We start from the raw sequence: 56,113 nt of genomic DNA, 5'->3' as shown, positions 1-56,113 counted from the left end.
CTGGGGCATCAGGTCGAGCCAGAACCAGATCTCTCCGACGGCGCGAGCCTTGCTCAGCTCAGTCTGGCGCAGGGTCTCGGCTTGACGGCTGAAGCGGGTCAGCGCGTGCTTGCCACGGCCGAACGCCTTGAGCACCCGGATGCCGTGCACGCTCTCCTCGACGCTGGTCGCGAGGTCGCCGGCCTGGTCCTGGCTACGGCGCGCGAGCACGCCGTACCGCTTCTCGAAAAGGTACCCCTGGATCCACATCGGGATGCCGGTGACCAGGAAGATCGTGCCCAGCAGCCAGTGCCAGCGGAACAGCAGCACGGCGCCGATGCCGATCGTGAGGATGTTGACCACCAGCAGGATGAGACCGAACGCGATCCAGCGCCGGATCAGGCCGATGTCCTGCATCATGCGGCTCAGCAGCTGCCCGGACTGCCAGCGGTCGTGGAACGCGACGGGCAGGTTCTGCAACCGCGAGTACAACTCGGAGCGCATCTGGAACTCGACCTCGGTGGCCGGGGTCAGCACGAACCAGCGGCGCAGCCACACCATAGCCGCTTCACCGAGCGCGAGTGCGAGCACTCCGAAAGCGCCGACGGCGATCAGACCGGTGACGCCCGAGGTGATCGGGCCCTTCACGATCTGCTCGAGGACGATTGGGATCATCAGGGCGATGACGGCGGCGGCGAGCGCACTGATCGCACCGCCGATGAGCCGGCCGATGATCGGGCGGACGAAGGGCTTCAGGCGCAGGAGCGCGGCGACGGTGGACAGAGACGACGAAGAAGCGGTGACAGACATGACTCTCAGTTGCGTTGCGAGCGGAAGACGAAGACGATGGCGGATGCCCGTGGCATCCGGTGTGAGGCAGTGCGACGCGCCGTGTCAGTGGCGCGGACCGCGATCAATCACGCAGGCGGGCTGCGCGCGAGCCGAGGGCGATGAACGTGACAATCGTCGTGGCCATGGTGTCCTCCTCAGGCTCGGCTTCGTCGGCCGGTCGGCGCGACAGCCTTTGAGCATATTCCCGTAAACGCATCTACCGCAAGAGAAATTTCCGACCCGGCACCGCGCTCGGCGGTGACCTCGTGATGCGCGTTGCGCCCGAAGACGCTCTACGCTCCGTCGCCGACAGTTTGTATCCAGTCCAAGTTCTGCGCATTTCGGCGAACAAGTTGACGCGCTGGAGCGCTTTACCCTAGCTTGGGACTCCAGCGGTCTTACCAGTGGCCGTGCATCATTCTTACGTTTCAGAGCGGAGCCGTAATGGGCATTCTCCCTACCCTTTTCCCCTCGGGCCTGCCCCTCGCGGACGAATGGACAACGGATGGCGTCAGCAACGAATCTATCGTCTTCCCGTATGACGGCACGGTTGTCGCCGAGGCGCCGGTAGGAGAAGTGGCCCACGCCGAGCGGGCGCTCGAAGCGGCGCTCGCGGTGCAGCCCGAGGTGGCCGCCCTGAGCGCGGGAGTGCGCCGTTCGATCCTGCTCGATGTGGCGGCCGAGCTCGAACAGCACCGCGCCGAACTCGAAGACCTTCTCGTGCTCGAGACGGGCAAGCCGCTCCGTGATTGCCGCACCGAGGTGGATCGCACGCTGTTTACCTGGCATGCGGCCGCAGAGGCCGTGGCTCAGCTGCGGGGCGAGACGGTGCCGCTGGACATCCAGTCCGGCGGCGAAGGACTGATCGGGTACTGGACCCGCAAGCCGATCGGCGTCGTCATCGGCATCGCCGGATTCAACTACCCCCTGCTGCTGTCGAGCCACAAGATCGCACCCAGCATCGCCGCGGGGTGCGCCGTGATCTGCAAGCCGGCACCGCAGACGCCACTGGCCACGCTGTGGCTCGTCCACCTCGTGCGCGAAGTGCTCCGACGACACGGCGCTCCCCTCGCTGCGGTGCAGCTCGTGACCGGCGGCCCCGACGTCGGACGCACGCTGACGACAGACCCCCGCATCGGGGCGGTCAGCTTCACCGGCTCCGCCGCAGTGGGCCATCAGATCGCTCGCGACTGCGCTCCACGCAAGGCACTTCTGGAGCTTGGATCCAATGCGGCACTGGTCGTGGCTCACGACGCCGACCTCGCGGCGGCGGCGAACGCTGCGGTGCAGGGCGGCTTCTACGCCAACGGGCAGGCATGCATCTCGGTGCAGCGCGTCATCGTCGAGGCCGCGGTGGTCGATGAGTTCTCGGATCTCGTCGCACAGCGGATGGCGGATGTCTCCGTCGGAGACCCCCGCGACGAGGATACGCAGGTCGCCGCGCTGATCGATGAGCGCTCCACCGAGCGCGTCCTGGAGTGGATCGCCGAGGCCGTCGACGGCGGAGCGCGGGTGGTCTCCGGCGGCGGCCGTCGAGGCACAGCCCTGGAGCCGACCGTTCTCACCGACGTTCCGCAGGGAGCACGGGTCTGGGACGAGGAGATCTTCGGTCCGGTGATCTGCATCCAATCGGTCCCGGACTTCGACGCTGCCGTCGCTGCCGTGAACCACTCCCGGTACGGGCTGCAGGCGGCCGTGTTCACCACCTCGCTCAAGACGGCGTTCCGCGCCGTCGAGGAGTTCGAGGTCGGTGGCGTCATCGTCAACCACGTGCCCGGCTACCGCAACGACGTCATGCCCTACGGCGGTGTCAAGGACTCGGGCATCGGTCGCGAAGGTCCCCGATTCGCCGCCGAAGAGCTGACCGTCACCCGCATGGCCGTCATCCGGCCGTAGAACGAAGAAGGATCCCATGGACTACACCAATCTGTTCCGTCTCGACGGCCGCAAGGCGGTCGCCGTCGGCAGCGCCAGCGGCATCGGCCGCGAGAGCGCGCTGGCCCTGGCCGCTCACGGCGCGCACGTCGTCTGCGCCGACCGCAACCTCGACGGTGCCGAGGAGACGAGCCGGCTCATCCGCGAGCAGGGTGGCACCGCCGAGGCTCTTCAGCTCGACGTGCTCGACTCGGCGCAGGTCTTCGACGCGGCGGCTGAGCACAACGATGCCGACACGCTGCTGTTCACCGCCGCGACGAACGTGCGCAAGCCGCTGCTCGACTACTCGTCAGACGAGTACGACCGCGTCGTGGCGCTCAACCAGCGTTCGAGCTTCGACCTCATCCGCGCGTTCGGCGCGAACATGGTCGGGCGCCAGGGCGGCAGCATCATCGGGTTCTCCTCGATCCGCCACGTCGTCGTCGAGCCTGGCCAGGGCGTGTACGCGGCCAGCAAGGCGGCCACTGTCCAGTTGCTCCGCACCGCTGCGGCCGAGTTCGGACACGCCGGCGTGCGCGCGAACGCGATCGCTCCCGGGTGCGTCGACACGCCTCTCACCGACGCCATCAAGGCAACTCCCGAGTGGTACGACGCGTATGCCTCGAAGAGCGCGCTGGGACGTTGGTCGAAGCCGAGCGAGCTCGCCGGCGCCGTCGTGTACCTCGCGTCGGACGCATCGACGTTCGTCACCGGCAGCGTGCTGTACGTGGACGGCGGGTGGACGGCTGTCGACGGACGGTTCACGCCCCCGATGAGCTAGACCCCGCCGCCGACCCCGAACCCGAGCAGGAGACGATCCCGATGAATGCCCCTTCGCCACCACCCGCGTACCGCGTCATCGCCGAGCGCATCGAGCAGGCCGTGCTGTCCGGTGAGCTCCGGCCGGGTGACCACCTGCCCAGTGAGCGCGAACTCGTCGAGCAGTACGGCGTGAGCCGGCCGACCGTGCGAGAGGCACTGCGGGTGCTGCAGAGCAACCACGTCGTGGAATCGCGTCTCGGCGATCGGCGTGGCCCCGTGGTTCTGCCGCTGAGCTCTGCCCCGCTGGAGCGGGCGTTGAAGCAGGCGACAGCGCTCAGCGGCGCCGATCTCTCGTCGCTGTTGCAGTTCCGAATGGTGATCAGCAGCGCCGCCGCCGTCTTGGCCGCGCACCACCGCGATGACGAAGAGCTCGCGGCACTCGAACGCGCCAACGCACGCATGCGCGCCAGCGTCGGAACGAACCCGGTCGCCTTCGGAGAAGCCGACCTGGAGTTCCACAAGGTGCTCGCCAAGGCCAGTCGGAACACACTGCTCGAGCTGGTCAACGAGGCCGTGCGCGGCGCCGTCCTATCGCTCATGGAGCAGAAGATCTCCTCGGCATCCGACAGCCGTGTGCTGATGCAGTCGCTGATCCATCACCACGAGGAGATGCTCGACGCGATCCGGCGACGCGACGGCAAGCGCGCCGCCTGGCTCACCCGCGACGACACCTACTGGCACTATGTCGACTTCGTCGAGCCCGAGCAGCAGGAGGCCCTGCGCGCTCTGGCCGACGAGGTCAAACCGCAGTGACGACCCACCCCTGACGTCACTGCCCGCTTCACCTTTACCCGTTCACTGCAATGTCGCATACAGATGGAGAACACCACATGTCCCGTGCTCGTACCCTGACCCTCACGGTGTCGACGCTCGCCGTCGCCACACTCGCACTGACGTCGTGCACGGCCGGCAGCTCCGGCGGTGCCACCGCCGATCCGGCCGGCACTGACTCGATCACCGTCGCACTCACCGGCCCGCCCGCGAACCTCGACTTCACCACCACCGCGGGCGCCGCCATCCCCCAGGCGCTCCTCGGCAACGTGTACGAGGGGCTCGTCCAGGTGAACCAGGACGGCGAGCTCGAGCCGCTGCTGGCGGAATCCTGGTCGCTGAGCGATGACCGCACGGTGGTGACCTTCACACTGCGCTCGGGCGTGACGTTCTCGAACGGCGCGGACTTCACCGCCGAAGACGTCAAGTTCAGCATCGATCGCGTGAAGTCGGATGCCTGGACGTCCGGGCTCAAGACGAAGATGGACATCGTCGAGTCGGTGAACGTGCTCAGCGACACCGAGGTCGAGGTGGTGCTCTCGCGCCCCAGCAATGTCTGGCTGTACGACATGGCCACACGTGTGGGTGCGATGTTCGATGAGAGCGGCGTCGCAGATCTTGCCAATCAGGCAATCGGCACGGGGCCGTTCACGGTCGAGTCGTGGAAGCCGAACGAGGCGATCGACATGGCCGCCCGTTCCGACTACTGGGGCGATGCACCGAAGGTGAGCACCGCGACGCTGAAGTACTTCGCCGAGGCGACGGCGACGACGAACGCACTGCAGTCGGGCGATGTCGACGTCATCTACAACATGCAGGCACCCGCACTGCTGTCGGCGTTCGAGGGCAAGCCCGAGTTCCAGGTGCTCAACGGCGAGTCGACCGGCGAGATCGTGCTGTCGATGAACAACCGCGTCGCTCCCTTCGACGACGTCCGGGTCCGCCAGGCGGTGATGCACGCGATCGACCGCCAGGCGGTGATGGATGCGGCGTGGAACGGCAACGGCACCCTGGTCGGCGCGCCGGTGCCGCCGAGCGACCCGTACTACGAGGACCTCAACGGCGTGTATCCGTTCGACCCGGCGAAGGCCAAGGAACTGCTCAAGGAAGCCGGCGCGGAGGGCGTCTCGATCACCTTCACCGTCCCGACCCGTCCGTATGCGACCGCGATCTCGGAGATCGTCGTCGCGCAGCTCAAGGACGTCGGCATCGACGCCAAGATCGCTTCGGCGGAGTTCCCCGCGGTCTGGCTCGACGAGGTCTTCACCAAGCACGACTACCAGATGTCGATCATCCTCGCCGTCGAGCAGCGCGACGTGCTGACCATGTTCAACAACCCCGACTACTACATCGGCTACGACAACTCGAAGATCGCCGACGCCGCGGCGGCCGCGGACCAGGCAGACGAGGCCGGCTACATCTCGGGCATGAAGGAGGTCGTGCGCACCATCGTCGACGACGCCGCGTCCAACACGCTCTTCCTCTTCCCGAACACGGTCGTCGCCAAGGCCGAGGTCACCGGCATCCCCGCCAACGCGGTCTCCGAGGGCCTGTTCCTCGGAGACATCGGCTGGAACTAGTCGCCCCCACGGCTGCGAGTGCCGGCCCCGCAACGGGGCCGGCACTCCCCCGGCACGCACGAACCATACGAAGGAGGCCACGGCATGGTCATGCGCATTCTGACCAACCTCGCCCGGTTCATCATCAGCATCATCGCCGCGAGCGTCATGGTGTTCGTGGTGCTCCGGCTCATCCCCGGCGATCCCGCACAGGTCGTACTCGGCATCGACGCGAGCCCGGAGCTGCTCGAAGCCAAGCGCGCTGAGCTCGGCACGGATCGACCGCTCATCGTGCAGTACTGGGACTGGGCATCCGGCCTGCCGTTCGGTGACTTCGGCACGTCGCATCTCACCCAGCAGGACATCAGCCCGATGGTGCTCGACAAGCTCCAGGTGTCGCTGATCCTGGTGCTGCTGGCGATGCTGCTGGCCGTGATCATCGCGATCCCGTTCGGCACGTTCGCCGCCATGCGTCACAACCGGGTCTCCGGCGCGATGATCAGCGCGATCAGCCAGCTCGGCATCGCCATCCCCGGCTTCCTCGCGGGTCTGCTGCTGGTGGTCGTGTTCTCGTTGCAGCTCGGCTGGTTCCCGGCCAGCGGCTGGACGCCGCCGGGCATGGACTTCGCCGACTTCCTCTCGCGAGTGACGCTTCCCGTTGTCGCGCTGGCGTCGGTGCAGGCGGCCATCCTGACGCGTTACGTGCGCTCGGCGGTTCTCGAGGTGATGAGCGAGGACTACCTGCGCACGGCCCGGGCGAAGGGCCTCTCGCCCCTGGGCGCATTGCTCAAGCACGGGTTGCGCAACGCCGCGATCCCGGTGATCACGGTCACCTCCATCCAGCTCGCGGCGCTGATTATCGGCGCCGTCGTCATCGAGCGTGTCTTCGTCATCCCGGGCCTCGGGTCGATGCTGCTGGATGCGGTCGGCAACCGCGACATGCTGACCGTGCAGTCCGTGGTGATGGTGCTCGTCGGCATCACCCTGTTCGTCAATCTGATGGTCGATGTGCTCTACACGGTCGTCGATCCGCGCATCCGCAACTCCGCACGAGGGAGCAGAGCATGACCACCACGTCGATCGCGGGCGTGTCCGTGAAGCCTTCCCGACGCCGCAACACGAGCATGCTCGTCGGCTCGATCCTGGTGGCACTCGTCGTGGCCGCCGCGGTGATCTCCTTCTTCTGGACACCGTTCGACCCGTACCAGCAGTTCCTCGACAACGCCCACCAGGGGTCGAGCCTGACCCACCCGATGGGCACCGATCGCCTGGGCCGCGACGTGTTCTCGAACATTCTCTACGGCGCTCGCATCACCCTGCTCGTCGGCCTGGTGGCTGTGGGAATCGCCCTGCTCATCGGCACGCCGCTCGGCATCCTCGCCGGCATGCGCCGTGGCGCGACCGAAGAGGTCACGATGCGCTTCGCCGACATCCTGCTGGCGTTCCCCGCGCTGCTGCTGGCGATCATGTTCGCCGCGGTCTACGGCCCCGGCACGGGGTCGGCGATGGTCGCGATCGGCATCGCCTCGATCCCGGGCTTCGCCCGCGTCGCCCGCTCGGGCACTCTGCAGGTCATGAGCACGGAGTACGTGCTCGCCGCCCGGGCGTCCTCGCAGCCGGGCATCCGCGTCGCGATCCGGCACGTCCTGCCGAACATCGCCGGCATGGTCGTCGTGCAGTGCTCGGTGACCTTCGCCCTGGCCGTTCTCGCCGAAGCAGCCCTGTCGTTCCTGGGCCTGGGCACGCAGCCGCCGACGGCGTCGTGGGGGCGGATGCTGCAGGAGTCACAGCAGTACCTCTGGATCAACCCGATGCTGGCTGTCTGGCCCGGCATCGCCATCGCCATCGCCGTGATGGGGTTCAACATGCTTGGAGACGGCCTGCGGGACCGCTTCGACCCGAAGCTGAACGGAGAGCGTTCATGACCGCCAACGAAAACCTCCTCTCGGTCGAAGGGCTGTCGGTGTTCACCGGCGATGCGCCGCTGGTGACCGACGTGAACTTCTCGCTCGCGCGCGGCGAGCGGATCGGTCTGATCGGCGAATCCGGGTCGGGCAAGTCCCTGACGACGGCGAGCCTGATGGGTCTGCTTCCGGATGGCCTGCACGCCACCGGGAACGTGCGCATGGCAGGGCACGACGCCAATTTCGTCACCGCATCGGATGCTGTCATGCGCCGCATCCGCGGACGCGACATCGGCATGGTGTTCCAGGAGCCGCTCACGGCGCTGAACCCCCTGATGCGCGCCGGTGCGCAGGTCGCCGAGGTCATGCTCCAGCACAAGACCGTCCCGTCGCGGCGGGCGGCGAACGCGAAGGCGATCGAGATGCTGGCGTCGGTCAAGCTGCCCGATCCCGCCGAAGCCGCGCGCGCTTACCCTCATCAGCTGTCGGGTGGCCAACGTCAGCGCGTGATGCTGGCGATGGCACTGGCCAATGATCCGGGGCTGCTGCTGGCCGACGAGCCCACCACCGCGCTGGACGTCACCGTCCAGCGTCAGGTGCTCGACCTCGTCCTCGAGTCGGTCGTGGAACGTGGCACCGGGCTGCTGTTCATCACCCACGATCTGGCCGTGGTCGCCAACATGTGCACCCGCGTGCTCGTCATGAACAACGGTCGCGTCGTCGAGCAGGGGCGCACCGAAGACATCTTCACCCGCCCCCAGCATCCCTACACCCGGGGACTGCTGGCCGCGAGCGATCTGGAGGCCACCGACAGCGACGGGCGCCTGTTCACGGTCGCATCCGCCGCGTCGTACGTCCCGCCCACGCTTGATGACGCACCCGAGGCTCCGACCGCCAGCGCGCCCGCCCCGGCGGATGAGCCCGACCCTCGGGCCACCGAGTCGGAGGCGGAGACCGACGATGCCCCCGTCATCGAGGTGAAGGACCTCACACGTCACTACACGCGCGGACGCTCGTCCCTTCGCGGCAAGCCGGTGACGGTCAAGGCGCTCCAAGACGCCAACTTCCGGGTGATGCCGGGCGAGCGCCTCGGCGTGGTCGGTGAATCCGGATCCGGCAAGTCCACCCTGCTGCGGATCCTCGCTGGGCTCGACCAGCCGACGTCAGGCTCGGTCGTCGTCAGCGGCAACGAGGTCGCCGGCGCACGGGAATCCGACCTGGTGCAGCTGCGACAGCAGTTGCAGATCGTCTTCCAGGATCCGATGGGATCGTTGAATCCGCGGATGCGGGTCGTCGACATCATCACGGAGCCACTGCTGGTTCCCGGACGCGACGAGACGCCGGCACGGCGTCGGGAGATGGCCGCCGAGATGCTGCAGGCGGTCGGTCTGAGCGCCGACGCGCTGGATCGCTATCCGCATCAGTTCTCGGGAGGGCAGCGACAGCGCATCTCGATCGCACGGGCATTGATCTGCAGGCCCCGCGTCCTCGTCGCCGACGAACCGGTATCGGCCCTCGACGTGTCGGTGCGCGCACAGGTGCTGAACCTGCTCGCCGATCTGGTCGACGCCTACCAGCTCACGCTGGTGTTCGTCTCGCACGATCTGGCCGTCGTACGCCATCTGTGCGACAAGGTCGTGGTGATGCAGTCGGGCGTGATCGTCGAAGCGGGCGAGACCGAGAGCGTCTACACCGATCCGCAGCACCCGTACACCGCGAAGCTCATCGCGAGCTCGATGAACCTGCGCTCCGAGATCCGCACCAAGCACCTGGCCGCCGAGGTCACGGCATGATGTCGCGCAACGCAGAAGGAGGAGTCACCATGTCGCGCAACCTGCACGAGATGTCCGCCCATGAACTGGCGGCCGGCTACGCCGACGGGCTGGATCCCCGGGAGGTGGCCGAGGCGATGCTGGCCAGAATCGCCGACCGGGAGCCGGTGCTCAACGCCTTCTATCTGCACGACCCGAGCCAGGTGCGCGCCGATGCCGAGGCGTCCGCCCAGCGCTGGGCAACGGGCACGCAGCTCTCCGCATTCGATGGCGTGCCCGCCACGGTGAAGGAGAACATCCCCCGCGCCGGAAAGCCGTTGCCGTCCGGTACGGCCATTCCGAATCCTCCGGCAGCACCCCAGAACGCCCCCATCACCGACCGGCTGCTTGAGTCCGGGCTCGTGATCCTGGGGTCGACGACTATGCCTGACTGGGGCATGCTCTCGTCGGGCGTCTCGTCTTTGCACGGCATCTCCCGCAACGCCTGGAACCCGGCGCTGACCACCGGTGGGTCGAGTGCGGGCAGCAGCGCCGCAGCCGCGGCCGGCTATGGGCCGTTGCACGTCGGCACCGACATCGGCGGGTCGATTCGACTTCCCGGTACATGGTCTGGACTGGCCACTCTCAAGCCCAGCGACGGCCTCGTGCCGTTGCACGCACCGTACCTCGGGCGGGCCGCCGGCCCGCTCACGCGCACTATCGCGGACGCGCAGGCGCTCATGAGCGTGATCGCCCAGCCGGACGAACGCGATTACACCGCTCGACCGTACCCGCAGATGGACTGGTCCAAGACCCTTCCCGACGTCGCCGGACTGCGCATCGCCCTCCAGTTGGATGCCGGGTCGGGCGCCGACGTCGACGCGGAGGTGCTGTCGGCGGTGCAGGCGGCCGCGGATCTGTTCGCGGCGGCCGGCGCCACGGTCGTTCCCTTGGCGCCGTTCATGACGCCCGAGCAGCTGGCGGGTGTCGACGCCTTCTGGCGCACGCGCTCGTGGGTGGACTACAGCGCGCTCGATGATGAAGGCAGATCGCTCGTGCTGCCCTACATCGCTCGCTGGTGCGGGGCGGGTGCCGCGTACGACGGCGCGCAGACTCTGGTGAACTACGGCAGATTCGGCCAGATCCAGCAGGCCACCCGCGCGGCGACCGCGCCCTTCGACCTCGTGCTCTCCCCCGTCGCTCCCATGGCGGCGTTCCCGGCCGAAGACCCCATGCCGGTGAACGATCCCGACCGTCCGATGGCGCACATCTCGTTCACGATGCCGTACAACATGTCGGGCCAGCCTGCGGCCAGCATCAACTGCGGGTTCACCGCCGACGGCCGCACCATCGGGCTCCAGGTCGCCGGGCGCATCGGATCGGACGATCTCGTGCTGGCTGCCTGCGCTTGGTACGAGAGCGTTCGCGCAGACGCAACCCCGGATTGGTCGCTGATCGACTGATGCCGCCTCGGGGGCGGTCCGGGCTCGACGCACTATCATCAAGCGGATGGCCGTGACGGGGCCGTTCTCACACACGTGACCACGACGACGGCGAAAGGACGCAGCATGGGCGAGGTGCCGACGACGGTGGCGCGAGCCGTTCCGCTGGTCGACGAGATCGCGGCGGTGATCCGCGAGCGCATCTACTCGCATCACTATCCGACCGGGGCCTGGCTCCGCCAGGAACATCTGGCAGCCGAGTTGAACGTCAGCCGCACCCCGCTGCGCGAAGCGCTACGGCGTCTCGAACAGGAGGGGCTCGTCACGCACGAATCGGGTCGGGGCATGCGCATCGTCAGCGGCGATGCGGCCACCCTCATCGACGCCTACGAACTGCGCGGTGCGGTGGATGCCCTCGCCGCACGTCTGACCGCGACCGAGGCCACCGCCTCGGATGTGCGGAGTCTGCGCCGACTCATCGATGCCCAGCGCGCCACGGTCACGCCGTGGGACGCACGTGCGTACACGAAGCTGAACGTCGACTTCCACGAGATGATCATGGTGATGACCGGCAACCAGTTCGTCATCGCCCAGAGTCCGATCCTGCGCATGACCGGGCAGGTCTTCGCCCCGATCGCGCACACCGGCCCGCGCAACGCGGTGCAGGCCATCCAGGAGCACGTCGAGATCGTCGACGCCATCGAGGCGGGTGACGCCGAGCGGGCCGAGCAGATGGCGCGCACGCACATCGATCGAACCATCACCGAGCTGCGCGCAGAAGCCGACCGGCGCACCACCGACTGACCGGCACGCCGAACACCCCCTCACGAGGGGGGGGCTGTTCGGCGTGCCCGCGCCTGTGAGCGGTGCCGCCGCGGCGCGACTCCAAGGGGTTCTTTTACTTTGACTTCCTACTATATAGTTGGGGGCACTAGGCAAATGGCGCGCAAATGGCGCTAGGCAATCGATGCGATGCCGCATCACGGAAGGACGCTTCACAATGACCCGTGAACTCACCCACTTCATCGGCGGCGAGCACGTCGCCGGCACCTCCGGTCGTTTCAGCGACGTGTACGACCCGTCCACCGGCGAGGTGCAGGCGCGCGTGCCGCTCGCCACCGCGGCCGAGGTGCAGGCAGCCATCGCGAACGCCGAAGAAGCGCAGATCGCGTGGGGTGCGACGAACCCGCAGAAGCGGGCACGGGTGCTGCTGAAGTTCCTCGAGCTGATCGCAGAGGCGGCCCCGGAGCTGGCCAAGACGCTGTCCCGCGAGCACGGCAAGACCTACGAGGACTCGCTGGGCGACATCCAGCGCGGGGTCGAGGTCATCGAGTTCGCCGCAGGCGCACCCCACCTGCTCAAGGGCGAATACTCCACGGGCGCGGGCACCGGCATCGATGTCTACTCGATGCGTCAGCCGCTCGGCGTCGTGGCGGGCATCACCCCGTTCAACTTCCCCGCCATGATCCCGCTGTGGAAGATCGGCCCGGCGATCGCCGCGGGCAACGCATTCATCCTCAAGCCCAGCGAGCGCGACCCCTCGGTCCCGCTGCGCATCGCGGAGCTGTTCCTCGAGGCGGGCCTGCCCGCCGGTGTGCTGAACGTCGTCAACGGCGACAAGGAATCCGTCGACGCGATCCTGCACGACGATCGCGTGCACGCGGTGGGGTTCGTCGGCTCGACCCCCATCGCGCAGTACATCTACGAGACGGCCGCACAGAACGGCAAGCGGGCGCAGTGCTTCGGCGGTGCGAAGAACCACATGATCATCATGCCGGATGCCGATCTCGACCAGGCCGCCGACGCCCTGATCGGCGCCGGCTACGGCTCGGCCGGTGAGCGCTGCATGGCGATCTCGGTCGCCGTCCCGGTGGGCCGTCAGACCGCGGATGCCCTTGCCGTCAAGCTCGCCGAGCGCGTCGCAGCGCTACGCGTCGGCCCCGCACTCGCCGAAGGAGTGGACTACGGCCCGCTGGTCTCGGCCGACGCGCTCGCTCGCGTCGAGGGATACATCCAGAAGGGCATCGACGAAGGGGCTCAGCTGCTCGCCGACGGCCGCGGCTACACCGTCGAGGGCTACGAATCGGGCTTCTATCTCGGCCCGACCCTGTTCGACCACGTCACCCCCGACATGACGGTGTACAAGGAAGAGGTGTTCGGCCCGGTGCTGTTCATCGCCCGCGCCGACGACTTCGAGCAGGCACTCGCAATGGCCACCGATCATGAGTACGGCAACGGCGTGTCGATCTTCACCCGCGACGGCGACGCGGCTCGCGACTTCGCTGCGCGCGTGAACGTCGGCATGGTGGGCGTGAACGTGCCGATCCCGGTACCGATCGCCTACCACACGTTCGGCGGCTGGAAGAAGTCCGGCTTCGGGGATCTGAACCAGCACGGCCCCGATGCCTTCCGCTTCTACACGAAGACCAAGACAGTGACCAGCCGCTGGCTCTCGCACGATCTCAAGGAAGGCGCGAGCTTCGTCATCCCGACGATGCACTGATCATGTACGCGACACTGACGACAGAAGAGCGCACCGCGCTCGTCGACGCCGTGCGCGACTTCGCGACCGCGCGGCTCGCACCGCACGCCGCGAACTGGGATGCCGACAAGCACTTCCCGGTCGACGCCCTGCAGGATGCCGGAGAGCTCGGCCTCGGCGGCATCTACGTGCGTGAGGACGTCGGCGGCTCCGGCCTATCGCGTCTCGACGCGGTGGCGATCTTCGAGGAGCTCGCAAAGGGCGACACGACGATCGCCGCCTACATCTCGATCCACAACATGGTGGCGTGGATGATCGATGAGTTCGGTGATCAGCAGCAGCGCGAGCAGTGGCTTCCCGGACTGGTCGCGATGACCGACCTCGGCAGCTACTGCCTCACCGAGCCCGGCGCCGGATCGGATGCCGCGGCGATCACCACGACGGCGACCCGTGACGGCGACGAGTACGTGCTCAACGGCACCAAGCAGTTCATCTCCGGCGCGGGCACCTCGGCGGTATATCTCGTGATGGCGCGCACCGGGGCATCCGATTCCGGCGCGCGCGGCATCAGCGCGATCCTCGTGCCCGCGGATGCGGCGGGCCTCTCGTTCGGCCCGAACGAGCGGAAGATGGGGTGGAACGCCCAGCCCACGCGACAGGTGGTCTTCGACGGCGTCCGCGTCCCGGTGACCAATCGCCTGAGTGAAGAGGGCGAGGGCTTCGCCATCGCCATGAAGGGCCTCAACGGCGGGCGGGTGAACATGGGCGCCTGCTCACTGGGTGGGGCGCAGTGGACGCTCGACCGGGCCATCGCCTATGTGAAGGACCGCGAGGCGTTCGGCGCCCCGCTCGCGGCGAACCAGTCGATCATGTTCGCGTTGGCCGACATGGAGACCGATCTGCAGGCGGCCCGTGCGCTGCTCTCACGCGCGGCGGCCCAGATGGACGAGAAGTCGTCGGATGCCGCTTCCGCCTGCGCACTGGCCAAGAGGTTCGCCACCGACGCAGGGTTCCGGGTCGCCAATGAGGCGCTGCAGCTGCACGGCGGTTACGGCTACCTGCACGAGTACGGCATCGAACGCGTGGTCCGCGATCTGCGCGTGCACCAGATCCTCGAGGGCACGAACGAGATCATGCGGCTGATCGTGGGCCGCGGGCTGCTGGCGGGCGCACGATGACGGCGGATGCCACACCGGACGTGCTGATCGAACGGCGCGGGCGGGTCGGGGTGATCACCCTGAACCGCCCGCGCGCGATCAACGCCCTCACCCACCCGATGGTGCTTGCGATGCGCGCGGCCCTGGATGACTGGGCGCAGGACGACTCGGTTCGGACGGTCGCGATCACGGGTGCGGGCGAGCGCGGCCTCTGCGCGGGCGGCGATATCGTCAGCCTGTATCACGACGCCCTCTCGGGTGACGGCGCCGCCTCGGCCGCGTTCTGGTATGACGAGTACCGACTCAACGCGCAGATCGCCCGGTACGGCAAGCCGATCGTGGCGGTCCAGGACGGCATCGTGCTGGGCGGCGGGATCGGCATCTCGGCGCACGCCTCGCACCGCGTGGTCACCGAGCGCAGCTCACTCGGGCTGCCCGAGGTGAGCATCGGTTTCGTCCCCGATGTCGGTGCGACCTGGCTGCTCGCGAATGCGCCAGGACACCTGGGCACGTTCGCGGCGCTCACCGCCGCAACGCTGAATGCCGCGGATGCGATGTTCCTGGGCCTGAGCGATGCGTACGTGCCCTCCGAGCGGATTCCGCGACTGCTCACCGCCCTGGAGAGCATGGAAGCGGGTGAGGCCGTGCTGCTGCTCAGCACGGACGCAGGTGCTCCCCCGTTGGCTTCGGCGCGCGAGTGGATCGACGCCGCGTTCGCCGCCGACTCGATCAGCGGCATCGCTCACCGGCTGCGGATGACCGGCGGGGCGGATGCCGACCGCGCAGCCGCTGCGATGGCTCGGCAGTCGCCGATGGCGCTGGCCGTGACCCTGGAGTCGCTGCGTCGCGCCGCGACGCTCGACACTCTGGAGCAGGCGCTCGGGCAGGAGTACCGCGTCTCCCGTCACGCGCACGCGGCACCCGACTTCGTCGAGGGTGTGCGCGCACAGGTCATCGACAAGGACCGCCGGCCGCGCTGGCAGCCCTGCAACGAACAGGACCGCGCGCTGGTCGACGCGTACTTCGCGCCGCACGGCGATCACGACCTGCTACTCACCACCGCACTCACCTCCTGAAGGGGACCCCTCATGTCTGACATCGCTTTTCTCGGTCTGGGCCACATGGGCGGCCCGATGGCCGCCAATCTCGTGGCGGCCGGGCACCGTGTTCTCGGTTTCGATCCCGTCTCGGCCGCGCGCGATGCCGCACGCGCGAACGGGATCGGGGTCGCCGCCGATCCGAATGCCGCCGTGGCCGGCGCCGAGATCGTCATCACCATGCTCCCGACGGGCGCTCATGTGATCGCGGCCTACCAGGGCGACGAGCACACTCCGGGCCTGCTCGCCTCGGCATCCCCGGGCACGCTCTTCCTGGACTGCTCGACGATCGCCGTCGATGAAGCACGCCGCGCGCACGACCTCGCGCTGGCGGCCGGGCACCGTGCGGCGGATGCCCCAGTGTCGGGTGGTGTGATCGGCGCGCAGCGCGGAACACTGGCGTTCATGGTCGGCGGCAGTGACGAGGACTTCGCCGCCGCGCTCGCGGTGCTGCAGATCATGGGTGAACGGATCGTGCACTGCGGCGGATCCGGCCTGGGACAGGCGGCGAAGGTGTGCAACAACATGATCCTCGGCATCACTCAGATCGCGGTCGCTGAGGCCTTCGTCCTCGGGGAGCGGCTCGGGCTGGGCCATCAAGCGCTGTTCGATGTGGCGTCCAACGCCTCGGGCCAGTGCTGGGCGCTGACCACGAACTGTCCCGTGCCCGGCCCGGTCACCACGAGTCCGGCGAACGACGACTACCGGCCGGGGTTCGCCGGCGCCTTGATGTCGAAGGATCTGGGCCTGGCCGAGGCCGCGATCGCACTCACCGGTGTCGACGCCCAGCTTGGCATCCACGCGCGCGACATGTTCCGTGCGTATGCCGAAGGCGATGGTGCGCACCGGGACTTCTCCGGCATCATCGAGATGATCCGCGAGCAGAGCTCATCGGTCGACGGCTGACGGCCGCCCGTTCGATCACAGCGGATCCGGCGGTGCGACGGGGTCGCTGAAGTCCCCCTCGCTCTTGCGGAACCGTGCCAGGATCCGCACGAGCTCGAGCGTGTCGTCGTCGGGCATTCCCGGCTCGGTGAAGACGGCGTTGAGGGCGACGGTGGCTTCTTCGATCAGTTCGCGCCCCGAGGGCGTGAGCACGACCATCGCGGCCCGGCCGTCCTCGGGGTGCGGAGCGCGCTCGACCAGGCCGTCGCTCACCAGCCGGTTCACCGCGTTCGTGACGCTCGTCGGATGCACCTGCAGGCGGGCGATGACGCTCGCCATCGGCATACGCCCCTCCCGGGTGAACGCGAGCAGGCGCAGCATCTCGAATCGCGCGAACGACAGGTCGAACGGCTTGAGGGTGCGCTCCACTCTGGTGAGCATGAGCTGCTGTGCGCGGATGATGGAGGTCACGGCCGACATCCCCGAGGCGGCATCGGCCCACCCGTGAAGCACCCACTGCCGCTTCGCTTCGGCGATCGGGTCGACGGGTAACGGTTGGCGCTTGTTCATCGGGACTCCTTCACGTTCACGCTATCGCGTGTCGTGGATGCTCACGCGGAGCCCCTCGCGCACGTCACGCGGCGGTCGTCAACGCCTCGATCTGTGCCTGCAGCGCGATCACGCGTCGGGCGTGCACGACGTGGAGGTGCTCGATCATCTGACCGTCGACCACCGTGACGCCCTCGCCCGCGGCCTCGGCCTGCGAGAAGGCATCGATGACCTCATGCGCCCGCTGCACATCAGCCGCGGAAGGGCCGAAGGCCGCGTTGGCCGGCCCGATCTGCGCGGGGTGCACCAGTGTCTTGCCGTCGAAACCCAGCGCACGCCCCTGGGCGGCCTCGGCGACGAAGCCCTCGGTGTCGCGCACGGCGTTGTAGACCCCGTCCAGAACCGCCTTGCCCGACGCCCTGGCCGCAAGGATCGTGTGCGACAGCGACGAGAGCACGGGCATCCGCCCCGGCACATGCAGCGCACCCAGATCGTTCACGAGGTCGTTCGTGCCGATCACGAGTCCCTCGATCCGGTCGCTCGATGCGGCGATCTCGGCGGCGGCCAGCACCGCGCGCGGGGTCTCGATCATGACCCACAGCCTCAGCGACTGCGGCGCATCGAGCTCGTCAAGGGCATCCGCGAGTCGCGCGGCCTCGTACGGTGAGTCCACCTTCGGAACCAGAACCCCGTGCGCAGGCGTCGCTGCGACGGCGCGCAGGTCGTCCCAATGCCAGGACGTACCGCGAGCGTTCACGCGCACCAGAACTTCGCGAGGGCCGAAGGCCCGGGATTCGATCGCGGCGCAGACGCGCGTGCGCGACGCTTCTTTCTCTGCCGGCGCCACGGCGTCCTCCAGATCGAGAATGATCATGTCAGCGGCTAGACCAGTGGACTTCTCCAGGGCACGGGAGTTCGCACCGGGCACGTACAGAGCAGAGCGGCGAGGACGAACAATCTCAGACATGGCATGCTCACTTTCGTTGTGATTCGCTGATTTTTCAGGCTTCTGCGCCGGATATCCACCCGAGGTCCGAGACTTGACCACCACGCACCCTCGCCCTATCTTCGATTGTATCCAGATTGCATCGGCGATGCCATCGCCGCAGAACGAGAGACAAGGTCGTCTGATGACTGAAGCACCCGCCCCCGAAGCGCCGGCGCCGCTGCGCTCACTGCTCTTCTGCCCGGCCGACAACGAACGCCGGGTGCAGAAGATGAACGAGATCCGCCCCGACGCCGCGGCCCTCGACCTCGAGGATGCCGTCGCCGACGCCAACAAGACCGCGGCACGAGCACTGGCCAGAGCGGGCATCACGAGCATCCCCGACGTGCGCAGCTACGTCCGGGTCAACCACCCGTCGACCGGGCGCACGCAGGCCGACATCGAGGCCGTCATCCAGCCGGACCTGAACGGCATCGTGCTACCGAAGGTCGAGGACGTCGAGACGGTGCGCGCCGCAGACGAGTGGATCGGCGAGGCGGAGCGCTTGCACGGTGTGACCCCGGGGGCGACGCGGATGCTGATCCTCATCGAGTCGGCGCTGGGCATCGCCGACGCACGACAGATCCTCGCGGCGAGCCCCCGAATCGAGACGGCGATCTTCGGCGCGCACGACTTCATGCGCGACCTCGACATCGATGGACTCGACCACTCCGACAGCGCGGAGGAACTGCTCTACGCGCGCTCCGCACTGGTGTTGGCGGCGCGCGCGGCGGGCGTCTCCAAACCCCTCGACGGCCCCTTCATCGCGTTCCAGGAGGACGAGCGTATTCTCGCGATGTGCCGCCAGGCACGGCAGTTCGGGTTCCGCGGCAAGATGCTCATCCACCCGAACCAGGTCCCCCTGAGCAACCGTGGGTTCGAGGCGTCTGACGCCGAGAAGGCGAACGCCCGTATGATCCTCGAACTGTTCGCCGCCGCAGAGGCAGCCGGCTCGGGGGCCATCGTGCACGATGGCCGACTGGTCGACTACGCGATCGTGGAGCGCGCCGAGAAGATCCTCGGGGTCTGATCGAGCGAGTGCTCACCACCACCACGAAGCCCCTTTCGCCTGCGTTCAGGCGAAAGGGGCTTTCGGCGTCTACGGGCAGCTACCGGTCAGACGGCGCCGGCGGCGCGCAGCTCGCCGATTCGGGCCTCGTCCAGTCCGAGCCACGACGCGTAGATCTCGGAGCTGTCGGCGCCGAGCTCGCGCCCGAGATGCTCGACTCGTCCCGGCGTGACCGACAACCGGGGCACGGGCGCCTGCACACGCATACTGCCGAGGTCGGCATCCGGCATCCGCACAAAGGTCCCACGCGCCTGGTGGTGCGGGTCGGCGAGAAGCTGCTCGGCGTCGTAGACCGGGGCGACGGCGACCTGCTCGTCGGCGAAGATGCGCATGACGTCATCGAACGGGTGCGCGCCGATCCAGTCGGCGACCATGGCATCGATCTCGTCGGCGCGCTGCAACCGCTGCTGCGGATCGGCGTAGGCGGGGTCGTCGACCAGCTCCGGTCGACCGATGGCCTTGTAGACGCGCAACGCGATCGACGGGGCACTGCCCGACATCACGATCCACCGCCCGTCCTGGGTCTTGTACGTGTTGCGCGGCACGGTGATCGCCCAGCGGTTGCCCGTGCGCGCCGGGTTCTCGCCGAGCTGGTCGAAGGTCAGCACCGACTGCTCGAGCAGCCGCGCCAACGGCTCGACCAGATTCACATCGATCTTCTGCCCGCCACCTCCGCGCACGTCGCGGTGGTAGAGCGCGATCAGCACGGCGTACACCGCGTTCAATGATGCGACACCATCCGCCAGCATGAAGGACGGCAGCGTGGGCGGGCCGTCGGCCTCACCCGTGGTGTGGGCGAACCCGCTCATCGCCTCGCCCAGCGTTCCGAACCCCGGACGGTCGGTGTCGGGGCCACCCTCGCCGAATGCGGTGATGTGCAGGTAGATCAGGTGCGGATGCGTCTCGCGAAGCGACTCGTAGTCGAGCCCCCACTTCTCGAGCGTGCTCGGCCGAGTGTTGAAGATGATGACGTCGGCCTCACCGGCGAGCTGCTTGAGCAGCTCCTGCCCCGCGGAGGTGCGCAGATTCGCGGTGACGGGCTTCTTGTTGCGCGCGACGCTCTTCCACATCAGGCCGACGCCGTCCTTGCGCACGCCCCAGGCGCGCAACGCGTCGCCGGCGTTCGGGTCTTCGACCTTGATCACCTCGGCACCGAACTCGGCCAGATAGGTGGCCACCAGGGGTGCGGCGGCGAGCGAGGCCGCGTCGATCACGCGCAGGCCTGCGAGTGCGCTCGTGGGCGTCGTGCCTGTCATGGGTATCTCCTCACGTGGGAAGGCTGGAAATCCTCATGCTAGAACTTGTGGATACAATTTGCCAGCATTCCGTGCCAACCCCGCCGGATGACCCGATTTCGCGAGGAATCTCCGGACTTTGATTGAAACTCAGCGCCGCGTCGGTCATGATGGGGATCACCCAGAGGTAAGACCACTGGCATCCACTGACCCGAGAGGACATACGCATGGCAAAGGTCGCTGTCGTCGGATGCGGAGCCATGGGCTCTGTCTATGCCGGCTTGATGCAAGAAGCCGGTCACGAGGTGCACGGAGTCACGCTGTGGACCGACCACGTCGCCGCGGTGAACGAACGCGGGCTGCGCGTGTACGGCGACAGCGGCGACCGCACGGTACGCCTCGCGTCGATGTCAACGACGACCGAGGGCATCGGCACCTGCGATCTGGTGATCATCGCGACCAAGGCGTACGACATCGCCGCCGCAGCGCAGTCGGTGGCACCACTGCTCGCCGAGCACACGATCGTTCAGACCGTGCAGAACGGGCTCGGTTCCCCGCAGATCGCTGCGGAGCACATCGATCCCGACCGCATCGCCGTCGGTGTCGTCGGCGGATTCGGGGCATCGGTGCCGACGCCCGGAGAGGCTCACCACAACGGTCGCGAGATCACGCGGTTCGGCTCGTACCGCGGACTCTCCCGTGAAGCGCTCGAGCGAGGCGGAGAGGTGTGGACCAGCGCAGGCTTCGGCGTGGCACTGTTCGACGACCTCGACCAGATGGTGTGGGAGAAGCTGATCATGAACGCGGCGTTCTCGGGAACCTCGTTCCTGACGGGCCTGCCCATCGGTCGCATCATCGATACGCCCGCCGCGTGGGAGATCGGCGGCGGGTGCGCACAGGAGGCGATCGACGTCGCGTCAGCGCTGGGGGTCACCCTCGATGTCGGCGACCCGATCGAGCACATCCGGCACCTCGGCACCAGAATCGGCGACGCCTACCCGTCGGTGCGGCTGGACGGCGTGCTGCGACGGCGCAGCGAGATCGATGCGATCAACGGCGCGGTCGCCCGCGAAGGGCGCCGCGCCGGAGTGCCGACGCCGATCAACGACATGGTCGTCACGCTCGTGCACGCCACCGAGAGCGCCTACGTCCACCTGGCGGATGTGACCCGCGTCGGCTGACCGCCCGGCAGATCAGCCGACGCCCACCGCTTCGCGCGCGAGCAGGCGCTGCTTGACCTCCAGCCCCCAGGCGAAGCGGACGAAGGGCTTCAGGCGCAGCAGCGCGGCGACGGTGGACAGAGACGACGAAGAAGCGGTGACAGACATGACTCTCAGTTGCGTTGCGAGCGGAAGACGAAGACGATGGCGGATGCCCGTGGCATCCGGTGTGAGGCAGTGCGACGCGCCGTGTCAGTGGCGCGGACCGCGATCAATCACGCAGGCGGGCTGCGCGCGAGCCGAGGGCGATGAACGTGACAATCGTCGTGGCCATGGTGTCCTCCTCAGGCTCGGCTTCGTCGGCCGGTCGGCGCGACAGCCTTTGAGCATATTCCCGCAAACGCATCTACCGCAAGAGAAATTTCCGGGTCGAAGGATCGGCGGATGAGCTCCCGCCTGCGCATCACCGGAATCGACACCGGACCCGCCGATCTGCCCGCCCAGCTTCCCGCCGAAGCGCGACTGCTGCGGCAGGCGCCGGGACCGGATCGACCGGACTACTTCTTCGCCGTGCTCGATGAGGCTATCGCCTACCGCACGACACTGACGGCCCTGAAGGAACTGGGGGTCGACCCGCAGGCCGCGGATCCGCAGCTGATCCGGATCGCCGATGACGACACGGTCGACCTGCGCGTGTTCGGGATCGTCTTCGCGGCCCGCAGCGCCGGCGAGATGCCGCACGCCGGGATGAAGGAGCTCCCGGTGTCGCTGGCCTACGTCGTCGACAACACCGCCATCCGCGACGAGGTCATCGACTTCTCCAAGCTCGTCTACGCCGCTGTCGCGTTCATCACTGACATCGACGCCGAGGCTGCCGCGGTCTGAGTACACCAAGCTGCTCGCTTCGGCTTCACCGTCCACGATCCGGTGAGATGCACATGGCACGAAAGCCCGAGTCGTTTCCATTCTGACGCTTGCACCGGATCGCCGCCTGATAGTACCTTCGCATGCACCGATGGATCCACGCAGATCATCGGCCCCGCGCGGGAGCTGGGAGGGAAGCGACATGCCCAGGAGACTATCGTTGCCGACATGGACGGGCGCCTGCCCTGGTGGATCCTGCGCCTTCACGTTCGTCTACGTCTCAGGCCCGTCACTCAAGGTGGCTGGCGGTGACAGCGGCGGCCCGTGGTTCTCTGGCGGTACAGCGTACGGACTGCTTAAGGGCGGGCCTGCGAGTGGAACATCCGGCTACGGCGTTTTTTCCAAGAGTGCTTATCTTTCAAACATGGGCTTGTCTCTTCTATGAACGCTCCGTGCACCTCGCGTATGGCACGGAGACAGCTGGGGGCCGGTGTCGCCTGCCTAGTTCTAGCCATGGTCCTTACTTCGTGCGCACCGCAGGGCGATGTCTCGGAGTTGGCGATACAGCCCCCGAGCGGAGGAGAGGGTGCAGATTCCGCTCTGCTGGACGGCGTACTTCGCCGGGACAGCGGATGCACCTATATCGAGCGCGACACGGGTGAGCGCGTGGTGCTGGTGTTCCAAGAGGGCGACGCGTCATGGCTCGATGACAACCTGGTGTTCACCGGCGCGGCGATCGATGTCGTATCCGCGACGGAGGGAGAGCACATCATGTTCGCCGGCAGCGCGCTCCCCGGTGGTCCTACCGACGAGATGACTGTCCCCGACGGCTGCCGCGACTTCACCGAGTTCTGGAACGTGCCGAGCGAGTGACATCAGCCGACGCCCACCGCTTCGCGCGCGAGCAGGCGCTGCTTGACCTCCAGCCCCCAGGCGAAGCCGCCGAGCGTGCCGTCGGCGCGCAGCACGCGATGGCACGGTACGAACAGGGCGGGTGCGTTGCGGGCACAGATGGATGCCGCCGCGCGCACCGCCTGGGGGCTGCCGAGCTCGACCGCGAACTCGCTGTAGGTCAGCGGGCTGCCCGGCGTGATCCGGCGCAGCGCCTCCCAGCCGGCCCGCTGCAGTTCGGTGCCGTGCTGGCGCACGACGACGCCGTCGATCGCCGACAGGTCGCCCGTGTAGTACGCGCGGGCCGCGCCGGCAGCATCCGTCGCCCCCTCCGCGATTCCGTCAGGGCGCAACGACGGATGCACCCGCGCGACGATCTCGGCGTGATCGGCGCTCCAGCCAGAGGCGAGCACGCGCTGCTGGGCGTCGGCAAGGATCGTCAGGGCGCCGTCAGGGGTGTCGATGGTCTGGATGAGAGCGGTCATGAGGACTCCTTCAGGGTTGTCTTCGTCTGGCGCGGCACCCGCACGGGCGCCGCGCGCCAGAGGTGCGCGGTGAGGTAACTGCGCCAGGGCGCCACGCGCGTGGCCCACTCGGCGAGGGGCTTCGCCTCGCCCGGTAGACCGCAGGCGGCAGCTCCGGCGCGCATGGCGACATCGCCGGGCAGGAACACATCGGGGTCGCCGATCACCCGCATCCGCACATAGTCCGCCGTCCACGGTCCGATACCCGGCATCGCGAGCAGCCGCTCCCGCTGCTCGGCCGCGTCGTCGCCGACCGTGAGCGTCAGCGACCCGTCGGCGAGCGCCGCCGCTGCCCCGGTGATCGCGCGGATGCGCGCGGCGGGGCCGCGCAGCACGTCGGTACCGTGCTCGGCGATCGCAGCCATGGTCGGGAACAACATTCCACCGTCAGCGGTGCGCTCCCCCAGGTGCTCGACCAGCGCCGTCAGCGCCGTGCGCGCGGCCGCGACGGTGATCTGCTGGCCGACCATGGCACGGATGAGCATCTCGTGCGGGTCGGCGGCGCCGGGCACGCGGATGCCCGCGAGCGCCGCGACGCGGGGCGCGAGCTGCGGATGCGCACTGAGCGCCTCGTCAACGGCCTGCGGATCGGCGTCGAGATCGAACAGCCGCCGCGCGGTCGAGACGAGCGGGGCGAGGTCTCCCAGACGGGTGACACGAGCACGCAGACGCAACTGCCCTTCTGGGGTCTGCCGCACCTCGAGATATGCGGGTCCGCCGGGCATCCGCAGGTTCCGCGCGAAGGACGTCGCCGTGGCGACCTCCATCCCGGGCAGCGCACGGTCGGCCATCCAGGCGAACACGCCACCGGCATCCATCGGCGCGCGATGCGGCAGCAGCAGGTCGATGACTCCGCTCTCGGCGCCGATGGCGCCGCGACGCCGGGCCCGCAGCTCGCCCGGAGTCATCGCAAAGACCTCGCGGATCGTGTCGTTGCACTGGCGGATGCTGGAGAAGCCGGCCGAGAAGGCGACCTCGGCGACCGGCAGATCGGTGCCGACCAGCAGCATGCGAGCGGTATGCGCTCGGTGCGCACGAGCCAGGGCGAGAGGGCCGGCGCCGAGTTCGGCGTTCAGTAGGCGGGTGAGATGCCGGGGCGAGTATCCCAGACGCTGCGCGAGCCCCGGCACGCCCTCGTGCTCCACCGTTCCGGCGGCGATCAGCCGCATCGCCCGCGCGGCCACGTCTCCGCGCAGGTTCCATGCCGGCGAGCCCGGAGCAGCCTCGGGCAGGCAGCGCTTGCAGGCCCGGTACCCCGCTTCGTGCGCGGCGGCACTGGTCGGGTAGAACGTCACGTTCTCGGGCTTCGGGGTGCGCGCGGGGCAACTCGGCCGGCAGTAGATGCCGGTCGAGCGCACCGCTGTGACGAACTGCCCGTCGAACCGCGTGTCGCGCGCACTGATCGCCCGGTACCGCTCGGCGTGCTCGGTTGTGAGGCTCATACGTCCATCGTGACACGCTCACCACCGCCGGGCTGGCGGAAATCGGACACGGCAGTGCGGTCTGTTCGGGCTGCTCTCGGACGAGTGTTCAGCGCGCGTCGAGGTGGATGCCCGCGAGCATGCAGCGTACGGAACCGCCGGCGAGCTCGATGGGCGCGACATCGACGGGTACGATCCGGCACGACGCCGACAGTGTCTGCACCTGCTCTTCGGTCAGGCTGCGATAGCCGGTCTCGGAGATCACCAGCATCCGCTCGCCGCCGTGCCCACGCAGTTCCAGCGCGTTGCCCGCGAACGCGGCGACCTGCTGAGCCGTCAGCGGGATCAGCGTGCGCCCGGTCTCGCGGATGCGCCGCGCGATCTCGTCGCGGCGCGCGTCGCCGACGATCGCGTCCAGCCCGATGAGGGCGATGTCGGTGCCGATGCACATCATGACGTTGGTGTGATAGATCGGCACCCCGTCGGGGTCGACCGCATCGAAGACGACCGGTTCATACCCGAACACCGTGCAGAAGCGCTCCACGAGCACCGGGTCGCAGCGGTTCGAACGCACCGCATAGGCGATCCGTGAAACGTGGTCGAGCACCATCGCTCCGGTGCCCTCAAGGAACAGGTCGTCGGGTTCGAGCCCCGAGTAGTCGATGACCTCCTGCACCCGGTACTGCGCCTTGAGCATCTCGATGATGTCGGCACGACGCTCACCTCGCCGGTTCGGCGCGTACATGGGGTACACCGCGACCCGGCCGCCGGCGTGTGTCGAGAACCAGTTGTTCGGGAAGACACTGTCGGGGTGGGCGTCGCCCTCGTCCTCGAACACGTGCACGCGCACACCCGCCTCGGTGAGACGCTCGGCGACCTGCGTGCACACGTCGTACGCCTCGCGCGAGACGTCGTGGTCGGCGGGGCGCTGGAAAGTGTTGTCGGCGGCCGTCTGCGGGTTCGGACGGAATCGGTGGGGACGGATCATCACCACCGCGCCCGGCGCCTGCGCCGAAGCTGCTCTCACGCCAGTGCGGGCGCGGCGGCGCCCTCGGCGACGAGCGCGAAGAGGTTCTTGGGGTCCTCGGGCTCGGCGATGATGTCGACCTCGGTGTAGAAGTCGGTACCCTCGATTGCGGCGGCGAGGTAGCGCAGGGCCGAGAAGTCCTCGACGGCGAAGCCGACCGAGTCGAACACCGTGATCTGGTCGGCGGATGCCCGGCCCGTGGCCTCGCCGCGCAGCACGCGCCACAGCTCGGTGACGGGGTGCTCGGGGTCGAGCTGCTGGATCTCGCCCTCGATACGGGTCTGCGGCGGGTACTCGACGAAGATCTCGGCGCGGTGCAGAATGCGGGCGTCGAGCTCGGTCTTGCCCGGGCAGTCCCCACCGATCGCGTTGATGTGCACGCCGGGGCCCACCATGTCGTCGGTGAGAACGGTGGCGTTGGCCTTGTCGGCCGTGCAGGTCGTGATGATCTGCGCGCCCGCGACCGCCTCGGCGGCACTCGACGCACGCACGATCTCGAAGCCCAGCGGGCGCATGTTGCGCTCGAACACGTCGAGCGCGTTCGGGTCGGTGTCCCACACACGCAGGTGCGTGATGCCCAGCAGAGCGCGGAAGGCCAGAGCCTGGAACTCGGCCTGGCTGCCGGTGCCGATCATGGCCATCGTCGTGGCATCCGCCGGAGCGAGCACGCGGGCGACCATCGCAGACGTCGCGGCGGTGCGCAGTGCCGTGAGGATGGTCATCTCGGTCCACAGCGTGGGGTAGCCGCTGTCGACGTCGGCCAGCACACCGAAGGCGGTGACGGTCTGCAAGCCCCGCCCGGGGTTGCTCGGGTGGCCGTTGACGTACTTGAAGCCGTACTGCTCGCCATCGCTGGTCGGCATCAGCTCGATCACGCCGATGTCGGAGTGGCTGGCGACGCGTGCGGTGCGGTCGAACTGCTCCCAGCGACGGAAGTCCTCCACGAGCGTGTCGGCGATCCCCTCGATGGCACGCTCGATACCGGTGCTGATCAGCCAGCGGCGCATGTTCGGAACATCGACGAAACGGACCATCGCCCATCCTCTCTCTCGTGGAGATCCCAATCTACGAGGCCCGCGATGGCACTTTCAATCAGCAACATGGATCATTTGCATCGCAGATCATGCATTCTGATTACTCAGGATGTAAGTTCTGAAGAATGAGTTCCCTCGATGACCTCGATCGCCGCCTGCTGTCTCTGTTGCGCGCGAACAGTCGCGAGTCGGTCGTCAACCTCGCCCGCCGCCTGGGCGTCACCCGTGCCACCGTCGACAGCCGCTTGAAGCGGCTCGTCGAGAGCGGAGTGATCGTCGGGTTCTCGGTGCGCGTACACGACCCCGCCGAGACCTCGATCGTGCGGGCCATCATGCTGATCGCCGTCGAGGGTCGCAACACCCGAGAGGTGATCCGCAGCCTGCGGGGCGTGCCGCAGATCGCGTCGCTGCACACCACGAACGGGCGGTGGGACCTGGTGGCCGACATCAGCTGCGACAGCCTGGCCTCATTCGACGAGACGCTGAGCGTCATCCGCGGCATCGACGGCATCCGCGACAGCGAGACGAGCATCCTGCTGAGCTCCGCGACGATCTGACCTCGCCGCCTCACCGCGCCTGCTTCCACCCCGGCCTGCCCCTATCGCCGACACCCCCAGTACACGCCGAGACCCCCTGCTGCAGGCGACTGCAGCAGGGGGTCTCGGCGATAGACAGGGGTGTCGGCGGGCTGACCCGGGGAGCGTCGGGCCCCGAGCCCCGCGTGAGTCAGTGGAAGAAGTGACGCTCTCCGGTGAAGAACATCGTCACGCCCGCCTTGCGAGCCGCGTCGATCACCTCGGCGTCGCGCACCGATCCACCCGGCTGCACGATCGCCGTGATCCCGGCGTCGATGAGCACCTGCGGTCCGTCGGCGAACGGGAAGAACGCATCGGATGCCGCCACCGAGCCGGCTGCCCGGTCGCCGGCGCGCTCGACCGCGAGGCGGCACGAGTCGACTCGGTTGACCTGCCCCATGCCGACGCCGACGGTCGCGTTGCCCTTGGCCAGCACGATCGCGTTCGACTTGACGGCGCGGCACGCCTTCCACGAGAAGATCAGGTTCTCCATCTCGGCGTCATCGGGGCGCTCGCCCGAGACGAGCTCCCAGCCCTTGGCGACCGAGAAGATGTCGTCGGGGAACCGGTCGGCGTCCTGCAGCAGCAGACCGCCCGAGACGAGACGCACGTCCATACGCTCCTGCTGCCAGTCGTCGGGCAGCTGCAGCAGACGCAGGTTCTTCTTGGCCTTGAAGACCTCCAGTGCCGCCGGCTCGAAAGCGGGGGCTACGATCACCTCGGTGAAGATGTCCTTGAGGTTCTCGGCCATCTTCAGCGTCACGGTGCCGTTCGCCGCGATCACACCGCCGTACGCCGACACCGGGTCGCACTCGTGGGCGCGCAGGTGCGCGCTGGCGATCGGGTCGAGCGCGTTGGGAGCGGTCGTGGCGATACCGCACGGGTTGGCGTGCTTGATGATCGCCACCGCGGGGAGCACCATGTCGTAGGCGGCGCGCAGCGCGGCATCCGCATCGACGTAGTTGTTGTACGACATCTCCTTGCCCTGCAGCTGCGTGGCCTGGGCGATGCCGTGACCACCCGCGCGGGTGTAGATGGCGCCGCGCTGGTGCGAGTTCTCGCCGTAGCGCAGCGTTGCCAGGCGCTCGGCCTTGACGGTGAGGTGCGCGGGCAGATCGCCGGCCTCGGCGAGGGTGCCCTCGGCGAACCACTGCGCGACCGCGGAGTCGTAGTTGGCGGTGTGCGCGAACGCGCGGGCGGCGAGTTCGCGGCGCTGCACGAGCGTCGTGCCGCCCTCTGTCACCGACTCGATGATCGCCGGGTACGACTCGGGCGAGACGACGATGGCGACGTTGGCGTGGTTCTTGGCCGCGGCGCGCACCATCGCGGGGCCGCCGATGTCGATCTGCTCGACGATCGCGTCGGGCTCGGCACCGGATGCCACCGTCTCGACGAACGGGTACAGGTTGACCACCACGAGTTCGAAGGGCTCGATGCCGAGGTCGGCGAGCTGGCTCTCGTGGTCCTGCAGGCGCAGGTCGGCGAGCAGGCCGCCGTGCACGTTCGGGTGCAGCGTCTTCACGCGGCCGTCGAGCATCTCGGCGACACCGGTGACGGCGGCGACGTCGGTCACCTCGTGCCCGGCGTCGCGGATGGTCTGCGCGGTCGAGCCGGTCGAGACGATCTCGACACCGGATGCCGCCAGCGCGGCGGCCAGTTCGAGCAGGCCGGACTTGTCGCTGACCGACACCAGCGCGCGCCGGATCGGGACCAGGTCGCGGTCGCGGTACAGCGAGGGGTCAAGGCGGGGGCCGGCCATGAGGGTGCTCCTTCGTTCGTGCGGGTGTCGTTCGGGCGGTCAGGATGCCAGCGGCAGGTCGCCGGTCGCGATGCGCTGCACCACGTCGATGAGCAGGCGCCGCTCAACGGGTTTGATGCGCTCGTGCAGAGTGGCCTCGGTGTCTCCGGGCAGTACCGGGATGCGCTCCTGGGCAACGATGGGACCGCTGTCGACCCCGGCGTCGACCACGATCACGCTGGCGCCGGTCTGCGTCACCCCGGCGGCGAGCGCGTCGCGCACGCCGTGGGCGCCGGGGAACTCGGGCAGATACGCGGGGTGCGTGTTGATGATGTTCGGGGCGTACCGGTCGACCACGGCGGCGGGCAGCAGGCGCATGAGTCCGCTGAGCACGATCAGGTCGGGCTGCCAGACATCGAGCTGCGCGGCGAGCTCGGCGCCCCATTCCTCGCGGGTGGCGTACGCCGTGTAGGGCACCGTGAACGAGGGGATGCCGAACTCCTCGGCGTGCGCGAGACCGGCCGCATCCCGATCGGCTCCGACGGCGACCACACGCGCCGGGAAATCGGGGTGGCTGGCGGCCTCGAGCAGGGCCCGAAGATTCGAGCCGGTACCAGAGATGAGAACGGCGAGCGTCAGCACCCGGTCAGTCTACCGGGGCGGTGAGGGCGGCCATCTCTTCGTTCCAGCGGTCGGTGCGCTCCTCGGCGAGTTCGTCCGGATGGCGCGGCGTCAGCAGCAGGATGGCGCTGCCGATCAGCACCTCGACGCCGACCGCGAGGGCGAACGCGCCGACGTGGGGTCCGGCCTCGGCCATGCGCCCGGGGCCGATGGATCCGGATGCGAGTACCGCAGCAAGAGCGGCAGCCCCCGCCGACAGCAACGCGATCCCACCGGAGATCGCCGCGCGGGGCGCGAACGCGTCGCCCATGCCCTCCCACACCAGTCGCGAGCGCACCATCCAACCGGCGAGCGCACCGCACCCGATGGGGACGAGCACGATCACCAGCGTCCAGATCGACGAGTTCTCGGGAACCAGACCGAGCGCGGGGAACCCCGGGAGCGGTCCGAGCTCGGTGCCGACCGGCGACACGGAGGTGCCGGTGCCGATCGCGAATCCGGGGCCGGCGATCCAGGCGGCCGCCCACACCAGCAGGGTGGGCACGTACGCCAGATGCACGATCGTGAGCATGGTCGCCCCGAGCGCATCGACGTGCGCGGCCTCGAACAGCGCGATGACCTCGCCACCGCGCAGCAGCGTCATCACGGCGAACCCGAGCCCCGCGGCGCCGGTCAGGGCGAGCAGGGCGATACTCGCCCCGCGGATCGCCTCGCCGGGCACCGGAGACCAGTCACCCCATCCGTCGACGATGTCGTGCAACCAGTCGATGAGGCCGCCGTCGCCCTCGGTCCAGGCATGCACCAGCGCGCCGATCAGCAGTCCCGCGAGATACACGGATGCCGGGATGGCGATCGCCGCCCACAACGGCGCGCGCAGCAGCGAGGCCTGCGCGGTCAGCGCGACGATCACGGTGATCAGCGTGAAGGTGAGGGCGCCCGATGCGACACCGTACGCCCAGGATCCCGCGATGGCCGCGCGGCGGCCCGAGCGCGCCGAGAAGAGCGCTCCGAAGGCAAGCAATGCGAGCGGCGGCACGGACAGCGCGAACTGGGCAGCGCTCTTCGGGATCGCCAGTGCAGACAGCACCTCATCCGGCAGAACGACCTCGAGCGGCACGCCATGACCGAACTGCCACAGCGCACCCGTGAGGGGCCACAGTTCGCCCCACTGCGCGCTCGCGCCGAACGCGAGCACCCACAGCAGGGTGAGCGGCGCGAGCACGACCGCCAGCCCCACAGCCGCCGCGATAGCGGCGTCGAGAGCGGCGAGAAGCAGGACGGTGACGCGTTGCATGACTGTTCGAGCCTACGACGTGGATCGTTGGCATCCGCCCCGGCCACGCGCGCAGGCGCCGACACGATAGATTCACAGCGGAGGTTCTCGATGACAACTGCCCCTACCCGCCCCGACACCGAGCCCAAACCCACCGGCTCACTCGACCGCTACTTCGAGATCACCAAGCGAGGGTCCAGCTTCGGCGCTGAGATCCGCGGTGGTCTGGTCACCTTCGTGACGATGGCGTACATCGTCATCCTCAACCCGATCATCCTCGCCGGCAAACCCGATGTCGCCGGTAACATGCTCGACTTCAACGCCGTCGGCGCGGCCACCGCGCTGACCGCGGGTGTCATGACGATCCTGTTCGGGCTCATCAGCCGCCTGCCGTTCGGCTTCGCGGCAGGGCTCGGCATCAACGCGTTCGTGGCCTTCAGCGTCGTCGGCCAGGTCACCTGGCCCGAGGCGATGGCGCTGGTGATGATCAACGGCGCGCTGATCGTGCTGCTGGCGGCCACCGGTCTGCGCAAGGCGATCTTCGACGCCGTGCCGTTCGAGCTGAAGATCGCGATCACCGTCGGCATCGGCCTGTTCATCGCCTTCATCGGCTTCGTCAACTCGGGCTTCGTCACCGCGACCGGCACCAGCTCTCCCCCGGTGGGCCTGGGCGTGAACGGCTCGGTCGCCACCGTGCCGACCCTGCTGTTCGTGGTGACCCTGCTGATCACGGGCGTGCTGGTCGCCCTGCGCGTCAAGGGCGGCATGCTGATCGGTCTGGTCACCGGTACGGTGCTGGCCGTCATCGTCGAGGCGATCTGGAAGATCGGCCCGCGCACCTTCGACGCCGAGGGCAACATCGTCAACCCGGGCGGGTGGGGCCTGACGGTTCCCGCACTGAACGGCTCGCCGATCAGCGTGCCCGACCTCAGCCTGATCGGTGCCGTCGACTTCACGTTCGACCTGGGCAAGGTCAGCTCGGTCGCCCTGGTGATGATCGTCTTCACGCTGCTGTTCACGAACTTCTTCGACGCCATGGGCACCATGACGGGCCTGGCGAAGGAGGCCGACATCGCCGACAAGAAGGGCGACTTCCCGCGCATCAAGTCGGCGCTGGTCGTCGAGGGTGTCGGCGCGATCGCCGGTGGTGCGACCTCGTCGTCGTCGAGCACGGTGTTCATCGAGTCGGGCGCCGGCATCGGTGAGGGTGCGCGCACCGGATTCGCGAACCTCGTCACGGGCGGCATGTTCCTGATCGCGATGTTCTTGACCCCGCTGACCTCGATCGTGCCGACCGAGATCGCCGCGGCCGCCCTGATCATCGTGGGTGCGATGATGATGGCGCAGATCCGTCACATCGACTTCGCCGACTTCCGCGTGCTGCTGCCCGTGTTCCTGACCGTCACGGTGATGCCGCTGACGTACTCGATCGCCAACGGCATCGGCGCGGGCTTCGTCAGCTGGGTGATCATCCACGCGTTCTCGGGCCGCGCCAAGCAGATCAGCCCGTTGCTGTGGGTGGTCGGCGCAGGCTTCCTGATCTTCTTCGCCCGCGGGCCGATCGAGATGCTCTTCGGCGCCAGTATCTGAGGCGCTTCACACGGAAGGGGTCGGATGCTGGCATCCGACCCCTTCCGTTTATCCGGCGTTGCTCGACGCGGTCGCCACCGCCTGAGCGGCGGACCTCAGCCCTCCAGCAGGGTCTCGCCGATGTACCCACCCTCACGGCATCCGGGCGGGATCGCGAACACGGCGCTGCCGATCGGCGTCGTCCACAGGTTCAACAGGTCGGCCTGCGCCAGACGCTCCTGCATCGGCGTGAACTGCCGGGCGACATCGGCCTGGAACGAGATGAAGACGAGTCCCGACTCCGACACGGATGCCCCGGTCGGCGGCACGTCGTAGTTGTACGCGCGTCGGAAGATGCGCTCACGCGGGTCGGATGAGCGCGCCCGGCGGATGTGCGCCAGATCGTCGATCACGGGGAACCCGCGCGGGCCCTTGGCCTCGAAGTCCGGTTCGTCGTGCTCATCCGTACCGGTCAGGGGTGCGCCGTTTCCGAGCGTTCGACCGATGGAGAACTCCCGGGCGATGCGGTCGGCCTCGTCCCATTTGTCCACGTCCATGCGGATGCGCCGCACGACCATCCCGGTGCCGCCCGCGAGCCAACCGTCACGGCTCCAGACGATGTCGTCGAACGCCTCTGTACCGGGGCGAACGTTCTCGGTGCCGTCGACCTGCCCGAACAGGTTGCGCATGGTCGTTCCGGGCGCCACGGTGCCGTGGGCGCGACGGAAGCCGTGCTGCAGCCACCGCACGGTTGCGAAACTGCGGGTGTCTTTGAGGAGCATCCGCGTCGCGTGCGCCACGGTGAGCGGGTCGTCGGCGGCGATCTGCAGCAGCAGATCGCCGTGGCTGAACTCGTCGAGCAGCGCGTCGATCGAGAACGGCGGCAGCGGCGCCAGCCAGGTCGGCGCCGAGGCTCCGGCCCGCGCGACGAACGCCGGGCCGAATCCGAACGTCACCGTCAGGTTCGCCGGGGATGCCGCCAGTTCCGGCTCGGAGTCCGCGAGGGCGGGGATGCCCGCGGTCAACCGTGCGGCATCGTCCGACAGCAGGCGCATCATTCGGCGCAACGCCTCGCGATCCGCCTCGGGGAGCAGATCCAGGGCGACCAGTGTGGCGTGCGCCTGCGCGTCGGTGCCGATCCCGGCCTGGTGCGCCCCGTGGAAGGGCACGATCCCCTCACCGTTGAGCGGCGCCGGAGTGGCGGCTGCGCGCGCGGCTATGCCGCGATCGATTCCGAGTGCCACGGCCGCGCCCGCACCGGCGGCAGCCCCTCCGAGGAGGAGCTGCCGCCGGGTGGCGCCGCGCCGAGGCCCGTTGACCTCGTGCGCCGACATCAGTTCTCGCCGTGCCCTTCGTGGCCCGACTCGTCGTCCATCTCGTGATCAGCGTCGTGATCCATGTCGTGGTCGGAGTACTCCTCCTGCGCGCCGGAGTAGTCCTTCACCGGGGCGGTGAACGTCATGGTGGAGTCATCCGCGAACGTGAGGGTGAACGAGAGCTCCTCCCCCGCGACGACGGGTCCGGTCAGTCCCATCAGCATGAGGTGGTCTGCGCCGGGCTCGAGGGTGAGCGAGCCGTCGGCGGGAATCGTGAAGCCGTCCTCGACCTCGCGCATGGTCGACTTGCCGGCGTCGTCCACGACGATCTCGTGCAGCTCGGTCGATCCGGCGACCTCGGTGGTCGCCGAGACGACTACGACATCCTCATCCGAAGCGTTGGTGAGCGTGCCGAACGCTGCGGTCATCCCCTCGGGGGCCGCCTTGACCCAGCCGTCGGTCATCGTGACGCTCTCGCCCGCTGCTGACGAGGCCTCGGCCACGGGTGAGCAGCCGGTCAGGACGAGCAGCGCTGCGGCGACGATCGAGACGCGGCGGGTGGTGCGCAGGCGGGTGTTGGTGTTCATGTCAGTGGTGCCTTTCGAGACTCTTCTGCGGGCGCGCGGGCGCGCGACCGCGCACGCCGGCTCAGCCGTGCGTGCAGGTCACCCGTTATCGACGGGCGTCGCCCCGCACCACTCGGAGGGTGGGGGCGCTCAGAGAATCGAGAACAGCGGAGGACCGCGACGTCGCAGCTGATGCACCACGCGCAGCGCGATGTGCGAACGGACATTGCCCTCCGGCGCGGGCCGCGCGGCGCGCGGACGCGCTTCGACCGGCAGTACCAGGGCGCGCGCGAGCACGGCGACGACCCAGCCGACGACGGTGCGTGCGGCGTGCAGCAGTTGCTGGATCGCCCGCTCGCCACGGTAGAGCAGCAGCGTCGTGGCGCCAGCCGCCAGGGCGTGCCCCAGCCACATCCCCGCATCCGGCGCCACGAGGGCGAGGTCTCCCACCGCCGCGGGCAGCAGGAGCGGTGCGCCGTGCTGGTGCCCCAGCGCCATGCCGGACGGCGTGATCGCCCCGAGCACGAAGAGCGTGTGGAACAGGAACTGGCTGACCGTCACCGACAGCGATAGGCGCAGCAGCGAGAGTCGACGCCCGGCCAGCACGACGCTGACCATCATCGACAGCAGGAGCGGAACGAGTACGCCCAGCCATCCGGGCATCTCACCGTCTGCCGCGACGTGCGAGAGCAAGGCGGTGAAGGTGGCCACCGCCGCCGCCGCCGAACCCCGCAGCAGGTGCGGGAGTCTCGACGGGCGCATGTCTCCATTCTGCCAGGCCGGGCGCAGCGTCCGTGCACGTGCCGCGCACCCTCGCCGGAAATGACGAAGGCCCCGGAGAATGACGAAGGCCCCGAGGTGGAGCTCGGGGCCTTCGTGGATCAGTCTACTCGCTTCAGAGTGCTTACAGCGCCTCGACGATCGCGCGCATCAGTTCAGCGGTCTCGGACGGCGTCTTGCCGACCTTGACACCGGCGGCCTCCAGGGCCTCCTTCTTCGCCTGAGCGGTGCCCGCCGAGCCCGAGACGATGGCGCCGGCGTGGCCCATGGTCTTGCCCTCGGGAGCCGTGAAGCCCGCCACGTAGCCGACGACCGGCTTGGTGACGTTCGCCTTGATGTACTCGGCCGCACGCTCTTCAGCGTCGCCACCGATCTCACCGATCATGACGATCGCCTTGGTGTCGGGGTCGGCCTCGAACGCGGCAAGCGCGTCGATGTGCGTGGTGCCGATGACCGGGTCGCCGCCGATGCCGATGGCGGTCGAGAAGCCGATGTCCTTCAGCTCGAACATCATCTGGTACGTCAGCGTGCCCGACTTCGACACCAGGCCGATGGGGCCGCTGCCGGTGATGTTCGCCGGGGTGATGCCGGCGAGCGCCTCACCGGGGGTGATGATGCCGGGGCAGTTCGGGCCGATGATGCGGGTCTTGTTGCCCTTGGACTTGGCGTACGCCCAGGCCTCGGCGCTGTCGCCGACCGGGATGCCCTCGGTGATCACCACGAGCAGCGGGATCTCGGCATCGATGGCCTCGATCATCGCGTCCTTGGCGAACTTCGGCGGCACGAAGGCGACCGAGACGTCGGCGCCGGTCTTCTGCATGGCCTCGGCGACCGAGCCGAACACGGGCAGCTCGATCTCGCCCTCGTGCGGCTTCTCGTGCGTGACGGTGGTGCCGGCCTTGCGGGCGTTGACACCGCCGACGATGTTGGTGCCGGCCTTGAGCATCAGTGCGGTGTGCTTGGTGCCTTCACCGCCAGTGATTCCCTGGACGATGACCTTGGAGTCCTTGTTGAGGTAGATCGACATATCTTCTGTCCTTCGCAGTCTCAGTCGGGCTCAGGCGTTCGCCAGCTCGGCGGCCTTGTCGGCACCCTCATCCATGCCTGCGGCAAGGGTGACCAGCGGGTGGTTGGCCTCGGCGAGGATCGCACGACCCTCTTCGACCTGGTTGCCGTCGAGACGCACGACGAGCGGCTTGGTCGCCGCGTCGCCGAGGATCTCGAGCGCCTTGACGATGCCCTCTGCGACAGCGACGCACGAGGTGATGCCACCGAAGACGTTGACGAACACGCTCTTGACCTGCTCGTCGCCCAGGATGACGTCAAGGCCGCTGGCCATGACCTGCGCGTTGGCGCCGCCACCGATGTCGAGGAAGTTGGCGGGCTTGACGCCGCCGTGGTTCTCGCCGGCGTAGGCGACGACGTCGAGCGTCGACATGACCAGGCCCGCGCCGTTGCCGATGATGCCCACCTGGCCGTCGAGCTTGACGTAGTTCAGGCCGGCGGCCTTGGCCTTGGCCTCGAGCGGGTCGGCGGCGTCCTTGTCTTCGAGCGCCTCGTGTGCGGGGTGGCGCACCTCGGAGCCGTTGTCGTCGAGGGTGACCTTGCCGTCGAGGGCGATGATGTCACCGGACTCGGTGCGCACCAGCGGGTTGACCTCGACGAGCGTGGCGTCCTCGCCCTTGTAGACGTCGTAGAGCTTCACGAACACGTCGGCGACCTTCGAGACGAGCTCGTCGGGGAAGTTCGCTGCCTTGGCGATCTCGATCGCCTTGGTCTTGTTGATGCCGACCAGCGGGTCGACCTCGATGCGCGCGAGCGCCTCGGGCTTTTCGACGGCGAGCTGCTCGATCTCCATGCCGCCCTCGACGCTGCACAGCGACAGGTACGAGCGGTTGGCGCGGTCGAGCAGCACCGAGAAGTAGTACTCGTCGGCGATCGCGGCGCCCTGGGCGACCATGACGCGCTTGACGATGTGGCCCTTGATGTCGAGGCCGAGGATGGCCTTGGCCGCCTCGTACGCCTCGTCAGGAGTCTTCGCGACCTTGACGCCGCCGGCCTTGCCGCGACCACCGGTCTTGACCTGCGCCTTCACGACGACAACACCGCCGATCTTCTCGGCCGCCGCCTTCACCTCCTCCGGCGTATCCGCGACGATGCCGGCAAGAACCGGCACTCCGTACGATTCGAAAAGGTCTCGTGCCTGGTACTCGTAGAGATCCACTCTGCAGTCCTTCGCTGGTTGCGGCGGGTGGGACGCGACAAATGTGTCGGGTGTCGATATCATTCGACCCGATCCTCAAGCCTACTACCGCCCCGCGACAACGCGAGCACGCCGGGTCTAGGCTTCCGATATGCAGCATCCGACCCCGCTCCACTCCGGCGTCGTCGCCGCCGCCCTCGAGCTGTTCGCCACGCAGGGCTTCGAGGCGACCTCCGTCGAGCAGATCGCCAAGGCCGCCGGAGTCTCGCGCTCGACCTTCTTCCGCCAGTTCGGCGGCAAAGAGGATGTGATCTTCACCGATCACGAGCAGATGCTGAATGACCTGCGCGAGTTCCTCGACCGCCCGCACGAAGACCCGTGGGCCGCCGTATGCGAGGCCTCCGAGCAGGTGTTCACCGCGTTCGTGCAGAACCCCGTTCTGGCGCGGCGCCGCTACGAGGTCGTGCGTGAGGTGCCGGTGCTGCGCGAGCGCGAGATCATCACCGTGTTCCGGTACGAGCGACTGTTCGACGAGTACCTGCGCAGCGCCCTGCCGGGCCTGGCGCCGATCGATGCGGTCGGTTTCTCGGCGCTGGTCACCGCGGTGCACAATCACGTACTGCGGCAGCTGCTGCGTGGGGCGGACGTGCCCGTGACGGTGCTGCGCACCGCCCTGGACGACGTCCGCCGCCGCTACGGCGTGCTTCCGGGCGCCGCCGAAGCGGCATCCGATGATGTCGTGGTGGCCGTCTTCCCGCGATCGATGCCGATCGCCGAGATCTCACGCCGGGTTCAGGCCGAACTGTCGTGAGCGCTGCTCACTCGTCGCAACCGCAGCGGCCGGCCGCGGTCTTGACCATGAAGCACGTATCGCACACGCCGTAGTCGCGCTCGATCGGCTTGGGCTTGACCGCACGGGGCTCGGCCTTCGGTTTGGCCGCCGAGCTCGCGCGCGACGAGCCGGAACGCGAACCGGTACGACCTGCGGACGGTGCCCCGGGGAGCACGCTGGGGTGGTTGACGTAGAAGTACGGCGCGCGTCCTTCGCTGGGAAGCAGCGGCAACGCGCGTCCGGCGACGAGCACCTGCTCGTCTTCGGTGAACCCGTTGGTGTAGGTGCGGCCGATGTGCAGTGCGGCGCCGTCGCGACGCAGCGCCTCGATGTAGCGACCGCGGTCGATGTAGGAGGTGACACCGACGGCGTCGGTGACGGCGACGATGAACTCGTGGTTCTCGTCGGGGATCCGGTGCGCGCGCAGCGCATCGGCGAGGGATCGGTACGGGCGGGAGGTTCCTGCGGGGGTCGGCCCCTGGACTTCGTTCATCGCTTCAATTCTCTCACCCCGTAAGCCGCGCCGACAGCCGTTCCCGCGCCCCTGGCCGACCGCCGTGCGACACTGAGGGCATGGCACGGGCGACAGTCATCGGCAGCGGACCGAACGGGCTGGTCGCGGCGGTGTCGCTGGCCCGCGCCGGCTACGAGGTCGAGGTGCTCGAGGCCGCGCCGACGGTCGGTGGTGGTGTGCGCACCGAGTCCGCACCCCTGCCGGGATACGTGTGGGATGTCTGCTCGGCGGTGCATCCGGCGACGGTCGCGTCGCCATTCTTCCGCGCTTTCGACCTCGCCTCCCGCCTGGAGTGGATCACTCCCAAGATCTCATACGCGCATCCGTTGGACGACGGTCGCGCCGCGATTGCGTGGCGCGATCTGGAGCGCACGGCGGATGCCCTCGGCCCCGACGGCCGACACTGGCGGGCCCTGCTGCGCCCCCTGGTGGGACGCATCGACGGGGTCGTCGACTTCACCGGCGACAGCCTGCTGCGCCTGCCCCGAGACCCGGTCGCGGCGGCGCGCTTCGGCATTCGGATGCTCGAACAGGGCACCCCGTTGGCGCGGACGTCCCTGCGCACCGAGGCCGGTGCCGCGCTGCTGTCCGGCGTGATCGCGCATGCGAATGTGCCCTTGCCCTCCCTCAGCGGAGCGGCGGCGGGACTGCTGCTGGCCGCTCACGGCCACGCGGCCGGCTGGCCGTACCCGCGCGGTGGGGCGCAGCGCATCGCGGATGCCCTGGTCGCAGACCTCGCAGCGCACGGCGGCCGGGTGCGCACGGGTCGGTACGTCGACGACGTGGCGGCTCTCGACTGGGGTGACCCCGCGCAGGGGGATCTGCTGCTGTTGAATTCATCACCGCGACTGGCGCTGACGCATCCGCGGATCCCCGCCGGCTACGCGCGGGCGCTGCGCGCTTACCGCTATGGCCCGGCCGCCGCCAAGGTCGACTTCGCGCTCGATGGCCCCGTGCCGTGGGCGAATGCGCAGGTGGCGCACGCTCCGACCGTGCATGTCGGCGGCACGCGCGAAGAGATCTGGGCGAGCGAGAACGCTGTGGCCCGCGGCACGGTCGCCGATCGTCCGTACGTGCTGGCGGTGCAACCGTCGGTGCTCGATGACAGCAGGGCACCGGCGGGTCACTCGGTGCTGTGGACGTACATACACGTACCGGCTGGTTCGCGGCTCGACCCGACCGAGCTGATCACGCGCCAGATCGAGCGCTTCGCCCCCGGCTTTCGCGACCGGATCCTGACCAGTCGCGCCGTCGCCGCATCCGATCGCGCGCTGCTGAACCCGAGCGAGATCGGCGGTGACATCTTCGGCGGCGCGTTCACGATCCGTCAGGCGTTCCGCCGCCCCGTGCTCTCCCCCTCCCCCTGGCGCACGCCGATGCGCGGGGTGTACCTGGCGTCGGCGTCCACCCCGCCCGGCCCCGGCGTCAGCGGGATGGCCGGTTGGCACGCGGCCCGCACCGCGCTGCGCGACGCCGGCACGCCCGTCGCGCTCGACACGCTGTTCCCCTGATCAGTGGGCGTCCCGAACTGCCGGTGGCACGTCGGGGTTGCGGGCGCCGGCCGCCTGCGGGGTAATGGATGCCATGTATGAGATCCCGGCACCGATGCTGGCCAAGGCCGCGGCATCCGTTCCCGATCCCACGCAGCGTCCGCTGCTCTACGAACCGAAGTGGGACGGCTTCCGCGGGTTGATCGCGTGGGACGGTACGGAGCTTCGGATCGGATCCCGCGGCGCGAAGCCGCTGACGCGGTACTTTCCCGAGCTGGTCGAGCAACTGCCCGCGCTGTTGCCCGGCCCCTGCCTGCTCGACGGTGAGATCGTCGTCGCCACCGGCGAGGCGGGCGCGCAGCGACTCGACTGGATCGCGCTGAGCCAGCGCATCCATCCCGCCCCCTCGCGCGTCGCGCGGCTCGCGGCCGAGACGCCGGCGTCGTTCATCGCCTTCGATCTGCTCGCCGAGGGTGCCGACGATCTGCAGCCACTGCCGTTCCGTGAGCGCCGGGCACGGCTGGAGCGGATGCTGGCGCGCACCACCCCTCCCCTGCACCTGACCCGCACCACTGACGATCCCGATCTCGCCCGGCGGTGGCTGGCCGAGTTCGAGGGCGCCGGATTGGATGGCGTCGTCGCGAAGCCCCTGGATGATGCGTATGCCCCCGGCAAACGGACGCTGATCAAGATCAAGCACGCCCGCACCGCCGACGTTGTCGCGCTCGGGTATCGGGTGCACAAGAGCGGGTCGGGCGTCGGATCGCTGCTGGTCGGCCTGTACGACGCCGACGGTGCGCTGCGTCAGGTGGGCGGCGTGGCGGCGTGGTCGGATGCCATGCGCCGTCAGCTCGTGACCGAGCTGGAGCCCCTCGTCGAACGCGACGACTCGGGGGCGGCCGTGACCGGCGCGGGGGAACGGTCGCGATTCAGCGGCGCGAAGGACGTGTCGTTCGTCCGGCTGCGCCCGGAGCGCGTTCTGGAGGTGCGCTACGACCAGCTCGAGGGCGATCGGTTCCGGCACACGGTGCAGTTCGCACGGTGGCGTCCCGATCGCGACGCGCGCTCGTGCACGTACGAGCAACTCGAGACGGTGACCGGGTACGACCTGGCGAGGGTGCTGACCTGAGTCGCCTCACTCGGCGCTGTCAGGCCAGTGCGCGGCGACCTTGCGGCTCGGTTGCACGCGCGGCGGCTCGCCGGGCATCTTGGGGAACTCGGGAGGGAAGGGCAGTTCGCCCAGTCCGTTCGCGAGATCGCGCTCCCACCATTCCAGCAGCGTGTCGATGCGCCCCGGCGCCCGATGCATGTCGGCCCACGGGTCGCCCACCTCGGCGAGCCGATGCGGGATGCTGCGCACGGTGTGCCGTGTCGGATCGACGTCATCGAGTTCGTCCCAGCGCAGCGGCGTCGACACCGGTGCGCCCGGAATCGCCCGCGGACTGTATGCCCCGGCCATCGTGCGGTCGCGATTGGCCTGGTTGAAGTCCACGAAGACGCGCTGACCGCGCTCCTCCTTCCACCAGTTCATCGTCACCCGATCGGGCATCCGCCGCTCCAGCTCACGCCCGGCGGCGATCACGGCATGTCTGACGACGAGGAACTCCCATGCGGGCTCGATGGGGCAGAACACGTGCAGTCCCCGGTTGCCGCTGGTCTTGATGAAGGCTTCCAGCCCCGCCTCGGCGAGCATCGCGCGCAGCTCGTGCGCCGCGGCCACGGTCTCGGTGATCCCCGTGCCCGGCTGCGGGTCCAGGTCGATGCGCAGCTCAACCGGGTTGTCGGTGTCGCCGGCCAGCGACGCCCACGGATGGAACACGATCGTGTTCATCTGCACGGCCCATACGATCGCGCTGGCGCGGTTCAACACGATCTGCGGATGCCGCCGGCCGCTGTTGTAGGTGACGGTGACGGCATCGACGTAGTCGGGTGTGCCCTTGGGCGGGTTCTTCGAGAAGAACCCTTCGGCCCTGCCGCCGGATGCCGTTGTCACCCCATCACGGAACCGCTCCAGCGACACCGGCCGGTGTCCGTTGGATGCCAGGAACGGCACCGAAACCTGCTGCACGTAGTCGGCGTACTCGGCCTTGGTGATTCCGTCGGCGCCGTCGACCGGCCAGATGACTTTGTTCGGGCTCGACAGCGACACGTCGCGCTCGCCGTCGGTGTCGTGCACAGTCACGGTCACGCGTTCGGAGGCCATGCCCCCGACATTAGGCGCTGAGTGCGCGCCGCGACAGACCTTCGCGTCTGCGTGATCAGTCGTCGACGTTGATCGCGAGCACCAGCAGTGCGCTCAGTGCGTCGCGGCCGATCGCGAGCGACGGGCCACCGAGGTCGACGATCACGCCCGCGATCTCGCTGTGATCGCTCAGCACCTTCGCCAGCTGCTCGGGCTGGAACGGCATCGGCCGGTCGTTGCGACCGAGCGCGACGACCTCGAGCGGGTGCGAGAACACCTGCAGGTACCGGTTGCCGTCGGTGGTGTGCACCTCGGCGATGCCCACCGGCTTGCCGTTGGAACCGTCGTTCACGGCGACCCAGCTGCGGGTCTTGGCCAGTGCCTCGGCGACGCGCACCGGGGTGCCCTCGTCACGGGGAGCGGCGAGCAGGCTCTTGACCGCCATGTTCTCATCGCCCTGCTCGAGCGCCTTCTGCAGCAACTCGGTCGGGAAGACCGCACGGTGCGGGGCCGAGGAGTTGTCGATGATCACCCCGGCGAACCCGCCCGAGACGACCTGCTGGTAGACGGCGGTGACCGGCTGTGCGATAGCCGAGGTCGACGCGGCGTCTTCGGCCCCCTCGACCGAGTCGCGTAGCGCCTTGCCCGAGCTGTAGGCGAGCATGAACGAGCGCTCGCCGTCGCGGATGACGCCGACTGCGAGCGGCTGACCGTTCTTGAGCTGCTCGCGGGCATCGCCGTTGACCCGCAGGTACAGGTGGCTCTGCAGCGACTGCCGCATCACGCCGATGAGCTGCTCGTTCGTGGCGCCCTCGGCGAGCTCGGCCAGCGCCTCACGCAGCAGCACGTTGTCGTTGAGCCCATCGACGGTGTGCGTCTGCTCGGGCGGCACAGCCGCGGCCAGCGGCAGGCGCGGCACGGTCTGCTGTGCGGTGGGCATCGCATCGCCGGGAGAGGTCGGGCGCGCGGCTGCGACGGGCGCCGCGGGTCGCGGCGGCGTCGCGGATGCCGTGGCCTCGTCGGCGGGCAAGGCGACCTCCGGGCCAGCGTCGGCCCCGACCCCACGGAACGCCTGCACCGAGATACCGACCGCGGGAACGGCCTCGGTCGCGGGTGCGTCGTCGACCGCAGACTCGGCATTCTTGGTGTCTTGCTCGCCCGCGGCAGCCGTCACGGCATCCATCGGAGCTGCGGCGCTCGGCTGCGCGCTCACCTCGCCGGTGGTGTCTTCCGCTGCTGCGGCGTCTTCACCGACGGCGGGCTGATCGACGGACTTCTTGCGGCGAGAGAAGAGGGCCATATCAGCCAGCCTATCCGCCTTGCCGCGCGGTGAGCGCCGGACGACGAGCACCGCCTCCCGGGCTACAGCTTCGTGATCGGCGCGATCTTGATGAGCAGCTTCTTCTGCCCGGCCCCATCGAAGCGCACGTGAGCGATGCGCTTGGCGCCCTCACCCGTGACAGCCTCGACGCGCCCCTCACCGAAGTCGTCATGGCGGATCCGGTCGCCGGCGGCCAGTTCGAGATCGCCGTTGTCGCGCACCTTGCCGGTGACTTTGTTCGGAAAGCGATCCATCGCCGTCGAAAGCGGCTTGAGTCCGGCGCCCTTCGGCAGCGCCGTCGGCGCGAAGCGGTCACCGGAGCGACCGCCGCTCGCGCCGAACCCTCCGCCGGGACGGCGCGCATTGACGGCCCGCGAGGGCGAGCCGCCGCGCGAGTTGATGTCTCCGGGCGACTGCCGCCAGTCGACGAGGTCGGCCGGGATCTCCTGCAGGAACCGGCTCGGCATCGCGACCGACACCTCGCCGAACTGAGCGCGCGTCATCGCCAACGACAGGTGCAGGCGCTTGCGCGCCCGCGTGATGCCGACGTAGAACAGCCGCCGCTCCTCCTGAGGGCCACCGGGCTCCCCCGCCGAGATGCGGTGCGGAATGAGGTCCTCTTCGACACCGGTGACGAACACCGCGTCGTACTCGAGTCCCTTGGCGGTGTGCATCGTCATCAGTGAGACCGAGCCCGACTCGTCGTCGAGGTCATCGGCATCCGAGACCAGCGCCACCTCGGTGAGGAAGTCGGCGATCGTGCCGTCGGGGTTGTTGCGTGCGAAGTCGCGCGCAACGGCGACGAACTCGTCGAGGTTCTCCAGACGCGCCTCGTCCTGCGGGTCGCGGCTCGCACGCAGCGCCTCGAAGTAGCCGCTCTTGTCGAGCAGCACCGTCAGCGCCTCGGCGACCGCGGTCGACGGCGGCACCTCACCCGAGGCAGGCAGCAGAATCTCGGTCGCCTCGTCGAGCACGGCATCGAGGCGGGTGATCGCCGCCTGGATCTTCGGCCCGACGCCGAGTGACGCCGGCGAGCGCAGCGCATCGCGGAAGCTGATGCCCTGCTGCTCGGCGAACATCGCGATGGACGCTTCGGTGACGCCTCCGATGCCGCGACGCGGCCGGTTGAGGATGCGACGCACGGCCATCTCGTCGGCCGGGTTCGCCACCGCGATCAGGTAGGCCAGCGCATCCTTGATCTCGGCGCGCTCGTAGAACTTGGTGCCACCCATGATCTTGTATGGCACAGCGGCGCGGATGAAGATCTCTTCCAGCGCGCGAGACTGCGAGTTGGTGCGGTAGAACACCGCCATCTCGGAGTACGGCATGCCGGTGCGACGCAGCGCCTCGACCTCATCGGCGACGAACTGCGCCTCGTCGTGCTGCGAGTACCCGGTGAAGCCGGCGATCTTGTCGCCCGCGCCACGGTCACTCCACAGGTTCTTCGCCTTGCGGTCGAAGTTGTTGCCGATCACCGCGTTGGCCGCCGACAGGATCGTCTGGGTCGACCGGTAGTTCTGCTCGAGCAGCACGACCTTCGCCCCCGGGAAGTCGCGCTCGAACTCGGTGATGTTGCGGATGTCGGCTCCGCGGAACGCGTAGATCGACTGGTCCGAGTCACCCACGACGGTCAGCGACGCACCAGCCTGGGCTTCGGCCGCCTCGGGCTCGAAGATCATCATGCCGTTCGAGGCATACGGATCGGGTGCCTCGGCGGCGACCGGACGGGTGAGCTCATGGATGAGGGCGTACTGGGCGTGGTTGGTGTCCTGGTACTCGTCGACCAGAATGTGCCGGAACCGGCGCCGGTACGTGTCAGCCACCTTCGGGAACGCCCGGAACAGGAACACCGTCTGCGCGATCAGGTCGTCGAAATCGAAGGCGTTGGCCTTCTGCAGCGCCCGCTGGTAATCGCTGAAGATGTCGGTGAACTTGCGCTCTGCGGGGTCGCTCAGGTTCGCCTGACGGGCATGCCCCTCGGCATCGGTGAGCTCGTTCTTCAGTTTCGAGATGCGCGACTGCACCGCTCCGGGGGTCAGCCCGTACGCGTCGGCCTCGTGCTCTTTCACCAGGCGCTTGAGCAGGGCGCGCGAGTCGCCCGAGTCGTAGATCGTGAACGACTTCGTGAACCCGAATTGCTCGGCCTCACGGCGCAGGATCCGCACGCAGGCCGAGTGGAAGGTCGAGATCCACATGCCGCGCGCGGCCTCGCCCACCAGTCCTTCGACGCGTTCACGCATCTCACCGGCGGCCTTGTTCGTGAATGTGATGGCCAGGATCTGACTGGGCCATGCCTCACGCTGGCGCAGCAGCAGGGCGATCCTGCGCGTGAGCACACTCGTCTTGCCGGATCCGGCACCGGCCACGATGAGAAGCGCGCTGCCGCGATGAGTGACGGCTTCGAGCTGCTGCGGGTTGAGCCCGGCGAGCAGCGGGTCGCCGTTCGGGGTCGAATCGGGCGTTCCGGAAACGATGAGAGGTGCGTCGGTCATGTCAATACGAGTCTAGAGCGGGCCTCCGACGCCGGGTACGCTCGAGCCACGTGAACGATGGGAGGCCATGATGATCGCGGAGCTCACTGAGCAGGAGTGCCTCGAACTCCTCACGACGACCACGGTCGGTCGCGTCGGATTCGTCGCCGACGATCGCGTGCTCATCCTGCCCGTCAACTACGTGCTCGACGGACGCGACGTCCTCATCCGCACGGCACCCGAGGGCATCCTGAGCCCCCTCCCCGACACCCCCGTCGCCTTCGAGGTGGACCACCACGACGATCTTGCGGGCAGCGGCTGGAGCGTACTGCTCAGCACTCGGGCATCCGAGATCGACGCCGCGGAGGTCGCGACCGCTCCCGGCGCCGCACACAAGCACCCGTGGGCAGGCGGCGACCGCTCGCGCGCGCTGCGGCTGACGCCCGAGACGATCTCGGGCCGCCACGTGCGCCGCGACCGCGCCTGAGGCGCGGCCGCAGCCGACCGCTCAGGCGATCCGGGTACCCGGCGGCAAGCGCCGCGCGGGCGTTCGCGTGCGCGCCCAGGCGCCCGCGAACAGACCGCCGGCGATCAGCGCCTGGAGCCCGAGTCCCACGAACCAGCTCGGTACGGTGTCCTCGATCTGCTCCTGCGACGTCGGGCTCTCGATCCACCCGTTCTCGCAGGCGTCCCAGCGCTCGATCTCGGGCGGCAGCTGGGCCAGACGGACGCCGACCTTCACCTGTCCGAAGAGGTCGTTCGGATACCCGTGAGAGAAGGTCGTCGGGGTCGCATCGGCGAGCACCACGAACGGGTTGGCCGCGAGGAATCCCCACACCAGGTCGAAACGGGGCTGGTTGTAATTGACCTCCACCCACTCATCGCACACCGGCTCACCGGTCGTCTCATCCCACGGCCGCTCGTAGCCACGCGCCTCGGACTGGATCGCCGTGCCGCCGAGCCCGAAGGCGATCAGCGTTCCGACGACGAGCGCGGCCACGGCGAGATAGGTGGTCGCTATCGAGAAGAGCGGTCGTGCGATCAGACCGCTCAGTCCCACGCCGATGGCGGCGACGACGATGATCTCGGCCAGCAGCACCAGCAACGACACGATCAGCATCCCCGCCGTCACCCCGCCACCGAGCATGCTGATGAGCAGGAACGGCACGGCGATCAGCAGGAAGATCGAGCCGGTCGCGACAGCGGCGAGCAGCTTGCCCAGCATGATGTCACCGGTCGTCGCTGCGGTGACCTGCACGGGTGCGAGGGTGGCGGCCTCACGGTCGCCGTTGATCGCGTTGCCGCTCAACGTCGGTGAGACGAGCACCACCAGCAGCAACACGAAGTTGACCACGATCGAGTAAACGCCCGCGTTCGGTTCGCTCTGGAACGAGAACACCATGAACGACAGCAGCGTGATGCCGATCAGCAGCAGTACGAAGACGCCCAGCAGCACGTACCAGCCCACGCTGCGCAGGCGCTGCGTGAGTTCGAGTCGGGCGAGGGTGGTGATGCGTGCGAAGCTCATGCGCCCGCTCCTTCCTGGGGTGCGTCCGGGGTCTGCGGCGGCGTCGGATGCTGACCGCCCGGCTGCCGCAGCGCCAGGAAGGACTCCTCCAGGGCGCTCTGCGCCGGTGCGAACTCCAGCACCGGTAGTCCCGCCGTGATCATGCGGCGCAGCCCCTCGACGGCAGCGGTGTCATCGGTGAACGACACCAGCGCGTCACCCCGGTCGGACCCCACGCTCTCCGCCGGCAGGCCCAGCGCCTCGGCGACGCCGGCACGGGCATCCGCACCCGCCACCCGCACCCGATACGCGCGCGCCGAGGGCGCGCCCGCGGCATCGACCATTGCCCCGGCGACCATGAAGACGACGTCGTCGACGACTTCCTCCAACTCGGAGAGCACGTGGCTGGAGATCAGCACGGTCTTGCCCTGCGCGGCGAGATCGCGCAGCATCACGCGCAGGTGCACGCGCGCCTCGGGATCGAGGCCGGAGGCCGGCTCATCGAGCAGCAGCACCTGCGGGTCGTGCACCAGCGCGCGGGCGAGCCCCAGCTTCTGCTTCTGTCCGCGCGAGAGCACCCGCGCCGGTGATGCCGCAAGCTCGGCGAGACCGACCACATGCAGCAGTTCATCCGCGCGGGCGGCTGCGTCGGCCGGCGACATGTCATGCAGGCGCGCGGTGGTCACGATGCTCTCGCGGGCGGTCAGCGACGGCCAGGCTCCCAGCGCATCGGGCATCCATCCCAGCATCCGCCGTGCCGCCGCCGGGTCCGCGACCGGATCGACATCACCGATGCGGATGCTGCCGGCATCCGGCGCCAGCAGCGATGCCAGCATCAGCAGCAGCGTCGTCTTTCCCGCTCCGTTCGGGCCGACCAGCCCTGTGACCCGCCCCGGTTCCGCCCGGAACGTGGCATCCGACACTGCGTGCACCGATCCGAATGAGCGGCGCACCCCCTCCGCACTGATTCCACACATGCCCCGAAGCCTAGGACAGGTGATGCGAGAATCAGGGCATGCGCACCATCCTCAACATCATCTGGGTCATCTTCGCCGGGTGGTCCATGTTCCTCGGCTACGTGCTCGCGGGCATCCTGCTGTGCGTTCCGATCATCACGATCCCGTGGGCGATCGCGTCGTTCCGCCTCGCGAACTACGCGTTCTGGCCCTTCGGGCGCGACGTCGTCGACCGCTCCACCTCGGGCGTCGGCTCGCTGCTCGGCAACATCATCTGGGTCGTGCTGGCCGGATGGTGGCTCGCCATCGGGCACATCGTGACCGGTGTGGCGATGTGCCTGACGATCATCGGCATCCCCATGGGCATCGCCGCGTTCAAGATGGTGCCGATCTCACTCATGCCACTCGGCAAAGAGATCGTGCGCGCGACGCGCTGACGACGGTCGCGAACCCTCAGCCGCGGAAGAACGCCACGCCCAGGTCGGGGTGGTCGACGAACACGCCATCGACGCCGGTGCGGGCGATCACGCTCCACTCCGACTCGTAGTCTCCGAAGGCGGCCTTGCCGCCACCGGCGCGGTACGGCGCCGACAGGAACGCATTCTCGGGGCGGCACGTCCACGTGAACACGCGCAGGCCGCGTGCGTGCGCATCGGCCACCAGCGTGGAGTCGGATGCCAGTAGCATCCGCTTGTTCACACTGATGCCATCCACGGTGCCCACAAGCGCGTCGAGCCCGACCGGCGTGACCTCGTCGGCGTACTTGGGAGCGGCACGACCGTGCGCGGCGACGAGGTCGAAGGGCTTGCCCTTCGCCTCGATGAGATAGATGAAGGATGCCGCGATACCGGTCTTTCTGAGACGGTGCAGCAGCGTCGACTCGAAGGCCTCGACGATCAGCGGCAGAGCGCCGTCGGCCCAGCCGGTCGCGCGCAGATCACGCTCGATGAGCGGCACCAGGTCGAGTCCGACGCCCGCGAAATAGGTGGCGTGCTTCACCTCGAGCACGACCCCGATCTCGCGACCGTGCTCGGCCGAGGCCCGGCGCACCATCTCGAGCAGGTCGGTCAGCCGCAGGATGGGCTGGGCATCATCGAAGCTCGCGCTCGACCGGCGGATCTTGGGCAGCCGCTCACGCGTGCGCAGCGTGGCAAGCTCGGCCCAGGTGAAGTCCTCGGTGAACCAGCCGGTCAGCGACTCCCCGTCGATCCTCTTGGTCGTTCGGCGGTCGGCGAACTCCGGCCGGTCAGCGACGTCGGTGGTGCCCGAGATCTCGTTCTCATGCCTCAGCACGAGCACGCCATCCTTGCTGGCGACGACGTCGGGTTCGACAGCATCCACTCCCATCGCGAACGCGAGTTCGTACGACGAGCGGCTGTGTTCGGGGCGGTATCCGGGTGCACCGCGGTGCCCGATGACAAGTGGCGATCTCCTGGGCACGTTCTCAGCGTAAACGAGCGTGCTCATAGCCTCGTCCCGGTATCGTGGGGGTAAGCGTTGACCGATCCCTCGGGAGTAGAGGCCACCAATGAGCAACTTCGCATTCAACAACCCGGCGTTCCAGGAGCCGCGCAGCGGCAACGGCGCGTCGACGCAGTACGCGCCCCCGCCGCCGCCGTCGGCTCAGCACGCCGCTGCGGATGCCGCCGCGAACGCGCAGCTGGAGGGCATGTTCGCCGCTCCGCCCGCCGGCGCCATCGAGACCGACCGGATGACCGTCGAGGACACCATCTGGAAGACCGTCGGCCTGTTCGGAATCCTGCTGGTCACCGCTGTCGCGGGCTGGATGTGGACGATGTCGACGCTGTACGTCGACCCGACCACCGGGCAGATCGGCGCTGACCTCACGCCGTGGATCGTCGGCGCCCTCGGCGGGTTCGTGCTCGCCCTGGTCGTGACGTTCACCTCGCGCAAGAAGGTGCGCCCCGCCCTGATCTGGGCGTACGCCGCCTTCGAGGGTCTGTTCATCGGTGCGATCTCGGCCTGGTTCGAGACCATCTTCCCCGGCATCGTCATGCAGGCAACCCTCGCTACCCTCGCCGTCGTGGGTGTGACCCTCGCCCTGTTCGCCAGCGGCAAGATCCGTGCCTCGAAGAAGATGACCAAGATCTTCATGATCGCCATGTTCGGCTACCTGGCGTTCTCGGTGCTGAACCTCATCCTGATGTGGGTCGGCGTCCCGATGGCCGGTGGCGCCTTCGGTATGCGCAGCATCGAGGTCGCGGGCATCCCGCTCGGCCTGATCATCGGCGTGCTCGTGGTCTTCATGGCCGCGTACTCGCTGGTGCTCGACTTCGACCAGATCCAGCAGGGTGTGCGCAACGGCGCCCCCCGCAAGTACGGCTGGCTCGGAGGCTTCGGCATCATGGTCACCGTCGTCTGGCTGTACATCGAGATCCTGCGGATGATCGCGATCCTGCGCGGCAGCGACTGACGGACGTTCTTCTCGAAAGGGCCGCTCTCCTCGGAGGGCGGCCCTTTTCGTGTGCCCGGGGCATTGTTGTCGTCACCACGCATCCCGCCGAAAAACCACTTCCGGCATGAGAAACCACCTCACACGTGGTTCCTCAGACGGGAAGTGGTTTCTCAGCGGATGACGGGTGCCGGAAACGAAGAAGGGGCCGCTCTCGCGACCCCTTCTCTCACTCCCACTCGATGGTTGCCGGTGGCTTCGAAGTGACGTCGAGCACGACCCGGTTGACCTCGCGCACCTCGTTGGTGATGCGGTTCGAGATCTTCGCGAGCACGTCGTAGGGCAGGCGGGTCCAGTCAGCGGTCATCGCGTCTTCCGACGAGACCGGACGCAGCACGATCGGATGCCCGTAGGTGCGTCCGTCGCCCTGCACGCCCACCGAACGGACGTCGGCGAGCAGCACGACCGGGCACTGCCAGATCGTCTGGTCGAGGCCGGCCTTGGTGAGCTCCTCGCGCGCGATGGCGTCGGCCTCGCGCAGCACCTCGAGGCGCTCGCGAGTCACCTCGCCGATGATGCGGATGCCGAGGCCGGGCCCCGGGAAGGGCTGACGCCCGACGATCGCCTCAGGAATGCCGAGCTCACGACCGATCGCACGTACCTCGTCCTTGAACAGCGCGCGCAGCGGCTCGACGAGCTCGAAGTCGAGGTCGTCCGGCAGGCCGCCGACGTTGTGGTGCGACTTGATGTTGGCGGTGCCCGATCCGCCGCCGGACTCGACGACGTCGGGGTACAGCGTGCCCTGCACGAGGAACTTCACGGGCGCGCCACCCGTGGCCTTGGCCTCTTCGACCAGATCGCGCTGCACCTGCTCGAACGCACGAATGAACTCACGGCCGATGATCTTGCGCTTGGTCTCGGGGTCGGTGACCCCGGCCAGGTGCCCCAGGAACGTGTCGACGGCATCGACGGTGATCAGACGCACACCCGTCGACTCGACGTAGTCCTTCTCGACCTGCTCGCGCTCGCCCTTGCGCAGCAGACCGTGGTCCACGAAGACCGCCGTCAGCTGGTCGCCGATGGCACGGTGAACCAGGGCGGTCGAAACGGCCGAGTCGACACCTCCCGAGAGCGCCGAGATGACGCGGGCGTCGCCGACCTGCTCGCGGATGCGCTCGATCTGCTCGGCGATGACGTTGTCGCTGTTCCAGTCGGCGGGCAGGCCCGCACCCTTGTGCAGGAAGTTCTCGATGATGGCCTGGCCATGATCGGAGTGCTTCACCTCGGGGTGCCACTGCACACCGTAGAAACGACGGTTCTCGTCAGCGAACGCCGCGACCTTGGTGGCATCGGTCGAGGCGAGCACCTCGAAACCCTCGGGCGCGCGGGCGACCTGGTCGCCGTGGCTCATCCACACGTTCTGCTCGGCGGGCTGGTCGCCCAGCAACGTGCTGCCCTCTGCCGTGATGTGGGCGTCGGTCGCGCCGTACTCGCGCAGGCCGGTGTGTGCCACCTCGCCGCCGAGCGTCTGCGCCATGTACTGGAACCCGTAGCAAATGCCCAACGTCGGCACACCGAGATCGAACACGGCCGGGTCGAGCTTGGGGGCGCCGTCCTCGTACACCGACGAGGGACCGCCCGACAGGATCAGCGCCACCGGGTTCTTGGCAGCGATCTCTTCAGCCGTCGCCGTGTGCGGCACGATCTCGCTGTAGACGCCGGCCTCGCGGACGCGGCGGGCGATCAGCTGGGCGTACTGTGCGCCGAAATCGACGACGAGCGCGGGGCGCTGCTGGGTCTCGGTCTGCTCGGTCACCGGGCACCTTCCGTTTGAGAGTTCTGAGGTTCTGCTCCAGCCGCGGCGTCGGCGGCCTCCCGCTCGGCGAGGTACGTCTTCACGTCGCGCGCGACCCGCGCCTCCATGATGAACGACAGGAACGGGATGACGCCGCCGAGGGCGAGCCAGATGAATCGCAGGAACTTCCAGCGCATCAGGCTCCACATGCGGAAGCAGGCGAAGAGGTACACGACGTAGAACCAGCCGTGCACGATGAGGACGCCGAGCGACAGGTTGATCCCATCACCGGTCGATTCCAGGCCCTCGGGACCTTCGATGACATCGGCGAACCAGAGGAATCCGCCGGACCCTCCGAGGAAGAGTTCGAGACGGATCGGCGTGTACTTCAGCACCATCTCGGCGACGAGCAGCAGCAGCATGACGCCGGTGATGATCGATGCGATCTGATAGAACTTCAGCGCTCCGCGGATCGCCGGGAAGCTGGCGACTCTGGGCTCGGGCATGCCCTCCATTCTAGCCGCCGAGCGCGCGGGCGATTGGCGCGTTGTGCGGGGCAACGCGAAGGCCCGCCGCAGACGTGTCGTCTGCGGCGGGCCCGTGGCTTTCAGCCCTGGGGAATCATCCCTCGAGCATCAGCCGGCATGCACTCATGCCCGCATTCGGCGGCGGATCAGCACGAGCGCCCCACCGGCCACCAGCAGAAGCACGGCCAGCACGATGAAGGCGGTCGAGTCTGCACCCGTGGTGGCGAGATCGCCGTCACCGGAGCCCGTGTCACCGCCGGCCGCGGTGACCGTGATCTTCGCGCTCGCCTCTGATCCATCGGTCAGGATCGCGACGATGCTGTGCTCACCGGCCGCGGTGCCCTTCGGGATCATGACGGTGGCCGACAGCGTGCCGTCCTCACGAACGGTCGCCGAGCCGAGCTGAACCGGCGTGGAGCGCAGTTCGAGCATGACCTTCTCGCCGGCGGGGAAGCCCTCACCCGAGATCGTCACCGACTCGCCCGCCGCGACCGTCGAGCGGTCGAGCGAGATCGTGCCCTCGGCAACCTCGGCGGCGATGCGGAACGGCACCTGCACGACCGTGCCGGTCGAAGCGACCGCGACGGTGAGCGTCTGCGCACCGGTCACGTCGTCCGGGACCGTGAACGTCAGGCTCGCACGCCCGACCTCGTCGGTGGTGTCGACGACAGCGGGGTCGATCGCGCCCGACGCCAGCTGAGTCGCGCCCAGCGACAGCGTGACGTCGCCCGGAGCGGGCTCACCGGCGCTGAACGCCAGCGACGACAGCGAAACGGTCACCTCGGTGCCGGCGCTGAACTCGTCATCTGCCGGGTCGAGCACCACGCCGACCGCACGCTGCGCGTAGTCGGGGGTCGCGGTGCCGTTCGCGTCGAACCAGTCGACCATCGACTGCAGGTCGATGCGGCCGGTGTCGCGCTTGTCGGTGCCCTCGGCGAGCGTGGCGAAGTTGTCGCCACCACCGGCGAGGAACGAGTTGGCCGCGACGGTGTAGCTGGCGGACATGTCGATCGCCTCACCGTCGAGCATCATCGAGGTGATGCGCTCGCCCTGAGCGGCGGTCGGGTCGTAGGTGTACACCAGCCCCTCCGAGACACCGAGCTTGAGGAACGGACGGCTGGCGCCCTCGGGCTGCCACTGCTCTTCGAGCACGCTCTTGAGCTGCGCACCGGTGAGCTGCTGCGTGACCAGCGTATTGGCAAACGGCTGCACCGTCGCCGCCTCGCGGTAGGTCACGTTGCCATCCGGGTCCTCGGCGTCCGAGGACGCGAAGTTGAGGTTGGCCCGCAGACCACCCGGGTTCATCAGTGCGACGTCAGCGTCGGTCGCCCACTGCTGCACATCGGCGACGAAGTTGCCGATCGTCGACTCGCCACCGCGGTTCTCGGTGGTGCCGTCGCTCTGGCGTGCCCGCAGGAAATCGGCGGTGATGTCGCCCACCTTGACGGCACCGAGCACGGCGGCCTCCGCCACGGCGGCGTCAACGATCTGCTGCACCTCGGGAACGGCCGGGTAGTTGCCCTCCCACTGGCGCGGTGCGACCTCGGTGGCCAGCGGACGGATCTCGTTCTCGATAGAGAGCAGCTCCTTGGTGTCGCGGTCGACCTGCAGGTTCATCACACCGAGGTTCTTGCCGTACTCACCGGCCGAGATCACCGGGCGTCCGTCGATCACGTGGTTGTAGGCCAGGTGGGTGTGGGCCGAGACGATGGCATCCACGTCGCCGTCGACGCCGTAGACGATCTCGCCCAGCGGGGTGTCGGGGGTGATGTCCTCGACCACGACGGTGGAAGCGCCCTCGTGCACCAGCAGGATGACCACGTCGGCTTCGCCGTTGGCGCTGTTGCCGTCGCGCAGGTCGTCAGCCACGGCGTTGACCGAGTCGACGATGCTGCGCACCTCGAGGTCGGCGATGCCCTCGGGGCGGACCAGCGAACCAAGATCCTCGGTCACGGCGCCAACGAAGCCGACGCGCACGCCGTCCATCTCCTTGACCCAGGCCGGGGCGAGCGCAGGCTGACCGGTGTCGGTCAGGAACACGTTCGCCGCGACGTACTCCCAGTCGGCCCGGTCCTGCACACGGTCGCGCAGGTCTTCCCAGCCCTGGTCGA

At 68.5% G+C, this 56,113-nt stretch carries 52 protein-coding genes (2 of these 52 only partly in view); 25 read left to right on the top strand and 27 right to left on the bottom strand.

Features of this window, described 5'->3' with window-relative positions:
* Window positions 1-789: the 5' end (the start) of an ABC transporter ATP-binding protein gene (locus PTQ19_RS03865; RefSeq protein ID WP_274368524.1), read on the bottom strand. The gene continues 1,122 nt to the left of window position 1, outside the view; the window shows 789 of its 1,911 coding nt (coding positions 1-789); the start codon lies at window positions 787-789; the stop codon falls past the left edge of the window.
* Between the two features lie 465 nt (window positions 790-1,254).
* On the opposite strand from PTQ19_RS03865, the gene PTQ19_RS03860 reads away from it, so the two are divergent.
* From PTQ19_RS03860 to mmsB, 13 genes are all read left to right on the top strand, one after another.
* Entirely contained in the window at window positions 1,255-2,706 is a 1,452-nt protein-coding gene (locus tag PTQ19_RS03860) for an aldehyde dehydrogenase family protein (RefSeq protein WP_274368523.1), read from the top strand.
* Window positions 2,707-2,722: 16 nt separating this feature from the next.
* Window positions 2,723-3,505: an SDR family NAD(P)-dependent oxidoreductase gene (locus PTQ19_RS03855; protein ID WP_274368522.1), complete on the top strand. Its 783-nt coding sequence runs from the start codon at window positions 2,723-2,725 to the stop codon at window positions 3,503-3,505.
* 41 nt (window positions 3,506-3,546) lie between these two features.
* On the top strand, window positions 3,547-4,299 hold the full coding sequence (locus PTQ19_RS03850) for a FadR/GntR family transcriptional regulator (protein ID WP_179411526.1): 753 nt from the start codon (window positions 3,547-3,549) through the stop codon (window positions 4,297-4,299).
* A gap of 77 nt (window positions 4,300-4,376) precedes the next feature.
* The gene (locus tag PTQ19_RS03845) at window positions 4,377-5,897 is read left to right on the top strand and encodes an ABC transporter substrate-binding protein (protein WP_206550319.1); all 1,521 of its coding nucleotides are present in this window, start codon (window positions 4,377-4,379) and stop codon (window positions 5,895-5,897) included.
* Window positions 5,898-5,981: 84 nt separating this feature from the next.
* Window positions 5,982-6,944, top strand: coding sequence for an ABC transporter permease (locus PTQ19_RS03840; protein ID WP_179411528.1), 963 nt, complete (start codon window positions 5,982-5,984; stop codon window positions 6,942-6,944).
* Complete coding sequence (locus PTQ19_RS03835) at window positions 6,941-7,801, top strand: ABC transporter permease (protein WP_274368521.1); 861 nt, start codon at window positions 6,941-6,943, stop codon at window positions 7,799-7,801. Before PTQ19_RS03840 ends, PTQ19_RS03835 begins: the two co-directional genes overlap by 4 nt.
* Window positions 7,798-9,573 carry an ABC transporter ATP-binding protein gene (locus tag PTQ19_RS03830; RefSeq protein ID WP_274368520.1) on the top strand — a complete coding sequence of 592 codons (1,776 nt, stop codon included), beginning with the start codon at window positions 7,798-7,800 and terminating at the stop codon, window positions 9,571-9,573. The genes PTQ19_RS03835 and PTQ19_RS03830 overlap by 4 nt, the downstream gene beginning before the upstream one ends.
* Before the next feature lie 29 nt (window positions 9,574-9,602).
* A complete protein-coding gene (locus PTQ19_RS03825; protein ID WP_274368519.1) occupies window positions 9,603-10,994 on the top strand; it encodes an amidase in 1,392 nt (463 codons plus the stop codon).
* A 105-nt stretch (window positions 10,995-11,099) separates the two neighbouring features.
* Window positions 11,100-11,777, top strand: coding sequence for a GntR family transcriptional regulator (locus PTQ19_RS03820; protein WP_242519579.1), 678 nt, complete (start codon window positions 11,100-11,102; stop codon window positions 11,775-11,777).
* Between the two features lie 196 nt (window positions 11,778-11,973).
* Window positions 11,974-13,476, top strand: a complete 1,503-nt coding sequence (locus tag PTQ19_RS03815; RefSeq protein ID WP_206550323.1) for a CoA-acylating methylmalonate-semialdehyde dehydrogenase — start codon at window positions 11,974-11,976, stop codon at window positions 13,474-13,476.
* 2 nt (window positions 13,477-13,478) lie between these two features.
* Window positions 13,479-14,633, top strand: coding sequence for an acyl-CoA dehydrogenase family protein (locus PTQ19_RS03810; RefSeq protein ID WP_274368518.1), 1,155 nt, complete (start codon window positions 13,479-13,481; stop codon window positions 14,631-14,633).
* On the top strand, window positions 14,630-15,688 hold the full coding sequence (locus PTQ19_RS03805) for an enoyl-CoA hydratase/isomerase family protein (RefSeq protein ID WP_274368517.1): 1,059 nt from the start codon (window positions 14,630-14,632) through the stop codon (window positions 15,686-15,688). Before PTQ19_RS03810 ends, PTQ19_RS03805 begins: the two co-directional genes overlap by 4 nt.
* 12 nt (window positions 15,689-15,700) lie before the next feature.
* The gene (mmsB, locus tag PTQ19_RS03800; protein WP_274368516.1) at window positions 15,701-16,615 is read left to right on the top strand and encodes a 3-hydroxyisobutyrate dehydrogenase; all 915 of its coding nucleotides are present in this window, start codon (window positions 15,701-15,703) and stop codon (window positions 16,613-16,615) included.
* A gap of 15 nt (window positions 16,616-16,630) precedes the next feature.
* Here the strand turns inward: mmsB and PTQ19_RS03795 are convergent, their stop codons facing one another.
* Both PTQ19_RS03795 and PTQ19_RS03790 read right to left on the bottom strand, forming a co-directional pair.
* The gene (locus PTQ19_RS03795; RefSeq protein ID WP_179411535.1) at window positions 16,631-17,164 is read right to left on the bottom strand and encodes a MarR family winged helix-turn-helix transcriptional regulator; all 534 of its coding nucleotides are present in this window, start codon (window positions 17,162-17,164) and stop codon (window positions 16,631-16,633) included.
* Window positions 17,165-17,228: 64 nt separating this feature from the next.
* Complete coding sequence (locus PTQ19_RS03790; RefSeq protein ID WP_274368515.1) at window positions 17,229-18,110, bottom strand: HpcH/HpaI aldolase/citrate lyase family protein; 882 nt, start codon at window positions 18,108-18,110, stop codon at window positions 17,229-17,231.
* A gap of 163 nt (window positions 18,111-18,273) precedes the next feature.
* Here PTQ19_RS03790 and PTQ19_RS03785 point away from each other — a divergent pair, with 163 nt between their 5' ends.
* A complete protein-coding gene (locus PTQ19_RS03785) occupies window positions 18,274-19,158 on the top strand; it encodes an HpcH/HpaI aldolase/citrate lyase family protein (RefSeq protein ID WP_274368514.1) in 885 nt (294 codons plus the stop codon).
* A gap of 86 nt (window positions 19,159-19,244) precedes the next feature.
* Here PTQ19_RS03785 and PTQ19_RS03780 read toward each other — a convergent pair whose 3' ends face one another.
* Window positions 19,245-20,453: a CaiB/BaiF CoA transferase family protein gene (locus PTQ19_RS03780; protein WP_179411538.1), complete on the bottom strand. Its 1,209-nt coding sequence runs from the start codon at window positions 20,451-20,453 to the stop codon at window positions 19,245-19,247.
* Between the two features lie 206 nt (window positions 20,454-20,659).
* Here PTQ19_RS03780 and PTQ19_RS03775 point away from each other — a divergent pair, with 206 nt between their 5' ends.
* Complete coding sequence (locus PTQ19_RS03775; RefSeq protein WP_274368513.1) at window positions 20,660-21,613, top strand: ketopantoate reductase family protein; 954 nt, start codon at window positions 20,660-20,662, stop codon at window positions 21,611-21,613.
* Between the two features lie 12 nt (window positions 21,614-21,625).
* Here the strand turns inward: PTQ19_RS03775 and PTQ19_RS03770 are convergent, their stop codons facing one another.
* Window positions 21,626-21,760 carry a hypothetical protein gene (locus tag PTQ19_RS03770; RefSeq protein WP_263621584.1) on the bottom strand — a complete coding sequence of 45 codons (135 nt, stop codon included), beginning with the start codon at window positions 21,758-21,760 and terminating at the stop codon, window positions 21,626-21,628.
* 276 nt (window positions 21,761-22,036) lie between these two features.
* Here PTQ19_RS03770 and PTQ19_RS03765 point away from each other — a divergent pair, with 276 nt between their 5' ends.
* Window positions 22,037-22,477: a hypothetical protein gene (locus PTQ19_RS03765; RefSeq protein ID WP_274368512.1), complete on the top strand. Its 441-nt coding sequence runs from the start codon at window positions 22,037-22,039 to the stop codon at window positions 22,475-22,477.
* A 492-nt stretch (window positions 22,478-22,969) separates the two neighbouring features.
* Entirely contained in the window at window positions 22,970-23,329 is a 360-nt protein-coding gene (locus tag PTQ19_RS03760; protein ID WP_224817401.1) for a hypothetical protein, read from the top strand.
* A 2-nt stretch (window positions 23,330-23,331) separates the two neighbouring features.
* On the opposite strand, the gene PTQ19_RS03755 is transcribed toward PTQ19_RS03760, so the two are convergent.
* The 4 genes from PTQ19_RS03755 to PTQ19_RS03740 all read right to left on the bottom strand — a co-directional run bounded on the left by PTQ19_RS03755 (window position 23,332) and on the right by PTQ19_RS03740 (window position 27,353).
* Window positions 23,332-23,832: a methylated-DNA--[protein]-cysteine S-methyltransferase gene (locus PTQ19_RS03755; RefSeq protein WP_274368511.1), complete on the bottom strand. Its 501-nt coding sequence runs from the start codon at window positions 23,830-23,832 to the stop codon at window positions 23,332-23,334.
* Window positions 23,829-25,313, bottom strand: coding sequence for a DNA-3-methyladenine glycosylase 2 family protein (locus tag PTQ19_RS03750; RefSeq protein ID WP_274368510.1), 1,485 nt, complete (start codon window positions 25,311-25,313; stop codon window positions 23,829-23,831). Before PTQ19_RS03750 ends, PTQ19_RS03755 begins: the two co-directional genes overlap by 4 nt.
* Before the next feature lie 88 nt (window positions 25,314-25,401).
* Window positions 25,402-26,280: a citrulline utilization hydrolase CtlX gene (ctlX, locus tag PTQ19_RS03745; protein ID WP_274368509.1), complete on the bottom strand. Its 879-nt coding sequence runs from the start codon at window positions 26,278-26,280 to the stop codon at window positions 25,402-25,404.
* A 35-nt stretch (window positions 26,281-26,315) separates the two neighbouring features.
* Window positions 26,316-27,353, bottom strand: a complete 1,038-nt coding sequence (locus PTQ19_RS03740; RefSeq protein WP_274368508.1) for an ornithine cyclodeaminase — start codon at window positions 27,351-27,353, stop codon at window positions 26,316-26,318.
* A gap of 125 nt (window positions 27,354-27,478) precedes the next feature.
* Here PTQ19_RS03740 and PTQ19_RS03735 point away from each other — a divergent pair, with 125 nt between their 5' ends.
* Complete coding sequence (locus PTQ19_RS03735) at window positions 27,479-27,910, top strand: Lrp/AsnC family transcriptional regulator (protein WP_179411544.1); 432 nt, start codon at window positions 27,479-27,481, stop codon at window positions 27,908-27,910.
* A gap of 169 nt (window positions 27,911-28,079) precedes the next feature.
* On the opposite strand, the gene purH is transcribed toward PTQ19_RS03735, so the two are convergent.
* The 3 genes from purH to PTQ19_RS03720 are packed head-to-tail and all read right to left on the bottom strand — an operon-like array spanning window position 28,080 to window position 31,581.
* A complete protein-coding gene (purH, locus tag PTQ19_RS03730; protein ID WP_179411545.1) occupies window positions 28,080-29,687 on the bottom strand; it encodes a bifunctional phosphoribosylaminoimidazolecarboxamide formyltransferase/IMP cyclohydrolase in 1,608 nt (535 codons plus the stop codon).
* 39 nt (window positions 29,688-29,726) lie between these two features.
* A complete protein-coding gene (gene purN, locus PTQ19_RS03725) occupies window positions 29,727-30,308 on the bottom strand; it encodes a phosphoribosylglycinamide formyltransferase (protein WP_206550348.1) in 582 nt (193 codons plus the stop codon).
* 4 nt (window positions 30,309-30,312) lie between these two features.
* Window positions 30,313-31,581: a DUF6350 family protein gene (locus PTQ19_RS03720; RefSeq protein ID WP_274368507.1), complete on the bottom strand. Its 1,269-nt coding sequence runs from the start codon at window positions 31,579-31,581 to the stop codon at window positions 30,313-30,315.
* 90 nt (window positions 31,582-31,671) lie between these two features.
* On the opposite strand from PTQ19_RS03720, the gene PTQ19_RS03715 reads away from it, so the two are divergent.
* Entirely contained in the window at window positions 31,672-33,150 is a 1,479-nt protein-coding gene (locus PTQ19_RS03715; RefSeq protein ID WP_222445405.1) for an NCS2 family permease, read from the top strand.
* Between the two features lie 95 nt (window positions 33,151-33,245).
* Here PTQ19_RS03715 and PTQ19_RS03710 read toward each other — a convergent pair whose 3' ends face one another.
* The 5 genes from PTQ19_RS03710 to sucC form a co-directional block, all read right to left on the bottom strand.
* On the bottom strand, window positions 33,246-34,463 hold the full coding sequence (locus PTQ19_RS03710) for a Dyp-type peroxidase (RefSeq protein ID WP_274368506.1): 1,218 nt from the start codon (window positions 34,461-34,463) through the stop codon (window positions 33,246-33,248).
* Entirely contained in the window at window positions 34,463-35,032 is a 570-nt protein-coding gene (locus PTQ19_RS03705) for a copper chaperone PCu(A)C (protein ID WP_206820899.1), read from the bottom strand. Before PTQ19_RS03705 ends, PTQ19_RS03710 begins: the two co-directional genes overlap by 1 nt.
* Window positions 35,033-35,161: 129 nt before the next feature.
* Window positions 35,162-35,773 (bottom strand): hypothetical protein, encoded by a 612-nt coding sequence (locus PTQ19_RS03700; RefSeq protein WP_274368505.1) that lies wholly within the window; start codon window positions 35,771-35,773, stop codon window positions 35,162-35,164.
* Between the two features lie 142 nt (window positions 35,774-35,915).
* On the bottom strand, window positions 35,916-36,818 hold the full coding sequence (sucD, locus tag PTQ19_RS03695) for a succinate--CoA ligase subunit alpha (RefSeq protein WP_179411552.1): 903 nt from the start codon (window positions 36,816-36,818) through the stop codon (window positions 35,916-35,918).
* 30 nt (window positions 36,819-36,848) lie between these two features.
* Window positions 36,849-38,015, bottom strand: a complete 1,167-nt coding sequence (sucC, locus tag PTQ19_RS03690; RefSeq protein WP_179411553.1) for an ADP-forming succinate--CoA ligase subunit beta — start codon at window positions 38,013-38,015, stop codon at window positions 36,849-36,851.
* A 130-nt stretch (window positions 38,016-38,145) separates the two neighbouring features.
* Here sucC and PTQ19_RS03685 point away from each other — a divergent pair, with 130 nt between their 5' ends.
* The gene (locus PTQ19_RS03685; protein ID WP_179411554.1) at window positions 38,146-38,805 is read left to right on the top strand and encodes a TetR/AcrR family transcriptional regulator; all 660 of its coding nucleotides are present in this window, start codon (window positions 38,146-38,148) and stop codon (window positions 38,803-38,805) included.
* 7 nt (window positions 38,806-38,812) lie between these two features.
* Here the strand turns inward: PTQ19_RS03685 and PTQ19_RS03680 are convergent, their stop codons facing one another.
* A complete protein-coding gene (locus PTQ19_RS03680; RefSeq protein ID WP_222445399.1) occupies window positions 38,813-39,319 on the bottom strand; it encodes a hypothetical protein in 507 nt (168 codons plus the stop codon).
* Between the two features lie 80 nt (window positions 39,320-39,399).
* On the opposite strand from PTQ19_RS03680, the gene PTQ19_RS03675 reads away from it, so the two are divergent.
* Both PTQ19_RS03675 and PTQ19_RS03670 read left to right on the top strand, forming a co-directional pair.
* Window positions 39,400-40,851 (top strand): phytoene desaturase family protein, encoded by a 1,452-nt coding sequence (locus tag PTQ19_RS03675; protein ID WP_274368504.1) that lies wholly within the window; start codon window positions 39,400-39,402, stop codon window positions 40,849-40,851.
* 73 nt (window positions 40,852-40,924) lie between these two features.
* Window positions 40,925-41,959 (top strand): ATP-dependent DNA ligase, encoded by a 1,035-nt coding sequence (locus PTQ19_RS03670; protein WP_274369024.1) that lies wholly within the window; start codon window positions 40,925-40,927, stop codon window positions 41,957-41,959.
* A 6-nt stretch (window positions 41,960-41,965) separates the two neighbouring features.
* On the opposite strand, the gene PTQ19_RS03665 is transcribed toward PTQ19_RS03670, so the two are convergent.
* The 3 genes from PTQ19_RS03665 to PTQ19_RS03655 form a co-directional block, all read right to left on the bottom strand.
* Window positions 41,966-43,033: a DNA polymerase domain-containing protein gene (locus PTQ19_RS03665; protein WP_274368503.1), complete on the bottom strand. Its 1,068-nt coding sequence runs from the start codon at window positions 43,031-43,033 to the stop codon at window positions 41,966-41,968.
* A 55-nt stretch (window positions 43,034-43,088) separates the two neighbouring features.
* Window positions 43,089-44,312: an SseB family protein gene (locus PTQ19_RS03660; RefSeq protein ID WP_274368502.1), complete on the bottom strand. Its 1,224-nt coding sequence runs from the start codon at window positions 44,310-44,312 to the stop codon at window positions 43,089-43,091.
* A gap of 62 nt (window positions 44,313-44,374) precedes the next feature.
* Entirely contained in the window at window positions 44,375-46,825 is a 2,451-nt protein-coding gene (locus PTQ19_RS03655) for an ATP-dependent helicase (protein ID WP_274368501.1), read from the bottom strand.
* A 67-nt stretch (window positions 46,826-46,892) separates the two neighbouring features.
* Between PTQ19_RS03655 and PTQ19_RS03650 the strand changes: the two genes are divergently transcribed.
* Window positions 46,893-47,291, top strand: a complete 399-nt coding sequence (locus tag PTQ19_RS03650; RefSeq protein WP_274368500.1) for a pyridoxamine 5'-phosphate oxidase family protein — start codon at window positions 46,893-46,895, stop codon at window positions 47,289-47,291.
* A 21-nt stretch (window positions 47,292-47,312) separates the two neighbouring features.
* Here PTQ19_RS03650 and PTQ19_RS03645 read toward each other — a convergent pair whose 3' ends face one another.
* Window positions 47,313-48,332: an ABC transporter permease gene (locus tag PTQ19_RS03645; RefSeq protein ID WP_206550358.1), complete on the bottom strand. Its 1,020-nt coding sequence runs from the start codon at window positions 48,330-48,332 to the stop codon at window positions 47,313-47,315.
* The gene (locus tag PTQ19_RS03640) at window positions 48,329-49,288 is read right to left on the bottom strand and encodes an ABC transporter ATP-binding protein (protein ID WP_274368499.1); all 960 of its coding nucleotides are present in this window, start codon (window positions 49,286-49,288) and stop codon (window positions 48,329-48,331) included. Before PTQ19_RS03640 ends, PTQ19_RS03645 begins: the two co-directional genes overlap by 4 nt.
* A gap of 38 nt (window positions 49,289-49,326) precedes the next feature.
* Here PTQ19_RS03640 and PTQ19_RS03635 point away from each other — a divergent pair, with 38 nt between their 5' ends.
* Window positions 49,327-49,704, top strand: coding sequence for a YccF domain-containing protein (locus tag PTQ19_RS03635; RefSeq protein ID WP_274368498.1), 378 nt, complete (start codon window positions 49,327-49,329; stop codon window positions 49,702-49,704).
* Window positions 49,705-49,720: 16 nt separating this feature from the next.
* Here PTQ19_RS03635 and PTQ19_RS03630 read toward each other — a convergent pair whose 3' ends face one another.
* Complete coding sequence (locus tag PTQ19_RS03630; RefSeq protein ID WP_274368497.1) at window positions 49,721-50,707, bottom strand: glycerophosphodiester phosphodiesterase family protein; 987 nt, start codon at window positions 50,705-50,707, stop codon at window positions 49,721-49,723.
* Window positions 50,708-50,795: 88 nt separating this feature from the next.
* Between PTQ19_RS03630 and PTQ19_RS03625 the strand changes: the two genes are divergently transcribed.
* The gene (locus tag PTQ19_RS03625) at window positions 50,796-51,701 is read left to right on the top strand and encodes a Bax inhibitor-1/YccA family protein (RefSeq protein ID WP_206550361.1); all 906 of its coding nucleotides are present in this window, start codon (window positions 50,796-50,798) and stop codon (window positions 51,699-51,701) included.
* Between the two features lie 208 nt (window positions 51,702-51,909).
* Here the strand turns inward: PTQ19_RS03625 and guaA are convergent, their stop codons facing one another.
* From guaA to PTQ19_RS03610, 3 genes are all read right to left on the bottom strand, one after another.
* Window positions 51,910-53,496, bottom strand: a complete 1,587-nt coding sequence (gene guaA, locus PTQ19_RS03620) for a glutamine-hydrolyzing GMP synthase (protein WP_179411565.1) — start codon at window positions 53,494-53,496, stop codon at window positions 51,910-51,912.
* Complete coding sequence (locus PTQ19_RS03615) at window positions 53,493-53,981, bottom strand: DUF3817 domain-containing protein (RefSeq protein ID WP_179411566.1); 489 nt, start codon at window positions 53,979-53,981, stop codon at window positions 53,493-53,495. The genes guaA and PTQ19_RS03615 overlap by 4 nt, the downstream gene beginning before the upstream one ends.
* A 144-nt stretch (window positions 53,982-54,125) precedes the next feature.
* Window positions 54,126-56,113 carry the end of an ExeM/NucH family extracellular endonuclease gene (locus PTQ19_RS03610; RefSeq protein ID WP_274368496.1) on the bottom strand. It continues 2,713 nt past the right edge of the window, so 1,988 of the gene's 4,701 nt are visible here — the last part of the coding sequence; its start codon lies beyond the right edge, outside the window — the gene reads right to left on this strand; the stop codon is at window positions 54,126-54,128.

It is taken from the genome of Microbacterium esteraromaticum (genome assembly GCF_028747645.1).
Classification (GTDB): domain Bacteria; phylum Actinomycetota; class Actinomycetes; order Actinomycetales; family Microbacteriaceae; genus Microbacterium; species Microbacterium esteraromaticum_C.
This window is presented reverse-complemented; position numbering and strand designations above follow the sequence as displayed.

Excerpts from the sequence above, each read along its gene's own strand:
- PTQ19_RS03675 (WP_274368504.1), top strand. The coding sequence starts at position 39,400 with ATGGCACGGGCGACAGTCATCGGCAGCGGACCGAACGGGCTGGTCGCG.
- PTQ19_RS03755 (WP_274368511.1), bottom strand. The coding sequence starts at position 23,832 with ATGACCGCTCTCATCCAGACCATCGACACCCCTGACGGCGCCCTGACG.
- PTQ19_RS03700 (WP_274368505.1), bottom strand. The coding sequence starts at position 35,773 with ATGCGCCCGTCGAGACTCCCGCACCTGCTGCGGGGTTCGGCGGCGGCG.
- PTQ19_RS03665 (WP_274368503.1), bottom strand. The coding sequence starts at position 43,033 with ATGGCCTCCGAACGCGTGACCGTGACTGTGCACGACACCGACGGCGAG.
- PTQ19_RS03820 (WP_242519579.1), top strand. The coding sequence starts at position 11,100 with ATGGGCGAGGTGCCGACGACGGTGGCGCGAGCCGTTCCGCTGGTCGAC.
- PTQ19_RS03715 (WP_222445405.1), top strand. The coding sequence starts at position 31,672 with ATGACAACTGCCCCTACCCGCCCCGACACCGAGCCCAAACCCACCGGC.
- PTQ19_RS03855 (WP_274368522.1), top strand. The coding sequence starts at position 2,723 with ATGGACTACACCAATCTGTTCCGTCTCGACGGCCGCAAGGCGGTCGCC.
- PTQ19_RS03735 (WP_179411544.1), top strand. The coding sequence starts at position 27,479 with ATGAGTTCCCTCGATGACCTCGATCGCCGCCTGCTGTCTCTGTTGCGC.
- PTQ19_RS03770 (WP_263621584.1), bottom strand. The coding sequence starts at position 21,760 with ATGTCTGTCACCGCTTCTTCGTCGTCTCTGTCCACCGTCGCCGCGCTG.
- PTQ19_RS03840 (WP_179411528.1), top strand. The coding sequence starts at position 5,982 with ATGGTCATGCGCATTCTGACCAACCTCGCCCGGTTCATCATCAGCATC.
- mmsB (WP_274368516.1), top strand. The coding sequence starts at position 15,701 with ATGTCTGACATCGCTTTTCTCGGTCTGGGCCACATGGGCGGCCCGATG.
- PTQ19_RS03765 (WP_274368512.1), top strand. The coding sequence starts at position 22,037 with ATGAGCTCCCGCCTGCGCATCACCGGAATCGACACCGGACCCGCCGAT.
- ctlX (WP_274368509.1), bottom strand. The coding sequence starts at position 26,280 with ATGATCCGTCCCCACCGATTCCGTCCGAACCCGCAGACGGCCGCCGAC.
- PTQ19_RS03775 (WP_274368513.1), top strand. The coding sequence starts at position 20,660 with ATGGCAAAGGTCGCTGTCGTCGGATGCGGAGCCATGGGCTCTGTCTAT.
- PTQ19_RS03810 (WP_274368518.1), top strand. The coding sequence starts at position 13,479 with ATGTACGCGACACTGACGACAGAAGAGCGCACCGCGCTCGTCGACGCC.
- PTQ19_RS03790 (WP_274368515.1), bottom strand. The coding sequence starts at position 18,110 with ATGTCTGAGATTGTTCGTCCTCGCCGCTCTGCTCTGTACGTGCCCGGT.
- PTQ19_RS03685 (WP_179411554.1), top strand. The coding sequence starts at position 38,146 with ATGCAGCATCCGACCCCGCTCCACTCCGGCGTCGTCGCCGCCGCCCTC.
- PTQ19_RS03780 (WP_179411538.1), bottom strand. The coding sequence starts at position 20,453 with ATGACAGGCACGACGCCCACGAGCGCACTCGCAGGCCTGCGCGTGATC.
- PTQ19_RS03625 (WP_206550361.1), top strand. The coding sequence starts at position 50,796 with ATGAGCAACTTCGCATTCAACAACCCGGCGTTCCAGGAGCCGCGCAGC.
- PTQ19_RS03720 (WP_274368507.1), bottom strand. The coding sequence starts at position 31,581 with ATGCAACGCGTCACCGTCCTGCTTCTCGCCGCTCTCGACGCCGCTATC.
- PTQ19_RS03860 (WP_274368523.1), top strand. The coding sequence starts at position 1,255 with ATGGGCATTCTCCCTACCCTTTTCCCCTCGGGCCTGCCCCTCGCGGAC.
- PTQ19_RS03850 (WP_179411526.1), top strand. The coding sequence starts at position 3,547 with ATGAATGCCCCTTCGCCACCACCCGCGTACCGCGTCATCGCCGAGCGC.
- PTQ19_RS03830 (WP_274368520.1), top strand. The coding sequence starts at position 7,798 with ATGACCGCCAACGAAAACCTCCTCTCGGTCGAAGGGCTGTCGGTGTTC.
- PTQ19_RS03705 (WP_206820899.1), bottom strand. The coding sequence starts at position 35,032 with ATGAACACCAACACCCGCCTGCGCACCACCCGCCGCGTCTCGATCGTC.
- PTQ19_RS03750 (WP_274368510.1), bottom strand. The coding sequence starts at position 25,313 with ATGAGCCTCACAACCGAGCACGCCGAGCGGTACCGGGCGATCAGTGCG.
- PTQ19_RS03710 (WP_274368506.1), bottom strand. The coding sequence starts at position 34,463 with ATGTCGGCGCACGAGGTCAACGGGCCTCGGCGCGGCGCCACCCGGCGG.
- PTQ19_RS03815 (WP_206550323.1), top strand. The coding sequence starts at position 11,974 with ATGACCCGTGAACTCACCCACTTCATCGGCGGCGAGCACGTCGCCGGC.
- purH (WP_179411545.1), bottom strand. The coding sequence starts at position 29,687 with ATGGCCGGCCCCCGCCTTGACCCCTCGCTGTACCGCGACCGCGACCTG.
- PTQ19_RS03805 (WP_274368517.1), top strand. The coding sequence starts at position 14,630 with ATGACGGCGGATGCCACACCGGACGTGCTGATCGAACGGCGCGGGCGG.
- PTQ19_RS03740 (WP_274368508.1), bottom strand. The coding sequence starts at position 27,353 with ATGGTCCGTTTCGTCGATGTTCCGAACATGCGCCGCTGGCTGATCAGC.
- PTQ19_RS03650 (WP_274368500.1), top strand. The coding sequence starts at position 46,893 with ATGATGATCGCGGAGCTCACTGAGCAGGAGTGCCTCGAACTCCTCACG.
- PTQ19_RS03825 (WP_274368519.1), top strand. The coding sequence starts at position 9,603 with ATGTCGCGCAACCTGCACGAGATGTCCGCCCATGAACTGGCGGCCGGC.
- PTQ19_RS03635 (WP_274368498.1), top strand. The coding sequence starts at position 49,327 with ATGCGCACCATCCTCAACATCATCTGGGTCATCTTCGCCGGGTGGTCC.
- PTQ19_RS03615 (WP_179411566.1), bottom strand. The coding sequence starts at position 53,981 with ATGCCCGAGCCCAGAGTCGCCAGCTTCCCGGCGATCCGCGGAGCGCTG.
- PTQ19_RS03655 (WP_274368501.1), bottom strand. The coding sequence starts at position 46,825 with ATGACCGACGCACCTCTCATCGTTTCCGGAACGCCCGATTCGACCCCG.
- PTQ19_RS03760 (WP_224817401.1), top strand. The coding sequence starts at position 22,970 with ATGGTCCTTACTTCGTGCGCACCGCAGGGCGATGTCTCGGAGTTGGCG.
- sucD (WP_179411552.1), bottom strand. The coding sequence starts at position 36,818 with ATGTCGATCTACCTCAACAAGGACTCCAAGGTCATCGTCCAGGGAATC.
- PTQ19_RS03680 (WP_222445399.1), bottom strand. The coding sequence starts at position 39,319 with ATGAACGAAGTCCAGGGGCCGACCCCCGCAGGAACCTCCCGCCCGTAC.
- PTQ19_RS03660 (WP_274368502.1), bottom strand. The coding sequence starts at position 44,312 with ATGGCCCTCTTCTCTCGCCGCAAGAAGTCCGTCGATCAGCCCGCCGTC.
- PTQ19_RS03785 (WP_274368514.1), top strand. The coding sequence starts at position 18,274 with ATGACTGAAGCACCCGCCCCCGAAGCGCCGGCGCCGCTGCGCTCACTG.
- PTQ19_RS03645 (WP_206550358.1), bottom strand. The coding sequence starts at position 48,332 with ATGAGCTTCGCACGCATCACCACCCTCGCCCGACTCGAACTCACGCAG.
- PTQ19_RS03640 (WP_274368499.1), bottom strand. The coding sequence starts at position 49,288 with ATGTGTGGAATCAGTGCGGAGGGGGTGCGCCGCTCATTCGGATCGGTG.
- PTQ19_RS03845 (WP_206550319.1), top strand. The coding sequence starts at position 4,377 with ATGTCCCGTGCTCGTACCCTGACCCTCACGGTGTCGACGCTCGCCGTC.
- PTQ19_RS03670 (WP_274369024.1), top strand. The coding sequence starts at position 40,925 with ATGTATGAGATCCCGGCACCGATGCTGGCCAAGGCCGCGGCATCCGTT.
- PTQ19_RS03795 (WP_179411535.1), bottom strand. The coding sequence starts at position 17,164 with ATGAACAAGCGCCAACCGTTACCCGTCGACCCGATCGCCGAAGCGAAG.
- PTQ19_RS03835 (WP_274368521.1), top strand. The coding sequence starts at position 6,941 with ATGACCACCACGTCGATCGCGGGCGTGTCCGTGAAGCCTTCCCGACGC.